General features: G+C 68.9%; 52 protein-coding genes and 6 pseudogenes (1 of these 58 cut by a window edge). 29 read left to right on the top strand and 29 right to left on the bottom strand.

Going from position 1 to position 55,261, the window contains the following annotated elements:
* Nucleotides 1-105 precede the first annotated feature (105 nt).
* On the bottom strand, nt 106-306 hold the full coding sequence (locus EDD27_RS58750) for a hypothetical protein (protein WP_421917301.1): 201 nt from the start codon (nt 304-306) through the stop codon (nt 106-108).
* 153 nt (nt 307-459) lie between these two features.
* Nucleotides 460-1,032, bottom strand: a complete 573-nt coding sequence (locus tag EDD27_RS18950) for a TetR/AcrR family transcriptional regulator (RefSeq protein WP_127933598.1) — start codon at nt 1,030-1,032, stop codon at nt 460-462.
* 97 nt (nt 1,033-1,129) lie between these two features.
* On the opposite strand from EDD27_RS18950, the gene EDD27_RS18945 reads away from it, so the two are divergent.
* Nucleotides 1,130-1,984 (top strand): NAD(P)-dependent oxidoreductase, encoded by an 855-nt coding sequence (locus EDD27_RS18945; RefSeq protein WP_241564122.1) that lies wholly within the window; start codon nt 1,130-1,132, stop codon nt 1,982-1,984.
* Here the strand turns inward: EDD27_RS18945 and EDD27_RS18940 are convergent.
* Nucleotides 1,886-2,452, bottom strand: coding sequence for an AAA domain-containing protein (locus tag EDD27_RS18940; protein WP_277750838.1), 567 nt, complete (start codon nt 2,450-2,452; stop codon nt 1,886-1,888). The two genes, EDD27_RS18945 and EDD27_RS18940, sit on opposite strands and share 99 nt — an antisense overlap.
* Nucleotides 2,453-2,929: 477 nt before the next feature.
* Here EDD27_RS18940 and EDD27_RS18930 point away from each other — a divergent pair, with 477 nt between their 5' ends.
* The 3 genes from EDD27_RS18930 to EDD27_RS55580 all read left to right on the top strand — a co-directional run bounded on the left by EDD27_RS18930 (nt 2,930) and on the right by EDD27_RS55580 (nt 6,181).
* On the top strand, nt 2,930-3,853 hold the full coding sequence (locus tag EDD27_RS18930; RefSeq protein ID WP_127933595.1) for a hypothetical protein: 924 nt from the start codon (nt 2,930-2,932) through the stop codon (nt 3,851-3,853).
* Nucleotides 3,854-4,731: 878 nt separating this feature from the next.
* Nucleotides 4,732-5,688, top strand: a complete 957-nt coding sequence (locus EDD27_RS18920; RefSeq protein WP_127933593.1) for an SDR family oxidoreductase — start codon at nt 4,732-4,734, stop codon at nt 5,686-5,688.
* Between the two features lie 220 nt (nt 5,689-5,908).
* Nucleotides 5,909-6,181: a hypothetical protein gene (locus tag EDD27_RS55580; protein ID WP_206641504.1), complete on the top strand. Its 273-nt coding sequence runs from the start codon at nt 5,909-5,911 to the stop codon at nt 6,179-6,181.
* A 374-nt stretch (nt 6,182-6,555) separates the two neighbouring features.
* Here the strand turns inward: EDD27_RS55580 and EDD27_RS18910 are convergent, their stop codons facing one another.
* The 4 genes from EDD27_RS18910 to EDD27_RS18895 all read right to left on the bottom strand — a co-directional run bounded on the left by EDD27_RS18910 (nt 6,556) and on the right by EDD27_RS18895 (nt 9,035).
* A complete protein-coding gene (locus EDD27_RS18910) occupies nt 6,556-6,783 on the bottom strand; it encodes a three-helix bundle dimerization domain-containing protein (protein WP_127933592.1) in 228 nt (75 codons plus the stop codon).
* Between the two features lie 191 nt (nt 6,784-6,974).
* Nucleotides 6,975-7,649 carry an SDR family NAD(P)-dependent oxidoreductase gene (locus EDD27_RS18905; protein WP_127933591.1) on the bottom strand — a complete coding sequence of 225 codons (675 nt, stop codon included), beginning with the start codon at nt 7,647-7,649 and terminating at the stop codon, nt 6,975-6,977.
* Between the two features lie 58 nt (nt 7,650-7,707).
* The gene (locus tag EDD27_RS18900) at nt 7,708-8,079 is read right to left on the bottom strand and encodes a DoxX family protein (RefSeq protein ID WP_127933590.1); all 372 of its coding nucleotides are present in this window, start codon (nt 8,077-8,079) and stop codon (nt 7,708-7,710) included.
* Between the two features lie 35 nt (nt 8,080-8,114).
* Nucleotides 8,115-9,035, bottom strand: a complete 921-nt coding sequence (locus EDD27_RS18895; protein WP_127933589.1) for an NADP-dependent oxidoreductase — start codon at nt 9,033-9,035, stop codon at nt 8,115-8,117.
* 104 nt (nt 9,036-9,139) lie between these two features.
* Between EDD27_RS18895 and EDD27_RS18890 the strand changes: the two genes are divergently transcribed.
* Entirely contained in the window at nt 9,140-9,814 is a 675-nt protein-coding gene (locus EDD27_RS18890) for a TetR/AcrR family transcriptional regulator (RefSeq protein ID WP_241564120.1), read from the top strand.
* A 39-nt stretch (nt 9,815-9,853) separates the two neighbouring features.
* Here EDD27_RS18890 and EDD27_RS58745 read toward each other — a convergent pair.
* Nucleotides 9,854-10,006 (bottom strand): annotated as a pseudogene (locus tag EDD27_RS58745) (Tn3 family transposase); the annotation flags it as partial.
* A gap of 179 nt (nt 10,007-10,185) precedes the next feature.
* Between EDD27_RS58745 and EDD27_RS18880 the strand changes: the two are divergent.
* Together EDD27_RS18880 and EDD27_RS18875 are read left to right on the top strand one after the other, a co-directional pair.
* Nucleotides 10,186-10,629, top strand: coding sequence for a hypothetical protein (locus EDD27_RS18880; protein ID WP_127933586.1), 444 nt, complete (start codon nt 10,186-10,188; stop codon nt 10,627-10,629).
* Between the two features lie 370 nt (nt 10,630-10,999).
* Nucleotides 11,000-12,247: an esterase/lipase family protein gene (locus EDD27_RS18875; RefSeq protein WP_127933585.1), complete on the top strand. Its 1,248-nt coding sequence runs from the start codon at nt 11,000-11,002 to the stop codon at nt 12,245-12,247.
* 240 nt (nt 12,248-12,487) lie between these two features.
* Here EDD27_RS18875 and EDD27_RS18870 read toward each other — a convergent pair whose 3' ends face one another.
* From EDD27_RS18870 to EDD27_RS18860, 3 genes are read right to left on the bottom strand one after another with little or no spacing between them, the layout of a single operon-like run.
* Nucleotides 12,488-13,576: an ABC transporter permease gene (locus tag EDD27_RS18870; RefSeq protein WP_127933584.1), complete on the bottom strand. Its 1,089-nt coding sequence runs from the start codon at nt 13,574-13,576 to the stop codon at nt 12,488-12,490.
* Nucleotides 13,569-15,227 carry a sugar ABC transporter ATP-binding protein gene (locus tag EDD27_RS18865; protein WP_206641503.1) on the bottom strand — a complete coding sequence of 553 codons (1,659 nt, stop codon included), beginning with the start codon at nt 15,225-15,227 and terminating at the stop codon, nt 13,569-13,571. The genes EDD27_RS18870 and EDD27_RS18865 overlap by 8 nt, the downstream gene beginning before the upstream one ends.
* Nucleotides 15,224-16,261, bottom strand: coding sequence for an ABC transporter substrate-binding protein (locus EDD27_RS18860; protein WP_127933583.1), 1,038 nt, complete (start codon nt 16,259-16,261; stop codon nt 15,224-15,226). The genes EDD27_RS18865 and EDD27_RS18860 overlap by 4 nt, the downstream gene beginning before the upstream one ends.
* Nucleotides 16,262-16,689: 428 nt before the next feature.
* Here EDD27_RS18860 and EDD27_RS18855 point away from each other — a divergent pair, with 428 nt between their 5' ends.
* The 3 genes and pseudogenes from EDD27_RS18855 to EDD27_RS56640 form a co-directional block, all read left to right on the top strand.
* The gene (locus EDD27_RS18855; RefSeq protein WP_127933582.1) at nt 16,690-17,139 is read left to right on the top strand and encodes an ATP-binding protein; all 450 of its coding nucleotides are present in this window, start codon (nt 16,690-16,692) and stop codon (nt 17,137-17,139) included.
* A 738-nt stretch (nt 17,140-17,877) separates the two neighbouring features.
* A complete protein-coding gene (locus tag EDD27_RS18850) occupies nt 17,878-18,804 on the top strand; it encodes a substrate-binding domain-containing protein (protein WP_241564119.1) in 927 nt (308 codons plus the stop codon).
* A gap of 52 nt (nt 18,805-18,856) precedes the next feature.
* Nucleotides 18,857-19,189 (top strand): annotated as a pseudogene (locus tag EDD27_RS56640) (recombinase family protein); the annotation flags it as partial.
* Between the two features lie 53 nt (nt 19,190-19,242).
* Here the strand turns inward: EDD27_RS56640 and EDD27_RS58740 are convergent.
* From EDD27_RS58740 to EDD27_RS18825, 5 genes and pseudogenes are all read right to left on the bottom strand, one after another.
* Nucleotides 19,243-19,341, bottom strand: a pseudogene (locus EDD27_RS58740) (hypothetical protein); the annotation flags it as partial.
* 134 nt (nt 19,342-19,475) lie between these two features.
* A pseudogene (locus EDD27_RS18840) lies at nt 19,476-19,670 on the bottom strand (3,4-dihydroxy-2-butanone-4-phosphate synthase); the annotation flags it as partial.
* A gap of 221 nt (nt 19,671-19,891) precedes the next feature.
* A pseudogene (locus EDD27_RS58735) lies at nt 19,892-20,191 on the bottom strand (SMP-30/gluconolactonase/LRE family protein); the annotation flags it as partial.
* Nucleotides 20,116-20,661 (bottom strand): enolase C-terminal domain-like protein, encoded by a 546-nt coding sequence (locus tag EDD27_RS18830; RefSeq protein WP_127933580.1) that lies wholly within the window; start codon nt 20,659-20,661, stop codon nt 20,116-20,118. The pseudogene EDD27_RS58735 and the gene EDD27_RS18830, both read right to left, overlap by 76 nt.
* A gap of 151 nt (nt 20,662-20,812) precedes the next feature.
* The gene (locus EDD27_RS18825; protein WP_127933579.1) at nt 20,813-21,436 is read right to left on the bottom strand and encodes a LysE family translocator; all 624 of its coding nucleotides are present in this window, start codon (nt 21,434-21,436) and stop codon (nt 20,813-20,815) included.
* A gap of 109 nt (nt 21,437-21,545) precedes the next feature.
* Between EDD27_RS18825 and EDD27_RS18820 the strand changes: the two genes are divergently transcribed.
* Nucleotides 21,546-22,520: a LysR family transcriptional regulator gene (locus tag EDD27_RS18820; RefSeq protein ID WP_127933578.1), complete on the top strand. Its 975-nt coding sequence runs from the start codon at nt 21,546-21,548 to the stop codon at nt 22,518-22,520.
* Nucleotides 22,521-22,597: 77 nt separating this feature from the next.
* Here EDD27_RS18820 and EDD27_RS58730 read toward each other — a convergent pair.
* The 4 genes and pseudogenes from EDD27_RS58730 to EDD27_RS56635 form a co-directional block, all read right to left on the bottom strand.
* Nucleotides 22,598-22,999: pseudogene (locus EDD27_RS58730) on the bottom strand (FAD-dependent oxidoreductase); the annotation flags it as partial.
* A gap of 13 nt (nt 23,000-23,012) precedes the next feature.
* Nucleotides 23,013-23,210, bottom strand: coding sequence for a ferredoxin (locus EDD27_RS18810; RefSeq protein WP_127933576.1), 198 nt, complete (start codon nt 23,208-23,210; stop codon nt 23,013-23,015).
* A gap of 26 nt (nt 23,211-23,236) precedes the next feature.
* Nucleotides 23,237-24,046, bottom strand: a complete 810-nt coding sequence (locus EDD27_RS18805; protein WP_127933575.1) for an oxidoreductase — start codon at nt 24,044-24,046, stop codon at nt 23,237-23,239.
* Between the two features lie 22 nt (nt 24,047-24,068).
* Complete coding sequence (locus tag EDD27_RS56635) at nt 24,069-24,452, bottom strand: cytochrome P450 (RefSeq protein ID WP_338324755.1); 384 nt, start codon at nt 24,450-24,452, stop codon at nt 24,069-24,071.
* On the opposite strand from EDD27_RS56635, the gene EDD27_RS56630 reads away from it, so the two are divergent.
* From EDD27_RS56630 to EDD27_RS18770, 7 genes are all read left to right on the top strand, one after another.
* Nucleotides 24,427-24,570 carry a hypothetical protein gene (locus tag EDD27_RS56630; protein ID WP_241564117.1) on the top strand — a complete coding sequence of 48 codons (144 nt, stop codon included), beginning with the start codon at nt 24,427-24,429 and terminating at the stop codon, nt 24,568-24,570. The genes EDD27_RS56635 and EDD27_RS56630 overlap by 26 nt on opposite strands.
* A gap of 483 nt (nt 24,571-25,053) precedes the next feature.
* The gene (rph, locus tag EDD27_RS18795) at nt 25,054-27,714 is read left to right on the top strand and encodes a rifamycin-inactivating phosphotransferase (RefSeq protein ID WP_127933573.1); all 2,661 of its coding nucleotides are present in this window, start codon (nt 25,054-25,056) and stop codon (nt 27,712-27,714) included.
* Entirely contained in the window at nt 27,711-28,778 is a 1,068-nt protein-coding gene (locus EDD27_RS18790; protein ID WP_127933572.1) for a DUF6461 domain-containing protein, read from the top strand. The genes rph and EDD27_RS18790 overlap by 4 nt, the downstream gene beginning before the upstream one ends.
* 299 nt (nt 28,779-29,077) lie before the next feature.
* Nucleotides 29,078-31,546: a pentapeptide repeat-containing protein gene (locus tag EDD27_RS18785; RefSeq protein ID WP_164903683.1), complete on the top strand. Its 2,469-nt coding sequence runs from the start codon at nt 29,078-29,080 to the stop codon at nt 31,544-31,546.
* Nucleotides 31,547-32,005: 459 nt separating this feature from the next.
* On the top strand, nt 32,006-32,239 hold the full coding sequence (locus tag EDD27_RS18780; protein ID WP_127933571.1) for a BTAD domain-containing putative transcriptional regulator: 234 nt from the start codon (nt 32,006-32,008) through the stop codon (nt 32,237-32,239).
* 375 nt (nt 32,240-32,614) lie between these two features.
* Entirely contained in the window at nt 32,615-32,962 is a 348-nt protein-coding gene (locus tag EDD27_RS18775) for a hypothetical protein (RefSeq protein WP_127933570.1), read from the top strand.
* Nucleotides 32,962-33,717: a tetratricopeptide repeat protein gene (locus EDD27_RS18770; RefSeq protein WP_127933569.1), complete on the top strand. Its 756-nt coding sequence runs from the start codon at nt 32,962-32,964 to the stop codon at nt 33,715-33,717. The genes EDD27_RS18775 and EDD27_RS18770 overlap by 1 nt, the downstream gene beginning before the upstream one ends.
* On the opposite strand, the gene EDD27_RS18765 is transcribed toward EDD27_RS18770, so the two are convergent.
* Complete coding sequence (locus tag EDD27_RS18765) at nt 33,608-34,573, bottom strand: GntR family transcriptional regulator (RefSeq protein ID WP_127933568.1); 966 nt, start codon at nt 34,571-34,573, stop codon at nt 33,608-33,610. The genes EDD27_RS18770 and EDD27_RS18765 overlap by 110 nt on opposite strands.
* A 135-nt stretch (nt 34,574-34,708) precedes the next feature.
* Here EDD27_RS18765 and EDD27_RS18760 point away from each other — a divergent pair, with 135 nt between their 5' ends.
* The 4 genes from EDD27_RS18760 (at nt 34,709) to EDD27_RS18745 (ending at nt 38,226) form a co-directional block, all read left to right on the top strand.
* A complete protein-coding gene (locus tag EDD27_RS18760; protein ID WP_127933567.1) occupies nt 34,709-35,320 on the top strand; it encodes a GNAT family N-acetyltransferase in 612 nt (203 codons plus the stop codon).
* A gap of 61 nt (nt 35,321-35,381) precedes the next feature.
* A complete protein-coding gene (locus EDD27_RS18755) occupies nt 35,382-36,272 on the top strand; it encodes an alpha/beta fold hydrolase (protein WP_127933566.1) in 891 nt (296 codons plus the stop codon).
* Nucleotides 36,273-36,283: 11 nt separating this feature from the next.
* Entirely contained in the window at nt 36,284-37,117 is an 834-nt protein-coding gene (locus EDD27_RS58725) for a group II intron maturase-specific domain-containing protein (RefSeq protein ID WP_421915453.1), read from the top strand.
* Nucleotides 37,118-37,239: 122 nt separating this feature from the next.
* A complete protein-coding gene (locus EDD27_RS18745; RefSeq protein ID WP_206641501.1) occupies nt 37,240-38,226 on the top strand; it encodes a serine hydrolase domain-containing protein in 987 nt (328 codons plus the stop codon).
* A 345-nt stretch (nt 38,227-38,571) separates the two neighbouring features.
* On the opposite strand, the gene EDD27_RS18740 is transcribed toward EDD27_RS18745, so the two are convergent.
* Nucleotides 38,572-39,420 carry an AraC family transcriptional regulator gene (locus tag EDD27_RS18740; protein WP_127933565.1) on the bottom strand — a complete coding sequence of 283 codons (849 nt, stop codon included), beginning with the start codon at nt 39,418-39,420 and terminating at the stop codon, nt 38,572-38,574.
* 149 nt (nt 39,421-39,569) lie between these two features.
* Here EDD27_RS18740 and EDD27_RS18735 point away from each other — a divergent pair, with 149 nt between their 5' ends.
* Complete coding sequence (locus EDD27_RS18735; protein ID WP_127933564.1) at nt 39,570-40,526, top strand: DMT family transporter; 957 nt, start codon at nt 39,570-39,572, stop codon at nt 40,524-40,526.
* 95 nt (nt 40,527-40,621) lie between these two features.
* Here the strand turns inward: EDD27_RS18735 and EDD27_RS18730 are convergent, their stop codons facing one another.
* A complete protein-coding gene (locus EDD27_RS18730) occupies nt 40,622-41,254 on the bottom strand; it encodes a TetR/AcrR family transcriptional regulator (protein ID WP_127933563.1) in 633 nt (210 codons plus the stop codon).
* A 22-nt stretch (nt 41,255-41,276) separates the two neighbouring features.
* Here EDD27_RS18730 and EDD27_RS18725 point away from each other — a divergent pair, with 22 nt between their 5' ends.
* Entirely contained in the window at nt 41,277-41,762 is a 486-nt protein-coding gene (locus tag EDD27_RS18725) for an SRPBCC family protein (protein ID WP_127933562.1), read from the top strand.
* 260 nt (nt 41,763-42,022) lie between these two features.
* Here EDD27_RS18725 and EDD27_RS18720 read toward each other — a convergent pair whose 3' ends face one another.
* Nucleotides 42,023-43,855, bottom strand: a complete 1,833-nt coding sequence (locus EDD27_RS18720) for a rhamnogalacturonan lyase (RefSeq protein ID WP_127933561.1) — start codon at nt 43,853-43,855, stop codon at nt 42,023-42,025.
* 345 nt (nt 43,856-44,200) lie between these two features.
* Here EDD27_RS18720 and EDD27_RS18715 point away from each other — a divergent pair, with 345 nt between their 5' ends.
* The gene (locus EDD27_RS18715; protein WP_164903682.1) at nt 44,201-45,079 is read left to right on the top strand and encodes a TIGR03619 family F420-dependent LLM class oxidoreductase; all 879 of its coding nucleotides are present in this window, start codon (nt 44,201-44,203) and stop codon (nt 45,077-45,079) included.
* Between the two features lie 113 nt (nt 45,080-45,192).
* Nucleotides 45,193-46,758, top strand: a complete 1,566-nt coding sequence (locus EDD27_RS18710; RefSeq protein ID WP_127933560.1) for an AMP-binding protein — start codon at nt 45,193-45,195, stop codon at nt 46,756-46,758.
* A 75-nt stretch (nt 46,759-46,833) separates the two neighbouring features.
* On the opposite strand, the gene EDD27_RS54345 is transcribed toward EDD27_RS18710, so the two are convergent.
* The 4 genes from EDD27_RS54345 to EDD27_RS18695 form a co-directional block, all read right to left on the bottom strand.
* Complete coding sequence (locus EDD27_RS54345; protein WP_164903681.1) at nt 46,834-47,571, bottom strand: TIGR03943 family putative permease subunit; 738 nt, start codon at nt 47,569-47,571, stop codon at nt 46,834-46,836.
* On the bottom strand, nt 47,568-48,230 hold the full coding sequence (locus EDD27_RS54340) for a TIGR03943 family putative permease subunit (protein ID WP_206641500.1): 663 nt from the start codon (nt 48,228-48,230) through the stop codon (nt 47,568-47,570). Before EDD27_RS54340 ends, EDD27_RS54345 begins: the two co-directional genes overlap by 4 nt.
* Entirely contained in the window at nt 48,227-49,216 is a 990-nt protein-coding gene (locus EDD27_RS18700) for a permease (RefSeq protein ID WP_127933558.1), read from the bottom strand. The genes EDD27_RS54340 and EDD27_RS18700 overlap by 4 nt, the downstream gene beginning before the upstream one ends.
* Before the next feature lie 291 nt (nt 49,217-49,507).
* Nucleotides 49,508-49,906, bottom strand: coding sequence for a YybH family protein (locus tag EDD27_RS18695; protein WP_127933557.1), 399 nt, complete (start codon nt 49,904-49,906; stop codon nt 49,508-49,510).
* 141 nt (nt 49,907-50,047) lie between these two features.
* On the opposite strand from EDD27_RS18695, the gene EDD27_RS18690 reads away from it, so the two are divergent.
* A complete protein-coding gene (locus EDD27_RS18690) occupies nt 50,048-52,618 on the top strand; it encodes a DUF6493 family protein (protein ID WP_127933556.1) in 2,571 nt (856 codons plus the stop codon).
* 108 nt (nt 52,619-52,726) lie between these two features.
* On the opposite strand, the gene EDD27_RS18685 is transcribed toward EDD27_RS18690, so the two are convergent.
* The gene (locus EDD27_RS18685; RefSeq protein ID WP_127933555.1) at nt 52,727-53,383 is read right to left on the bottom strand and encodes a maleylpyruvate isomerase N-terminal domain-containing protein; all 657 of its coding nucleotides are present in this window, start codon (nt 53,381-53,383) and stop codon (nt 52,727-52,729) included.
* A 447-nt stretch (nt 53,384-53,830) separates the two neighbouring features.
* On the opposite strand from EDD27_RS18685, the gene EDD27_RS18680 reads away from it, so the two are divergent.
* Together EDD27_RS18680 and EDD27_RS18675 are read left to right on the top strand one after the other, a co-directional pair.
* Complete coding sequence (locus EDD27_RS18680) at nt 53,831-54,712, top strand: aminoglycoside phosphotransferase family protein (protein WP_127933554.1); 882 nt, start codon at nt 53,831-53,833, stop codon at nt 54,710-54,712.
* A gap of 169 nt (nt 54,713-54,881) precedes the next feature.
* Nucleotides 54,882-55,261, top strand: the 5' portion of a protein-coding gene (locus EDD27_RS18675) for an RNA polymerase sigma factor (protein WP_127933553.1). The gene runs 145 nt beyond the window's last position; only the first 380 of its 525 coding nucleotides appear in the window; it begins with the start codon at nt 54,882-54,884; its stop codon lies beyond the right edge, outside the window.

The following is a 55,261-nucleotide window of genomic DNA, read 5'->3' as shown; positions in this document are numbered from 1 at the left end:
GGGTTGCCATTGACAGGTCACTGACGAGTGCTGACGGACGGATGGTCATGACAGGTCTCCGGGAAGTTGGTTGCCCCGGAGTACGGGATCGCCGTTCGCCCGGGTTCAGGCCCTCACCCGGGCGATAACGAGAAGGGTGGCTACGCGGGCCGGTAGCGCAACAGCACGACGCCGGATCGGAACGGCCGAGTCTCCACGAGCCGGAGCGGCGGGACGTCGGCCGCGCCGGTGAACAGTTTCTTGCCGCGCCCCGAGCACGACCGGATACACGAACAGCCGGTACTCGTCCACCAGCCGGGCGGCGATCAGGGCGCGGACGAGCGTGATGCTCCCGGTCGTGACGATGTCCTTGCCGGGCTCGGAACCAGTCGCCGGTGGCGTCGATGACGCCGTCGAGGGCGATGTTTTCGGTGATGATCAAGCCTCTCGCGCTGATTCAGACCAGCCGGGCCGCTGAACTCATCGGTACGAGTCGATGAGGCGTGCGAGGTGCCTGCCGGCGATCTCCAGCGGCGTCTCGCTCTGGGACACCTGGGCGGACAGCTCGGCGCCCTCCAACGTGTTGATCACCGTGTGGGCGAGGTCATGCGCCACGTCGTCGGCGAAGCCGGAGCGGCGGAGCTTGTCACGGACGAGGGTGCGCCAGTTCTCGTACGCCTCCTCGGCGGCCTGCTGGATCTCGGGGACCCGGCCCGCGCTCTCCAGCGCGGTCGTGGTGACGGGGCAGCCGTCCAGCCAGCCGGAGTCACGCAGGCCGGTGGCCAGGTCGCGGGTGCAGGCGATGATCGCCGTGGCCGGATCGTCCTCGTGGTCGAACGCCGTACGCAGGAAGTCGGCGAACTCCCGGTCACCGTGGCGGACCGCCTCGACCGCCAGCTCCCGCTTGCCGCCGGGGAAGAAGTGGTAGACCGAGCCGAGCGTGGCCTTGGCCTCCTGGGAGATCTGCTTGAGCCCCGTGGCCTCGTACCCCTGCCGCTGCATCAGGCGGGAGGTCGTCCGGACGATCCGTTCCCGGGTGCCGATGGTTTCCATGGCTCACAGCTTATTAGGTAGAGCGTTCGTTCTAGCGATGTGTTAGGGTCCTGGTCCTAGATAGAGCGTTCGTTCTAGTGATGGACAGGAGATGTCGATGAACGTGACCGTGATCGGTCTGGGGCCGATGGGGCAGGCGATGGCCGGTGCCTACGTGAGCGGCGGCTACGAGGTGACCGTGTGGAACCGCACGCCCGCCAAGGCCGACGAGCTCGTGACCCGAGGTGCCAAGCGGGCGGGATCCGTCGAGGAGGCGCTGACGGCCAGTGAGCTGGTGGTGCTGAGCCTGATCGACTATGACGCCATGTACGCCATCCTGGAGCAGGCCCCGGCCACCGCCCTGGTCGGCCGCACCGTGGCCAACCTCACCTCGGACATCCCGGACCGCGCTCGCCGGGCGGCGGCATGGCTGGCCGAGCGTGGGGCCGTGCAGATCACCGGTGGCGTGCAGGTGCCGCCTCCGGTCATCGGCACGCCGGAGGCCATGACGTACTACAGCGGCCCCAAGGACGCGATCGAGGCGCACCGGAGTGCCCTGGAAGTGCTGACCGGGATCGACTATCTCGGCGAGGATCCGGGTCTGGCGGTGCTGTACTACCAGATCGGGATCGACATGTTCTGGACCGGGCTGGCAGGCTACCTGCACGGTCAGGCGGTGGCGGAGGCCAACGGGATCTCGGCGGAGCAGTTCCTCCCGAACGCCATCAAGACCATGGATTTCCGCTACTTCCTGGAATTCTATGCTCCGCGCATCGCCGCCGGCCGGCACGAGGGGGACGTCGACCGGGTGTCCATGGGGGTGGCGAGCTTGGAGCACGTCGTCCACACCACGCGGGCGTCCGGGGTGGACAGCTCACTGCCGGCCGCCGTCCTGGAGGTCTTCCGCCGGGGTGTCGCCGCGGGTCATGGCCAGGACAGCCTCACGAGCTTGGTCGACGTGCTGAAGCGGTAGTGATTCGTTGGCGCGGGTGCCCTCATGTCCCAGGGCCGCGCTGATCCGCAGCGTTTCGCTCTCGCGCAGCTCGAAGACCTGGTCTTGCAGGTGGGCGCGTTGCTGAAGGGCTTGGGTCCGCTGTTGGTGCAGCCGGGCGATGTTCTGGCGAATCTGTTCGGCATCGCTGCCCGCCACCCGGTCCGACACCGTGGAGATGCTACGTTCCAGCACGTCGGAGCCCTTGGCGTAGCGGTGGGAGAACTGCACGCACAGGTCCCGCAGAGCGGGTGGCAGCTGGTCGCGTACCACCGTCAGGGCCTGGTCTTTCGCGCTGGTGACCAGGACCCGTTTGCCGCGTGCCAGCAACGCGGCCATGAGGTTGGCGATGGTGTGCGTCTTACCGGTTCCGGGAGGGCCTTGGACGACGACGGCGGTGTCGCGCTGCAGGCGCCCGAGCACCGATCGCTGGGCCGCGTTGGTCGGCAGCGGGAACAGCGGATCATCGCCCAGCAGCAGATCGGCCCGCTGGCCGGAGCTGGTGCGCCAGGCGATGTGCTTTCCAGATCGAAGACCAACTGGGCGAGGCCGAGGGGAGCGGCCACGTCCGGTTTCTCCGGCGTGCCGAGGACTTCACCGCCCTGACCTGCTCGAACAGCCGCCTACCGTCAATGGGTGTCCCGTCGTTCCTCGATCCCGGGAGGACGGCTGCCTGCTGTTCGCCCAGGCGGTCAGCGCGGGCCCTGGCTCGGCGGTGTCCAGGAGGTGCTTGAGATTGAAAGCGGTCTGGCCATGGCTTATGAGCAGCAAACGCATGTACGGGGTTTCTCTCCAAGGGGGCTGGTCGCGGCTAGCTCTTCCACTCTTCCACTCCGTAGCCCGGTCCATCTCAGCGGGTCCGCACGGTGATCCATAGAAGGGCCCTGTCGTCACTGCCAGATTGAGTTGTTCTGGCCTCGTTCTGGCATGGTCAGCGGCAACAATAGGGACATGCAGGATTTACCGGCCAAGGCTGTCCTGGGGCGTGCAGCCCTCATCGGGTTGGTGACGGGCATCCCCACGGCCATCATCTGGGCGGACATGCAGGGGGAAGAGCTCGACGGGACCGTTCTCCCGGCGGCCATGTTCCTTCTGGCGATAATCCTGGGCACGGTAGGCGCGCGGCTGGCCGGGCTGCCGCGCTGGGGCGTGGTCGGTCTTGTCGGGGGCTCTGCGACTTGGTTGCTCATTGGTGCCCTCGCGGTGCTGGTGCCGGTGCCGGAGTCGGAGCTGTTCGGCCCTCTGCCGGCCCTTGTCGCCCCTGTCTACGTGGTCGGTGGTGTGGTCGGCTTCGCCCTGTCGGCGTGGTCGTTCATGTTGCCCCTTCGCTGGTGGGCGGTAGCCCTGGCCGTAGTCGTGCCCCTCGGATCCTGGGGCGCGGCGCAGTACAAGCCGCAGATCCTGGCCTGGTTGGAAGTCCGTAGCTTCGAGAGGTCCGGCGTGCCGCTGATCGCTCCAGCGATCCAGGGTTACCGGCTGGTCCACGTGGATCTCAATGCCGCCGGGCAGCGGGAGCCGGAACCGTCCACCTGGCTGGAGTACTGGCGGGACGCCACGCCGAATCGGGGATTCTCCGAGATCCAGGTCACGGTCTGGCCCGCCGCGGCTGGAAACCCGAGGGATTCCTGCCTGGCGGTCACCGAGAACTTTGGAGTTCCGCTGCGATGCAAATCGCTCCCGGGAGACCGATGGGTCCGGACCGGTGCCGGGTCCTCCTGGGTCACCGTCTTCGCCAGGTCGGGCGATGCGCTGGTCATGCTCAATGGTTCGGGTATCGCTGAGGCTGACCTGGTGGCAGCGCTGTCCACTTTCCGTCCTATCTCGGCCGAGGAGCTTGCCATGGTCATGTGACCAGCAGGAGTACGGCGGCGCCTGGCCTGGCTTTGCGCCTTCACCGCGGCAGCGATGTGCGGGGTCGTGCTAGGCGAACCGCGCGACATGGTGACCTTGTCGGCCGAGTTCATCGGATCGGGCTTGTTGGCATCGATGGGTCACGGTGCGCGGAACCAGCGGCACTTCATGGTGAAGTCGGCCGACATCCTCACCGGGCCGCATCAGCAGGTGATCCTGCTTGATATGGCCGGCTGCTTGATGGCCAACGTGGTCCGTCCGCATCGCCCAGGTGGAGCGGGCCTGGGAGGCGCTGGTCGGGGCCGGCGTGCAGGACCGGGTCCTCCCGATGACTACATGAACGTCAGCACCACCGCGCTGACGCTCCGACCGCTGACTCGCCGCGCCAGGTCCCAGCCCCCGGCGGCCTGATGACGGGCCGGACATGGCCGCCCGGCCCGTCACCGTTCCGGGTCTCTCTTGGCATCCCCGAGTCAGGAGACGAGTGAACCCGCAGGCTCCTCCTCGGCCAGCGAGGTGGTGCGGAGCTTGCGCGGACGCGCCGGTCCGGACTTCGCGTGGGTCGCGTAGATCACCACCGCTGGTTGCACCGCTCCCGGGTAGCTGCCAGGAGGCCCGGTAGCAGGCTGGCGGCTTCGTCTGGAAACGGGCGAGGTCGAAGCCCAGCGCCAAAGGCCCTTTCATGGGGGAGCGACGGTGCGGTCCGTAGCATGAGCGAAGCCAGCGGCGTCGCTACTCAGCCCGCTCGTAGCTGGCCCGGCAGGCGGCCCCCAGTTGATGCGTGGGGGCTGATAATGTTGGCGGCGTCAGATCCGCAACCTCCCCTCGATCACTTGGGGTGGCGCAAGATCTCCACTTTCGCGTTGGAGGGTCTTGCCATGAGTGGAATCAAGCGGGTCACGAGTGCGTCGCAACCTCCACTTCGCCTGCTGACTGCCGTCAGCGCCAGGAAGGACGCGGGCAGCAGCCCCACGGGGATCGTCGGACGGAGCCTGGCGCGCCAGCTGCTGGATGCCGGGGAACGAGTACGCGTTCTTGCCGAACCCGACCAGCTGGACGGCTGGCCCGACGGCGTCGAGGTCGCCGAGGGGTCCATCACCCGGCCGCTGGAGCGCCCGGAGGTCTTCGCCGGCGTTGACGGCGTCTTTCTTGCCGGAGCCGTGCCGGCGACGGTGCAGGATGCGCTGGAAGCCGCCCAGGGTGCCGGAGTGCGGCGGATCGTCACGCTGTCCTCGCACGGGCCGGAATACGAGGAGGCATACCCGCCCGAGACGTGGTTCTGGCTGGCCATCGAGCGGGCCGTCGAAGGCTCGGGCATGGAGTGGACCCACATCCGCCCGTCAGCAGTGATGGGCGCGATGATCGAAGGTACCTACCCGGCCACGGGGTCGGACTGGCCGGACACTATCCGGGCTGAGCGCATGGTGCGCGAGGCCTTCATGGAGGACGGCCACTATCCCTTCATCCACGAGGACGACCTCGCCGCCGTCGCGATGGCGGCGCTGCACGCCGATGACTATGTCGGCACCGTTCTCGAAGCGGTCGGACTACCGATCAGCACCCGGTCACGGGTGGCGAGCATCGCCCAAGCCATCGGATGCGACATCGCCGCCGTCGAGGTGACGCCCGACGACAGCCGCGCGAACTGGCGGCGTCGCGGCTGGCCCGACAGCGGCATCGACGTGACGCTGTACGCCCTCCAGGAGTACGGCGCCCGGCTCGCCGAGCTCACCCAGTGGACGCTCGACCAGCGGCCGTCCGTACGCGAGATCATCAGCCGCCCGCTGCGCGGTTTCGATGACTGGGCGCTCGAGAATGCCCACCTGTTCCGCTGAACGTCCGCCCTACACGGACGGAAAGTCTTGAAGAAGGGCATCAACTCCAGCCGTGTGCCCGACCGGCGGACGGTGCCACCCGATTTACCCGAAATCCTCAGGTAAACACAGCGAGGCGTTCCATCGGTACCTGACCGAGCACGTCGCACGCCCGTGGAGCAGGCATCCGGGCGTCATGCGTTTGCGCGTTGAGCCGCTTCCCCCATACGAGCGATCGGCCATGAGCTCGCCTGGTGTGGCACACCAATGGCCGAACGACGAGACCTATCTTGACGGGATCGAGCTGGCGGTGCGCAACGAGGGCGTGCTCGGCGCCCTCCTGGCGGGCGCGGCCGCCGACGAACTCGCCGAACAGGTCAGGGCCGTCCACACCTTCCCCGATCCGCGAGGTCTACACGATCATCTCTGCGGGACGGCCGACCGAGGTCGGCCTGCGCGGCTATCCGGCGGTGCCGGCGATCATCGCCGCAGGCGCGGACGATCAGCGCAGTGAGGCCGTCCTGAACCTTGTCTTTGGCGATGCCGTGCGCAGGCTGGATCAGCTCAGGCGGCGAACCTGAACTGCCACCGCGCGAGCATCGTGTGCTCTCGTTGAGATCGTGTCACATGCCGGGGACGGGGTAGGGCGGCGGCATGATCCATCGACGGCTTCCCGCCGCTCGGCCGGTGTTGTGGCCGCAGCGACCTCCTCCCGTCGCAGTCCCTTGACGCGACGGTTGCCGCCGTAGGCCGGTAGGCCGCCTGCTCGGGGGTGATGCGCGCCCACCGCGAGCGAGAGGGAGGTAACGCCCGTACCCCGAACCAGGGCCGCTGCGCCGGCCGCCCTGTCGTGGGTACTGTTCCGCCCGCGGTAGCTTGCAGAAAAGATCATCCTTGCTGTGCCGCACTTAGGCGGCGGAGTTCTTCCCGGGCGATTCTGGCGGCGAACAGGGGGACGAAATCCCTGATGGGCGCCCGGTCGAACTGTTGCCAGGCACGATCGATCACCTCGATGACCTGTTCGGGTTTGCAATCGTCGGCGAACGCGTTCGTGAGCTGATCCGTGATCTGGGCACGCGCCTGCTCCTCGAAGACGCGCCACGCTTGATCCGCCATGCCCTATCCCTTCGATCGCACAGCGCCATTCTCTTCTACTTTCGGACATCAGGGTTGCTTTCGGAAGCCGGACGGGGCGGTTTGGGTCATCTTCCGTGGGCCTGATCCTGCTCGGCGGAGCATCGAAGTACAGGCGTTTGACCGTACGTGCGGCATGGCTTGACCGACCTTGGTCGTAAACGGATTTGCCCTCATGCGGGTGTGGTGTAGAGATGTTCGGCGTCGCCGCGTTTGGCGTGCAGCGTCCAGTACAGCTCGGCGATGGTGGCGGGCTCGGTGTCCGGCCCGCCGGTGCCGATCCAGACGTTGAGCGGTACGTGGGCGGCGTAGACGCCGGTGCCGGCAAGGGCTTGGTGGAGGCTGAGGACCCAGTTGCGCAGTGCGGCGGCGGCCGGGCCCACGTTGCCCATCATCGGGTTCGGGTGCACCGAGGATGCGCCGGTGGTGTACAGCAGCGTGCCCGCGCCACGGTCGAGCATGGCGGTGAGCACCTGCTGGGTGGCGGTGACCGCACCGTGCAGGTAGAAGTCGATCTGGGGCTGGAGATTGTCTACGCTGGCCTCCAGCGGTCCCGTCATGGTGATGCCGGGGACCGGGTTGTGCGGTGCCGGAGAGTACTCCAGTACGTCGATGGCACCGTAGCGCTGCTTGATACGGTCGAAGGCGTCCACCAGGGACGGCCGGTCCATGATGTCGGCGGCGAAGCCGGCCGCGTCGATGTCGTGCTCGCGCAGTTGCGCGGCCAGAGCGTCCAGCTTGGCCTGATCCCGGGCGATGAGCGCGACGGTGAAGCCGTTGCGGCCGAAGACTTTGCCGATGGACAGGCCGAGGCCGGGGCCGGCGCCGACAATGACGATGGTGGGCATGTGATCTCCTGGTGGATGCGAGGTGTCGGACCGGGCCAGACGGGTCAGGGTTGACCGGTCAGAAGGCGTACGGGCCGAACCGGCCCCAGGCAACGAACACGGCGAGGGCGAACAGGACGGCGTTGAACGCGACCCCGGACGGCTCCTTGCGGCGGATATGGGTGGCGGCGGCGAGAACCATGGTGATCGCCAGCCCGGTCGCGGCGGTGGGGGTGAGGGCCGGCGCGATACCGGTCGCGGCGGGCAGGATCAGCCCGATCGCGCCGAGCAGTTCCACGACGCCGATGAACCGCACTGTGGGCGCGGAGAAGTCCTCAACCCACGGCAGTCTCGGGGCGAGCTTCTCCTTGGGCTGGGTGGCCTTCATCAGCCCGGCGGTGGCGAACATCGCGGCGAGGATCGCCTGGACGATCCACAGGAACATGTTCATGTAGCGAGACGTCTCTTCCGGGGGTGGGGGCGGGATCAGGCGACGGTGACGGCGAGTTTGCCGATGGTGCCGGCGGCGAAGTCGGCGAAAGCGGCGGGCACCTCGGCCAGGGCATAGGTACGCGTGACCGGCACCGTGATCCGGCCGGCCGCGACGTCGGTAGCGAGCCGGTCGAGGGTGGCGACGGTCGGGCTGGCCATGATCGCGACGGCCGCCGGGTGCTGGTCCGGTCCCAGTCCCCGGGTGCCGGCCAGCCGGCCCTTGTCGGTGAGCAGACCGGTCAGGACGCCGGTGTCACCGGCCAGGTGCAGGACCGCGTCGACCCCGGCGGGGCTGATCGCGCGGACCTGGGCGGCCAGGTCACCGGTGTGATCCACCACGTCGGTGGCGCCGAGCCCGCGGACGAAGTCCGTCTCGGCCCCGGGCCGGGCGGTGGCGATCACCTTGGCGCCGGCCGCGGTGGCGTACTGGATCGCGATCGCACCAACCCCACCGGTCGCGCCACTGATCAGGACCGTCTCGCCGGCCTGCGGGGCGACCGCATCAAGGGCGTCGACAGCGGCGGTGCCGGCCACGCCGAGCGCGCCCGCGGCCGCCACGTCGACGTCGTCGGGCCGGACGGTGACGCCGTGCTGCTCGCCGACCACCACATACTCACCGAACCCGCCGTCGCCGAGGAACTCCTTGGCCATCACGCCGAACACCGGGTCACCGACGGCGAACCGGGTCGCACTCTCACCGACGGCGGCGACCGTACCGGCGAAGTCCATGCCCAGCACCACCGGGAAACGGTGCTCCATCATGCCGGCCAGGCGGCCGGCGACGACCGACACGTCGAACCCGTTCAGCGACGACGCCTGCACCCGAACCAGCACCTCGCCCGCACCGGCCTCAGGTGTGGGCAGTTCGGTCAGCGTCGGGCTCCCGCCCTGTTCAGCAAGGACGACTGCGCGCATTTGCGGACCTCCGGATCAAGAAGTGGAAGCTGGTCTCCACTTGATGGCCGCGAGCGTAGCACACAAGTGGACGGCATTCTCCACTTCAAGCTAGGCTGATGCACATGACACCGCCGGCCTCATCCCCAGCCTCCGACGGCCCAGGACTGCGCGTCGACGCTGAACGCAACCGGCAACGCATCGTCACCGCCGCCCGGCAGGCCTTCGCCGAACTTGGCCTTGACGTGCCGATGGAGGAGATCGCCCGCCGTGCCGGCGTCGGCGTCGGCACCCTCTACCGGCGGTATCCGACCCGCGCCGAGCTCATCGCCGCCGCGTTCGAGGCCAAGATGACCGCGTACGCCGACGCCGCGCGGCAGGCGCTGGCCGACCCCGACCCGTGGCACGGATTCTGTGACTTCGTCGAACGGATCTGCGCGATGCAGGCCGGTGACCGCGGCTTCACCACGGTGCTGACCATGACCTTCCCGACCGCCAAACGGTTCGAAGCCGACCGCGAGCGGGCCTACGCCGACTTCATCGCACTGGTCGATCGCGCCAAAGCCGCCGGGAAACTACGGGCGGACTTCGTCGCGGTGGACATGCCCATGTTCCTCATGGCCAACGCCGGCGTCCTGGCCGCCACCGCCGACGCCGCCCCGGAAACCTGGCGTCGGCTCGTCGGCTATCTCCTGCAAGCCTGCGCCGCCCCGGCCGCACAGTCCCTGCCCGATCCGCCCACATCCCGGCAGATGTATCGGGCCATGATGCGCACGACGCATCAGCAACGCGGCGGGTAAGGGACGAGTGACCGAACGGCCCTTACACAAGGTGCGGGCGCCGACGCTCTTACCGCGTACGGGGAAGCGCTGGCCGTCCGAGCTGGACATGGTGCCGCCGCCGAACACCTTGGCCAGCTCCAGGCCGTAGTGGTGGTTGACGATGGCGGTGTTGGCCTCGCGCAGCGTCTCCTCCCGGATGTACCACTCCATCGTCCGGCGTTTGCCGATGAGCCGGGCTGCGCCTGTCCCGTCTCGTTGGAGGTGAGGCAGTCCCAGCGATGCGAGGTATCTGGATATGCGTCTCACCGATCTGAGGCAGGATCACTCCAGTGCAGATGACACACACGAGGACGCCCCAATCGCTCAGATCCGCTGCCGCAGGCGGTGTGTTGGCGCTGCTACTCCTCGGCCTCGGCCCCGCGCAGGCGGTCGGCCCCGCGCAGGCGGTCGGCCCCGCGCAGGCGGTCGCACCGACGTGGCATGACCTTTTCCCCCGGCTTCCCCGAGACCTTGCCGCGCGCGCCGAAGGTCCCGCCGTCACTGACGGCCGCTACGTACCCGGCCAATTGCGACCCGGGGTGTACACGACCATTTCCACTCCGCCTGATCCCTGCCGCATGACACCGGAGTTGTCACGCCAGGCAAAGGAGGGGCCGAAGCTGACGATGCGCAGTTCCGGCCCGGAGCCGCGCGGTCCCAAGTACTTCATTATCAATGGCGGGAGCGCGGCGGACATCATCGCTGCCCACGTCTTCTCCGGCGGTTGTCGGTGGAGGTGGGTCGGCAGCTTGCAGGACGCGCAGCAGTGGTTCAGCGAGTATGTCGGCCGATGACCGGCTTGTCGGCGAACGAAACGGGGGATTTGCCTCGTGATCAGTGAGACGGTGTCGTCCCGACATGTCTCATCCCACTTGAGGCACCGCAGGTCAAGGTGCGCGGACGCCTCATGGCGAGCCCTCTGTGCGCTGCAGGGGGGTAGACGACGGATCCGGCCCGGCGGCCATCCCAGTCAGCGCCACGGTCAGCACGATGCCGTTCCGTATGTGGACCGCGGCCAAACGCCTCTTAAGGCTGTCTGCCCCGCTCCCTTCTGTCGCTCTGGTTTCGAGGTGTGGACCGACACGGGGCTATGGAGGCGGCTCACATTGACCCGCACCTCCGGATCGGGCGAACTTGACTCATCGCAGCTTCGTGGGAGGACTGATGGGACGACGTTCGTGGAGACGAGTGGCCGCGGCCCTGGCGTTAGCGGCCGGAGCGCTGTTCACGACACCCGCCGCCGCGACCGCGACGGCGTCGGTGACGCTGGAGGCCGCTTACACCTCGGGCCTGGAGAACGGCTGGGTGCTCGTCGAGCGCTACAAGGACAACTCCACCGGGTTCCAGGCCGAGACCTACCCGCCCGACGGGCGTGGCGATCAGACGGGGCAGACCAGGCGCCTGTTCGGTGACATTGCACGGCCACACTCCTCGCGGTTCCTGCTGTACCACGCGCCGGGCTGGCAGACAGGCGCCAAGAGCACCCCCGTGCTGCTGGTGCACGGCGCCAATCAGAACGCCGATCTGGCCTGGGCCAACCCCAATGCCAGAGGCTCGTACGGCTGCGGCCAGGCCAGCTGCCCCACCACGGGACTCATGCAGCACCTCACCGGGCAGGGCTACAAGGTGTTCGCGATCGGCTTCCCGCACGTCACAGGGGACGGCCACTACTGGGCGGAGCAGATCCACGACGCCGTCGCCAGGATCAGGGCGAAGACCGGTGCGGCGCAGGTGGACGTGATCGGCTGGTCGAAGGGCGCGTTCAACGCCCGCATGTACGTCTCGTCGCTGCGCAAACCTTGGGGCACGGCCTACGCGGGCGGTGTCAGGAAGCTGATCCTGGTCGGCGGGCCGAACAAAGGCTTCGACTGGGGTTACCGGCACGGCTGGACCCACGATTTCGCAATATTTCCGGAATGTGGGGGCTCGTTGAACGCGCCCGCGCCCCACACCCAGATGGTCTGTTACGGCCTATGGCGCAACCATCCCGAGCTGAGCTACGAGGGCGATGCCTACCCGGGCTCTGACGACATGCTCTATCGCTGGGACGACGTCTACCCGCTGCCCACCACCGAGCAGGACTGGTACACCACCTATTACGGCGGCACCGGCTTCTACACCGTTGGCCGCGGGATCCAGTGGGCCATCGACAGGGGCTCGCTGGTGCGGCCCCTCATCGACGCGGGCACTCCCTCGAGCGTGCCGGTCTACCAACTGTGCGGCAACATGCCGGACATGGCGCTGCTGCACAACGAGCACACCGGACCGTCCGACGGCGCCGTTTTCGTGGCGAGCTGCACCGCGGGAGACGGCATCGAGAACCGGGCCGCGACCGCTACGCTCCCACTCAACCACCTCAAGCTCGGCTGGTCCGCGACCGCCATGACCCAGATCGCCGCCTGGCTCGGCTGAGCGGTTCGTAGGTGATTCTCCCTTGTTAGCAAGGTCTGCGTACAGGGCCGTCCGGCGGAGGTGCTGCGCCGGCGGCCGGCGGGCCGATCTGCTGGTCGGCGGCTCATGGGCATGACTCGATCGGGGGTCCTGCCCGCGGCCTACGGCCTCGCCAGGCTGGAGGACGATGGGGACGGCATGAAGATCGCCGTAGACGATTCCGAGCAGACGGGCATGGCGGTGGACGGGCGAAATCTGTTGTCAACCGCTGGCGGCCGACCGCCTGGCGTTCAGCTGATCGAACCCGACCGCGACGAGGATGAGCACACCGATGGCGATCTGGAGGTAGAAGGCGTTGATCGCCAGGAGGTTGCCACCGTTGTTGAGTACGCCCATGATCAGCGCTCCGGTGAAGGCGCCGATCGCGCTTCCCTTCGCTCCGAAGAGGCTCGCGCCACCGATGACACAGGCAGCGATCGCGCTGAGCTCGAAGCCCGTGCCGGCGGTGGGGATGCCCGCTCCCAGCCGGGAGGCGAGCAGCACCCCGCCGAGGCCGGCGAGCGTGCCCGAGATCATGTAAACCGAGATCGTCACCAGGCGGACGGGGACGCCCGCGAGGCGGGCCGACTCGGGGTTCGAGCCGACAGCGTAGATGTAGCGGCCGAAGACCGTCCGGGTGAGCGCGAACCACATCACGGCGGTGACCGCGACGGCGATGATGAGAAGGTTGGGGATGCCCAGGATCGTGCCGTTGGCAATGATCTGGAATGCCTCCGGCACGCCCTGGATGGTTTGGGCGTCGGTACTGAGCAGGACCATTCCGCGGGCGATGCCGAGCATGCCCAGGGTCGCGATGAACGGTGGCAGCAGGGCTCGGGTAACCAGCAGGCCGTTGACGATCCCGAGTCCGGTGCCGATCCCCACCCCGAGCAGGATCGACGGCAAGATCGGCATGCCGGCGACCAGGAGCTGTGCGGTGGAAGCACCTGACAAACCGAGGACCGACCCGACCGACAGGTCGATTCCGGCGGTCAGGATGACCAAGAGCTGGCCGACCGCGATGATCCCGAAGATCGCGACCTGCCGGGCGAGGTTGGCCAGGTTGTTGGCGGTGAGGAACTCGTCGCTGGCGAGGGTGAGGGCGCCGACTGCCACGAGCAGTACGACGAGGCCGCCGCTCTCTCGTCCCGCGATGTCCCCCAGCGTGAGGACCCGTCGCCTGGCCTCGGTCTTCAGCTGGGGCGTCTCCCCGGGCGTCGGCACCGTTTTCAGTCCCGCTTCCGCACCGCCGGCTGGCCTGTTGACGATCGTCGTGGTCTCGATTGGCTCACGCCAGATCAGCTTAGGCATCTCGGCTCACCTCTCCTGGGTCGTCTGGGGTCGGTGGCGTCGAGACTCCCGTGTCCGAGGCCGGTGAAGTCCCGCTCCGAGGTGCTGGGATCTCGCCCGGGACGGATGGAGTCTCGCCCGGAGACGGCGGCTCTTCTGGTGCCGCGGAGGTCTCCGCGCCTCCGGTACCGCTTGCCAGGTGGAGCACGTCCTCTTCGGTGGCGGATCCCGGAAGCTCGCCCGCGACCGCCCCGTCGCGCAGCACGAGGATGCGATCTGCGAGCCCCAGTAGCTCCGGCAGATACGAGGAGACCACGATGATCCCCAACCCCTTCGCGGCCAGGTCTCCGATGATCGTGTAGAGCTCGCCCTTGGCCCCGACATCGATGCCCTTTGTGGGCTCGTCGAACATCAGTACTTTCGGCTTGGTGAGCAGCCATCGGGCGAGCAGTACTTTCTGCTGGTTACCGCCGGACAGTGTCGACACCGGCTGGGCGTAGGATCCGGCCCGCAGCCGCAGGCTGTCGAGCAGCCTGTCCGCCTCCTCGACCTGCTCGCGACCGGGCAGGAGACCACGCCGGGAGCCGGTGCGCAGGCTGGCGATGGTGACGTTCTCCCGGATCGAGAGCTCCGGCAGCAGCCCCAGCACCTTGCGGTCCTCGGTGAGCAGTCCTACCCCGGCGTTCATCATCGTGCGCGGTCCGGACGGTTTCACGCGCTTGCCCTCGATCTCCACCTCACCGGCCACGGCAGGGGATGCACCGAAGATCGACAGCAGCAACCCGCTCCGCCCCGACCCCAGCAGCCCTCCGATGCCGAGGATCTCTCCCGATCTTACGTGGAGGTCGATGGCCGGCGAGTTCTCGAAGCGGCGCAGTCCCCGGACCCGCAGCGCGGGCGTTCCGGCCTGCCGGTGGGTCTCCGGGTAGAGTGAGCTGATCTCCCGACCGACCATCGCGGTGATCAGGCGATCTTCGTCATAGTTGCTGATCGGCCCTTCTTCCGACAGGCCCCCGTCCCGCAGGACGGTCACCCAGTCGCCGATCTCGAACATCTCCTCAAGCCGGTGGGTCACGTAGAGCATCGCTATATTGCGCTCGCGCAGCCGCCCGATGTGCTCCAGAAGTCGCTCCGACTCTGCCTCGGTGAGCGCTGTGGTCGGCTCGTCGAACACGATGACCTTGACGGGGTCAGCGGTCAGCACCTTGGCGATCTCAACAAGCTGGCGCGTGGCCGCCGGGAGCCGTTCCACGATCGCGTTCGGGCTGACGTCCGTCAGACCGACCTCGTCGAGGGCCTTTCTGGCATGGGCCCGTAGTCGGCCCTTGGCGATGATCCCATTACGCGCGGGAAGGCGCCCCATGAACAGGTTTTCTGCGACCGAGAGGTGCGGGAGAAGGCTGAGCTCCTGGTAGACGGCCTGAACGCCGGCCGCGCGCATATGCGCGGGGGTCGGCGTGGTGATCGGTTGGCCATCGATCTCGTAGGTGCCGCTGTCTCGGCGCAGCGCGCCCGTCAGCACTCGGATCAGGGTCGACTTCCCTGCACCGTTCTCCCCGGCGAGGCAATTCACCTGGCCGGGTACGAGACGGAGTGAGACATTGCTGAGCGCCTGGACAGGGCCGAAGGCCTTGGAGACATCGCGGAGCTCGACAACAGGCTTGATCATCATTCTGCCTTCATCGTCGGCGGGTTGAGCAGCTGCTTCACGTCGGGCTCATTCATGTTCTTCTTGTCCGCCACGACGGCGCCGGGGTCGATGTCACGCGGTGGGATGCGATCGACCGTGGCCATTCCGGCCGCCAGAACGCCTTGGTAACCGAAGAAGTAAGGGTTCTGCACCACCAGCGCGTCGATGGTGCCTGCGGCCAGCGCGGCGTTCTCCTGCGGGTCGGAATCGAACGCCACAACCGGGACTGTGTCAGCCGCCTTGTTGTCCTGGATCGCCCGCGCCGCGCCGACTCCCGAGGTGTTGTTGTCCGCGAACACCCCCGCCAGGTCTGGGTTGGCGGTCAGCGCATCGTTGACCTGCGACGCCGCGGTGTTGATGTCGTTGTTGTTGTAGCGCTGCAGCACCGCCTTGACCTGCGGGCAATTGAGCGCGAGGCCCTGCTTGAAGCCGGCGTCCCGGTCGACCAGTGACTGGATGCCGGCCACGGAGGATTCGATCATGACGCCGCCGCTCGTCTTGTTCTGCGCCTTGAGCAGCTCGCACATGCGCTTGCCGGCCTGCATTCCGGCCTTGAGGTTGTCGGTGCCGATGAAGCCCTCCGAGGCGGTGGTCACGCGGCTGTCCACGGTGATGACCTTCAGGCCCGCCTTGCGCGCCCGGTCGATCGCCGAGTTCAGGGCGCTGGAGGAGTTGGGCGCGATAACAAGCCCGTCAACACCCCGGGAGATGGCGTTTTCTACGAGTTGCACCTGTTCGTCGATGTTTGTCTCGGACGTGGGGCCGAAGGTGCTCACCTTGATACCGAAGTCTCCACCCGCCTGCTTTGCCCCGGCAATCATGGTCTGCCAAAATGAGGAGTCACTCGCTTTGATGATGACGTCGATCTTCTTGCCGCTCGCCGCCCCGCCCGAGCCTCCGCCCGTTGCCTGGCCGCCCGAACTCGTCGCCCGGCCTCCCACCACTCCGATCACCAGCGCCACCAACGCGATGGCCGCGACGAGTGATAGCGAGAAGACGATACGCGAGCGAGCCATGACGGCCTCCTGAAAACGCTTTCAGGGGCGCCTCGGGTCTCTTTCCCACTCGGTCGTGAGCCTCGGTACGGGACGAGCGCCAACAGCGGCGAGGCGCCCCCGTGAAGAACTTTCATTCAACAAGGACCTCGTTTCCAGCAAAGCCCGGGAAGTGTCTCAGTGGAAACTAGTAAAGAGAAAAGAAGTTATTACTCGCAGCGACCGCCCATGGGTCTGCGCCAGGCGAATGAGGGCGCGCTGGACCTCCTCGGCGCAGGTCGCTGGGCCGCTCGCCGGGAGCCGCTACGCCTGGTACGAGGCAATGTCATGGCTTCGATCTCCGCTGGTCCGACCTCAGGGCGCGTTTAACGATCGGTCAGCCGGAAACTCCTCGAAGGAGCCCGCGTACCCTCTTCCCGATCCCCGGCCCCCGCGCAGGCTCGACGACCATGACTGCGGAGTTCGAGCTGCGTTGCTCCATCAGCCCCGACCTGGGCTACATCCGCGACCTGGTACGCATCCACGCTCGCTATCACGGATTTACCGGCGAGCGGCTGGAGGACCTGGTGGTAGCGGTCAACGAGGCGGTTACCAACGTGCTCGACCATGGCGGCCAAGCGGGCCTGGTCACCGGCCGCGGCCACGAGCACGGCATCACCGTGGAGGTCCTCGACATCGGCGGCCGGCTGACGCCTGAGGACCTGGCCGCGGCCACGGTGGACCCCACCGGCAGTCACGGGTTCGGCCTGTGGGTGATCCAGCACCTGTGCGACGAGGTGACTCTGGAACAGACCGACCTGGGCCCGCTGCTCGGCCTGCATATGCACGGCCGGTCCGCCCCCATCATCCCGCTGGAGGGGCGCCTCAGCCGTGAGAGCGCACCGTGGCAAGCCGGCTGACCACTCCGGGCTGCCTGGCATCTGCTGCTATGGCAGAGGGTAACGGCATCGGCACTGAAGGCCTAGCGTTGGGCGCATGGGCGCCCGCTGGCAACCGCAGCCCTCGCCGGGCCCGGCGAGGCCGACGGCTCCGCAGCTGATGCTGACTCATCAGCATCTTCCGGGCATGACGCTGGTCGCCATCGCCGGCGAGCTGGATCGCACCAACAGCGCCCAGCTGGCCCGCTACCTCGACCGCGTCCATCGCGGCGGCGATCACGTCGCTTCGACCTGGCCGAGCCGGCGTTCTGCGACAGCTCGGGACTGCACGTCCTGCTCTCGCGCGCCCGCGCTTGCGCCGCCACTCGCACTCGTCTGCCGCGCGATCATTGCACTGCCGTGGTCAACGCTCCGATAGCGTGTCCGAAACGTGACGGTTATCACATACACTCTATCCAGCAGTTTCGCGGTGGTGGCCGGAAAGGGTCGGCCAGCCGCCCGGTTTCGGCGGAGCAGTAGACAGCCGGCCACGAGCCGGCGTGACCGCGGCCCTCGTGATCGGATACGCGACCTGCCCGGCGGGAAGGACCCGGCGCCTGGCACATTCATCGGCGCGCCATCCTGACCGCATTGTTTCGACAGGCCTGAACTTGCTGCCGATCTCGGTATTTCGGCAACAGGCCGCGCATGGTGGTGACCGCGCTCGCGGTCCTCATCGGCACCCGACGGCGCAGGCTACGACCAGTAAGAAGAAAGATCATGCGAGTTTTCGCGATTCTCGCGTTCGGTGGCGCGTTCGGCCTGGCTGCTTGCGGCTCGCCCGTCGCAGGCAAGGTCTCGGGAGACCTCACCATTGGCATGTCGGTGTCGACGCTGAGCAATCCCTATTTTGTCCAGTTTCGCGACGGAGCGGAGGCTGCGGCGCTGCATTCGGGGGTGAAGCTGACGGTCACCGACGCCCGCAACGAAAGCTCCCGGCAGGCCCGTCAGATCCAAAACTTCACCAAACAACGCGTAAAGGCGATCATCCTCAATCCGGTCGACTCCGACGCGGTTGCGCCGGCAGTCAGGGCGGCCAATCAAGCCGGCATCCCCGTGATCGCGGCCGACCGCAGTGTCAACGGCGCCGAGCTGGCGCAAACCGTGACCTCCGACAATGTTGCCGGAGGAAAGCTGGGTGCGCAGGAGCTGGCCAAGCAGCTCAGCGGTGCGGGCAACGTGGTCGTGCTCCAAGGCGCGGTCGGCACTTCCGCCTCCCGCGACCGTGACCGGGGTTTCACCAAGGGAATTGCCGCGTACCCGAAAATCAAGGTCATCGCCAGGCGGTCGGCCGACTTCAACAGGGCCAGGGGCCAGGACGTCATGACGAACCTGATCCAGCGTCACCCCGACATCACGGGGGTGTTCGCGAGCAACGACGAAATGGCGCTGGGCGCGATCCAGGCGCTGGGGAGCAGAGCAGGGCGGCAGGTCAAGGTGGTGGGCTTCGACGGCACGCCGGACGGGATCAAGGCCGTGCGGGCAGGCACGATGGCCGCCACGGTCGCCCAGCAGCCGAGGCTGATCGGCTCGCGAGCGGTGAAAGACGCCATCAAGGCAGCCAAGGGGCAGGTCGTCGCGAAGTCGGTGGCGGTTCCCATCAAGCTGGCGATCAAGGACAACGCAGATGAGTTCTGGACTTTCTAGGGGTCGGAGGCTGCTGACATTTGAGTGTGCATGAGTGTGCAATGGTGCCGGTGTGAATCTTACGGAGTGGGCGCGGGCACAGGGGATCAGTCCCCACACTGCCTACCGCTGGTTCCGTAACGGCACGCTTCCGGTTCCCGCCGAGCGGGTCGGGCCTCGCACGATTCTGGTGAACGTCGAGGCCAACGCCGATCCGGGCATAGGGGGCGGTGTAGGACTGTATGCCCGCGTCTCCTCCCATGACCAGAAGACCGATTTGGAGCGGCAGGTGGCTCCGCTGTCGGCGTGGGCGGCACAGGCCGGGCATCCGGTGGTACGGGTCGAATCCGAGATCGCCTCGGGGATGAACGGTGCCCGTCCGAAGGTTCGCCGGCTGCTGGCCGACCTGCTGACGACCAGGTCGGCCGAACGGGCGGGGAGTGTGAGTTCGTCGAGGTCGGCGCGCAAGTAGCGAACCTTCGGATGCGGAGTGGCCAGCGCCAGCATCCGCTGGGAGGAGTCCACCGCCAAGACCTGCGCCGCTCCCGAGTCGGCCAGCCGGCAGGCGAGCGCGCCGGCTCCGCAGCCGAGATCGATCTAGATGGTGTCGTTGATCCCGTCGCCGCGATCCCTGAGCAGGCGGTAGTCGTCGAAGAAGCGGGAGTCGTCGTAGAGGTCGCGACCCGCCGTGGTCACAGGTGCTTCCTGAGGTCGTGCACGTCGAGCAGGGGCAGGCCCCAGCGCAGCGCGGCGATCTCCACGTCCGCGGACGTCGCCATGGTGCCGGCGGGGTTCGTGATCTCGCAGCACACTCCGACGGGCGGTAGCCCGGCCGCCGCACACAGGGCGACGGTGGCCTCGGTGTGACCGCCACGCTCCGCGAGACCTCCGGGACGTGCGGCCGGGTGCCATGCCGATCACCCGGTCCAGGGATGGGCCCGTGCCCGAACATCCATCGGGTGACGGGGCGGTGTCCCTGTCCGGCAAGCCAAGGGAACTCTTCGGGAGTTTGGCTGCCGAGGTAGTGTCCGCCCTCAGCGCGGCGGTCCACCTTGCGTGCGGGGATTTCGACGGTCGTGACGAGCCGGCCCTCCGGCGAGAACCGCTGCACCGCCCATCCCTCCCACAGCGCCGCCCAGAGACATCCCTCCGCATCGACCGTCAGCCCGTCGGGACCTCCGCGCACGATGTCGATCAGGCGGCACCGGTTGCCGAGGGCGCCCGTCTCCGGGTCGTGGTCGAAGGCGTCCACGCCGCCCGTGGGGGAGTCCGCGTAGTAGAACGTGCGCCCGTCGGGGCTCCAGCCGAGGCCATTGGAGACCGAGACACCGGTCACCATGGTGCGGAGCGTGCCGTCGGGGTCAAGGCGGTAGAGCGCGCCCGCGCCTTGGATGCCGGAGAGCAGGGTCCCGGCCCAAAAGCGTCCCCAGGGGTCGGCCTTGCCGTCGTTGAACCCGCCAGCGGCACGGCCGTGCGTTCGCGAAGCCTGCGGTAGGCGTCGAGGTTCTCGCACCGCAGCGGGTCCTCGACGAACAGCGGGCGCAGCGGCTCCAGCTCGCGGCAGAGCAGGGCGGCCTCGGGCGGATCGAGGCGGGTGTGGACGTCGAGGATCAGGTCGACGTCATCGCCCACCGCCTCCCTGGCCGCCGCGAATGTCTCGACGCCCGCACGTACCGCCGCGCGGGGCTCGAACGTCTCTCCGGACGCGGGGAGTGTCAGCCGCAACGCCCGCCATCCCGCCTCGCGCAGCTCCGTGCAGGCCCGCGCGACTTCGGCGGGACCGCTTCCCGCCGGCCGTACGTGCGTGTAGCACGCAACGCGGTCGCGGACCCGCCCGCCGAGCAGGACGTGCACGGGCACGCCGAGTGCCTGTGGCATTCCATGGTCGGCCGGGAGTGATTATCCGCGAATGAAGGTTGGAACTCTGCCCAAGAAATGTGCCTCAGGGTTGTCTTCGCGGGATCCGTCCACCGGAGTGGTGAACCCGTTCCCGTACTCGGCGATCAGAGTGGATTCACGAACCGCACTCTCAGACACCTGCTACCACCGCGGCGCCCAGCCCTAGCAGGACGACGCCGGTGGTCACGCTGAGTCCCCGCAGGACGGTCGGCTGCGATACCAGGGCGCGCCCTCGGCTGACGGCCCAGGTGAGCAGCATGTACCAGGAGGCGCTGACGAGCGCCCACAGGGCTCCCAGGGCGACGGTTGACAGGAACACCGGGCCTTCCGCGGTCACGAACTGGGGCAGCACCGAGACGGCGAACACGCCCGCCTTGGGGTTGCCGAGGTTGGTGATCAGGCCGGTGAGATATCCGCCCGCGAAGCCGGTGCGGCGCCCGCCCTCGCGGGGCGGGCGGGTGGAGACGGTGGTGAGCGCGGTCCGTAGCGTGTTCACCCCGAGGATCATCAGCACGATGCCGCCTGCGATCCGGAGCACCGCGTACGCGGTGGGGCTGGCCAGCAGGACGGCGGACAGCCCGGCCGCGGCGGCCGTGGACCACAGCAGGAAGCCGGTGGCGTTGCCCGCGAGCGTGCCTCGGACTGTGCGTTGCCCGCCTTCCAGAACCTGCCGGATCATCAGGGCTTGACTCGCGCCTGGCAGCATCGCCAGCAGCAAGGTGGTGGCGATGAAAACGGGCACATGCGTGGGCATGGGGAAAGAACCCCTTCCGGGGATTGCGGCCGATGGTGTGCCACCAGTCTTCCTGTCCCATACTCGTAAGAGAAGTTAAAAGAGAAGGGTGCAGCGTTAGGATTAGTGAATGGTGGTGGATCCGGGACAGCTGCGGCTTCTCGCGTTGATCGAGCGGCACGGCTCCCTGACGGCGGCGGCTCACGCACTCCAACTCACGCCCGCGGCGGTCACCCAGCAGGTGGCCAAGGCCGAGCGCGACTGGCAGGTGCCCCTGGTCATCCGGGGTCCTCGCGGAGCAACGCTCACCGCGGCCGGTGCGCTACTCGCCTCCCATGGTCGAACCGTGGAAGAGGCATCAGACAAGGCCAAGACGCAACTGGCCGCACTGCTCGGCCACCTCTCGCTCCGTCTGCGGATCGGAACGTTCCAGGCGGCCGCCCTGCACCTGCTGCCACCCGCCCTGACGGCCCTGCGGCACCGCCATCCGGACGCCGACGTCTCCGTCATAGACGTGGTGTCCGGACGCGGAGCGGACGAGATCAGCGCGGGGCGCCTGGACCTCGCCATCGTCGCGTCCTGGGGCACACCGCTCGCGCCGCCCTCACACCTACGGGCCCACTCGCTCCTGTTGGACCCGATGGTCGTGGTTCTCCCCTATGACCACCCACTGGCCACCGGGCAGCCCGCGGACACCGAACTTCACCTGGAACAACTGCGCGACGAATCGTGGGTTTCCATCCTGGCCGGCCATGCCGCCCGCGAACAGTTCCACGACGCTGCCCGCAAGGCCGGCTTCACTCCCACCGTACGGTTCGAGACCGAGTCCTACGACGTCGCCCAGGCCCTCGTCGGCACAGGCATCGCAGTGGCCCTGGTCTCGCGCCTGGCCCTGACCCATGCACCTGGCACCACCCATCGCGAACTGGCCCACCCCAGGTCCTACCGCCAGCTCTACGCCGTGACCAAAACCGACGCCAGCCTCACACCACTCGCAGACATGCTCATCGACCTCCTACGTGATGTCGCCCGCGACATCACCGCCACCTGGGAGGCTCCCCTGCAAGAAAAACACCGCTCATCGGACTCACCCCACGGAGCCTGAAAAGCCCCCGGTTCTGCATCGACACCGACTACTCCGGACCGGCCGATCCCGCTCCGACCGACCATCGACGCCAGCCGCCGGCGCAGGTCGTCGGCATCGTGCAGGGTGTGCAGGGTGTGTACGCCGGCCAGGTGGCGTTGGCCGGGGAACCGGCGCGGGATCAGCCCGGTGGCCACGACGAGTACGTCGTAGGAGAGTGTTCGCCCATCGTCGAGGTCCACCGTGCGGGCCTCGACGTCGAGACCCTCCGCGCGGCGCCCGAGGATGAACTCGGCGCGGAGAGCATCCAGCTCGGCGGGGGCGCGCAGAAACGCACGTTCGGCTGGCCAGGATCCGGCCAGGATCTCTTTCGACAGCGGCGGACGGTCGTAGGGCGAGTGCCGTTCCTGGCCGACGAGCCGGATCCGGCCGTCGTACCCCTTGCTGCGCAGCGCTTCGGTGACGGCGAGATCTCCGGTGGAGGCGCCGACGACGAGCACGTCGGTGGGGTGCTCACGCCTGCTCCGTCATGTGGATGGCCGCGGCCGGGCAGAGCAGGGCGGCTTCACCGACCGCCTCCCGCAGGTCCGGGCCGGGTGACGGCTCGAGCAGGAGCACGATGCCGTCCTCGCGCTGATCGAACACCTCGGGCGCGGCGATGACGCACTGGCCGGCTCCGACACACCTTTCCTGGTCGACGGCCATGTTCATGGGAGTTCCTTTCTTCGGGGAGAGCGTTAGTCGATCTTCGTGACCATGGCGTCGAACGTCCGGTCGGGCAGGAGCTTGTTCAGCGCCAGGATCGTTCTGGCCAGGTGGCCGACGGGATAGCGCGGTTTCGGCGTCGGGGATTGGAGCAGCCTTTTGATCGTCTTGGCGACCACGGCGGGTGCGGAGGCCTTGGTCGCCTTCTCGGCCCGCCTCGCCAGGGCCTCGGCGAGCCTTCCGTACGGTCCTCCACCGGAGGCGGCGCGAAGTTCTCGCGGCATGTCCTCCTCGAATTCGGTCCTGATGATCCCGGGCTGGATGAGCACCACGTCGATGCCGAACGGCTTGCACTCCTGCCGGAGCGAGTCGGAGTACGCCTCCAGGGCGTGTTTCGACGCGTGGTACCAGCCGACGAGGGGAAGGGCGATCTCACCGGCGATCGAGGAGACGTTGACGATCGTCCCCGAACGCTGTTCACGCAGGTGCGGCAGGATGAGCTGGGTGAGCCTGGCCGGCCCGAAGACGTTGACGTCGAAGAGGTGACGAGCCCGCTCGACGGGCACGTCCTCGAGCGCGCCGGGCAGCCCGATCCCGGCATTGTTGATCAGCACGTCGATCCTGTGCTGTTCGTCCAGAACGGTACGCACGACGCGGCCGAGGCCCTCCTCGCTGGTGATGTCCATCGCGACCGTGTGGCCGCCGGCCTGGCGCAGCTCTTCCATCGGCTGCAGGCGACGAGCGGCGCCGTACACGATGTGGCCCGCTTGGCGCAGCTCCAGTGCGGTGGCGCGGCCGATGCCCGATGAGGCGCCGGTCACGAGGCAAACCTTGGCTGCCATGAATGGCCTCCTTCGCTTTCGATCAGTCCCGGTGGAGCAGGTGAGGGAGTTTCCGTACGCCTGTGAGGGTGGGGCCGGGCATGAACCGCGGCCCGTCGTCCGGGTCGAGGCGGAGGTGCGGGAAGCGGTCCAGCAGGATGCCGAGCACGACACGGCCCTCGAGCCTGGCCAGCGGCGCCCCGATGCAGAAGTGGATGCCGCGGCCGAAGGCGAGGTGGGGGTTGGGATCACGCGTGGGGTCGAACACGTGGGGGTCGGGGAACTGCCGTGGGTCGCGATTGGAGGCGGCGACCCAGAGCGTGAGCAACTGGTCGGCGGGCACACGCTGACCGCCGATCTCGACCTCGGCATTGGTGACCCGATTCACCACCGCGAAGGGGGTGAGGAAGCGTAGTGACTCCTCGATCAGCGCGGCGATCGTCGAGCTGTCGGCGCGGGCCCGTGCCTGCGGATACGTGTCCAGGCACAACACCGTGTTGTCGGCGCTGGGCAGCGGGGTGTGCGTGAGCTCGCCCGGGAGCTGAAACGCGGGTCGGACAACACAGCCCGGACCAGTTCGTAGCCGGTCACCAGCCGGCCGACGTGCCCGCCGGGTAGGCCAGCCGGCTGACGGCCCCCCTCCAGCCGGTGCCGTGCCAGTTCGGCGGGCGGGTCGAAGGGAGTGGGGCGGGTGAGCGGGAACGACGCGGCCACGCTCGGACGATCCGTCATGAAAGCTCCTTGGGTTGATGCCGTCAGGGTGTGGGCCGAAGTGCCGCACGGAGGCGGGCGCCCATACGGCGGGCCTTGTCCGCAGGCACCTCCGCCGCAGGGGGCGTCGTGCCGGTCGAGAGTTACAATACAGAGCTGTACTGTATTGTAACTATGATTTATCTCACCGATTTCGATACAGATGTGTCCTGTATCGTAATCAGCCGAAAGGACGCCGTCGCCGCGTACGGCCAGTGCGGTCCATCCCTGCCGTGTTCCAGGCAGATCAATTCACCCATGAGAGACAGGAATCAGCCATGAGTGCCTACGTACTCGGATTCCATGAGATCGACAAGACGCAAGTGGCCCTGGTCGGAGGCAAGGGGGCCAACCTCGGCGAGTTGTCCGCGATCAGCAGGGTGCGCGTGCCGCACGGGTTCTGCGTCACCACCGACGCCTACCGGCACGTCGTGGAACAGGACACGGAGATCGGCACGCTGATCGACGGGCTGACCGGGCTGCGGGCCGGCGACCGAGCACAGATCGCCGCCGCCTGCGCGCGCCTGCGCGCCGCCATCGAGGGCCTGACCGTGCCCGAGCCGCTGCGGCGCGACATCATCCGGCATCTCCAGCAGGCCGGCGGCAAGGGCGTACCCTTCGCGGTACGCTCCAGCGCCACCGCCGAGGACCTGCCGTCCAGCTCCTTCGCCGGCCAGCAGGACACCTACCTCAACGTCCAGGGCGCCGCGGCGCTGATCGACAGCGTACGGCGCTGCTGGGCCTCACTGTTCACCGACCGCGCGGTGACCTACCGCATCCAGAACGGCTTCGACCACCGGGCCGTCCGGCTGTCGGTCGTCGTCCAGCGGATGGTCTTCCCGGACGCGGCCGGCATCATGTTCACCGCCGACCCGGTCTCCGCCAACCGTACGGTGGTCTCGATCGACGCCGGCTTCGGCCTGGGCGAGGCGTTCGTCTCCGGGCTCGTCAACGCCGACAACTACCGGGTCAAGGCCGGCCGGATCATCGAGAAGAAGATCGCCACGCAGACGAAGGAACTGCGGGCCTCCCCGTCCGGCGGCACCCAGGAACTGCCGGTCGAGCCTTCCCGGCAACACGCCCAGACGCTCACCGACGGCCAGATCCTGCACCTGGAGCAGCTGGGACGGCGCATCGAGGCGCATTTCGGCACCCCGCAGGACATCGAATGGGCGCTGGACGACGGCGGCTTCCACGTGCTGCAGAGCCGCCCCATCACCACGCTCTACCCCGTGCCGCCCTCGCACGACGGTAAGAACCACGTGTACATCTCCTACGGGCACCGGCAGATGATGACCGACGCCTTCGCCCCGCTCGGCCTGTCGTTCTTCGCCCTGCTGCACGACACGCTGGGCCGCACGGCCGGCGTCGTGGCGGGCGACCGCTTCTACAAGGACGTCTCGGCCGAGCTCACCTCGCCCTGGGCCGGACCGGCCACGCTCAAGAGCCTCGACCAGGTCGATGTCCTCATGGCCAACGCCCTGCGTACCGTGCTCAAACGCAAGGACTTCGTCGCGTCGCTGGCGCGCGGCAAGACCTCGATGCTGGACTTCGGCCCTGGCGGGCCGCTGCCCATCGCCCGCCAGTACCTCAAGCTCTCCCGCGAGGACGACCCCGGCGCCGTGCCCGCCCTGATCGCGCACACCGAGGAGACCGTGGAGCGGTGCCGGCGGGGCCTGGCGGGCAAGTCCGGCGACGAGCTGTTCCAGTACATCATCGACGACCACGCCGTGCTGGCCGAGCTCACCTTCGATCCCCGTAGCGTGGCGGCGGCCTTCGTCGGCATCCAGGCGGTGAACTGGGTCAACAAGCACATGGAAGCCTGGCTGGGCGTCACGAACGCCGCCGACGCCCTCGCCCAGTCCGCCGACCACAACGTGGTGGCCGCCATGGGGCTCGACCTGCTGGACGTCGCCGACGTCATCCGCGAGCACCCGGACGTCATGCGCCACCTGGAGACCGCCGACCGCGCCACCGTTCTCACCGGCCTGGCCGCGTGCGACGGCGGCGAGGCCGTCCGGCACGCCCTGCAGGACTACCTGCGCAAGTACGGCATGCACTGCGCGGGCGACATCGACATCACCCGGACCCGGTGGAGCGAGGATCCCACGCCGCTAGTTCCGCTCATCCTCGGCAACATCAAGAACTTCCCGCCCGGCGAGCGCCGCCGCAAGGCCGAGCAGGGCCGCGCCGAGGCCGAACGCACCATGGCCGACCTCCTCGCCCGCCTCAGAAAGCTGCCCGGCGGCGCCCGCAAGGCCAGGAAGGCGGCCAGGAAGATGAGCCTGATCCGCCACTTCATCGGCTACCGCGAATACTCCAAACACGCCCTGCTCCTGCGTTACGAGCTGTACAAGCAGGCACTCATGGCGGAGGCTGCCAAGCTCGCCGGCCGGGGCGTCATCAAGGAGCCCGAGGACGTGTACTTCCTGTCCATCGAGGAGTTCAGGCAGGCGGTCAGCACCGGCGAACTCGACTACTCGATCATCGTCCAGCGCAGGGAGGCGCACGCGACGTACCAGAAACTCACCCCGCCACGCGTGATCACCTCCGACGGCGAGATCATCTCCGGCCAGTACGACGCCGGAACCCTGCCAGAGGGGGCCATGGCGGGCATCGCCGTGTCGGCGGGCATCGTCGAGGGCCGCGCCCGGGTCATCCGCACCATGGCCGAGGCCGACGTGGAAGAAGGAGACATCCTGGTGACGGTCTTCACCGACCCGAGCTGGTCCCCGCTGTTCGTCTCCGTCAAGGCTGTCGTGATGGAGGTGGGCGGCGTGATGACGCACGGAGCCGTGGTGGCCCGCGAATACGGACTGCCCGCCGTCGTCGGAGTGGAGAGAGCCACCGAGCGCATCAAGGACGGGCAACTCATCCGGGTGAACGGCAGCGAAGGATACGTGGAGATCCTTTCGGCCAGAGCGGATGGGCTTGGTTGACCCGCCACGAACGACACCAGACCGGTCGAATGATCTCCAAGGCAGTGGAGTACTACCAGCTCATCCTGACCAGCCGGTCCTGGTACGCCGAGGGCCTGAGCTGGACGGTGATCCAGCCGGCGAGCCGGCAGCCCACAGTCGCCGAGGTGATGCGGCGACTGCACGCCGAACGCGTCAACCTGGACGAGCTCGACGAATGGGCGGACGATCCCGATCCGCTGCTCGTTGCCCACCTCGCCCAGATCGGCCCGCATGTGGTGATGTTCCAGGACAACGGATTCGAGGGATCCCGGCCCGAGGTCCTTCGCCGGCTCAGCGATGGTGCACGGGTGCACAACGTCGATTGGACGATCACCGGCAACGGCTCGCTCAGTTACGCCGTCTACGGCAAAGTGCTCACCCGGATCGACATGAACGATCCCGGCCGCAAGTACGGTGAGGATCCGACGGCACTGGACGAGGATCTGGCCGGCATGCACACGGCGCGCCAAGCGCTGGATCGGGAAGAGCAGGCCGATCCGGACGAGACCAGCCAGGCGGTGGACCCGTCCGTCCCTTCTGGGCCGGACAAGCGCCTGATCGCCGAGGCGGCGGCGATGGCCCACCGTGGAACACCGTACCGGCATGCGGCTTACCGAGCAGTGGCTGGACAACCTCGGCACCGAACCGTGGCAGGCCGTCATACTCGGGAAGATCCCTTCCGATCCGCCAGGCCGCGATCGACGCCGTCGGCCAGGGCCGAACGCTTGACCGCGAAGTCCGCGAACGCCTCTTCCGCCTGGGCGCGCACAGTAGCGACCCACAGGCGGACGGGCTGTCCGCCGGTCCTGCGTTCTATACGACCACCGCACCCCCGCATGCCTGTGACGATCGGCTCGACGCCCTCGAACACGCTCGTCACGCCCTGCCCGAGGACTGGCCTCGCCTGCGGCGCACCATCTCGGAACTGGTTCGTGCATCCGAGCACCAAGCACACGGATGACAACGAAAGATCCGCAAGCTCCCCACAGTCACGCGGTACGCCGCAACGCCGGAGTCGACTACCTCGCGGGTCACCACGATGAAGAAGGAGGCGTTCACACTCGGCACGATCAAGACGGCCGGACTACCGCGGAAGGGCCGAGCAGAGTTCGCGCAGCCGCTCCAGCGCATGGACGGCGGGCCCTCAGCGAGTGAGCGTGAACCGGACTCGAGATCGCTCCGAGGGCTGCGAAGCAGGAAACCCGAGGAGAAGACCGCCTGGAGCATCCCGGACGCCGGGATCATCGCCGGCGGCCTCCGCCCCCAACCGGTTCAGTTCAGAGATCGTCGAGTACCAAGTAGGCCCCTCCGAATTCGGAGGGCTCAACCGACCAAATTCGTCATGCACAGGGAGACGAACGTGCACGAGGAAACGCATTTAAGCCCGGAAGTACGGCGGCTCGGATCGCACCGCCTGGCGCGGGAGTCGGACGTACGGGCCGCCCTGGCCATGCTGGACGCCGGTCCGGCCGGGCTCGTGATCACCGGAGCAGCGGGAATGGGCAAGAGCGCCCTGGCCCGCCAGATGCTGGGGCGACTTCGCTCCGATGGCTGGCAAGTAGCCGCCATGGTGGGCAGATGGTCTCCGCTAACGCTGTTCCGCGGCGTCTCCGAGGCCTTCCTCGGCTGGGGCGAAGAGCTTTCCCAGGAACAGGTACGCATGATGGGGGCCTTCGGCCTGGCACTGTCGGACGACGCCATGCTGGACACGACCTGCCGGCTGCTGAAAAGTTTCCCGCTCGTCCTGCTCTTCGACGACCTGGGCCAGAACTACGACGGCACCGGCTTCCTGGATCCCGGCTTCGGCGAGGTGTTCGACCGGCTGTGCCAGGCCGCCGATCGCGGCCGGGTGCTGGTCACCACCCGGACACCGCTACCGGCACTGGCCACGGACAACCGGCTCGGTGCCCTGCGGCTCGACCCTTTGGACCTCACCGCGGGGGCCGAACTGGCAACCGGGCTCCCCTTCCTGTCCACCGTGGACCCGGCCACCCGGGAGCGGGTGGTCCGCACGACCCAGGCGCATCCACGTTCGCTGCACCTGCTCGACGCCTGGCTGTCCGCGAACCCCAAGGGCGCCGGAACGCGGCTGGCGGCCGTGACGCCGGGAGCCGCACCGCTCGACCTGGTCATGGCCGAGCTGACCGGGCCACAGCGGGAGACCCTGCTCCAAGCCACGATCTGCACTGTCCCGGTCACCGTACGCGACCTGGCCGTCGCCTGCGACACGAGCAAGCCGGACCTGAGGCAGCGCCCGGAGCCCACGCGGTCGGCGCTCAAGAGCATGCGGGCCGACGCGGCCCGGCTCGCCGAGCTCGGACTGCTCAACGCGTGGGAGGGGTGGGACGGGGACACCGTTTACTTCGCCGACCGCTGGATCGCGGAGCTGCTGGCGCCGTACCAAGGCCCGGCGCTCGCCGACCGTCACGAGCGCGCCATGAACATGCACTACAGCCGGACACACGACAGCGGTACGTTCGACGACTATGTCGCGGTCTGCCGGCACCTGGTAGCGGTCCAGGGGCTGGGTGACCTGACGCACTTCGTCCTAGCTGTCATCGACAGTCTGGAGACAGACTTCGAGTACGCGGGGATGGCGCTCCTGGGAGAGATCGCGCCATTCGTACCGGCGGGCAACGGCCACCACCGTCCCGTCCGCGACCATCAGGTCGCCATGTTGATCCGGCACGGCTTCCCTCGGGCCGCGCGCGAGGTGGCCGAACGATCGTTGTCCGCGGTTGAGGAGTGGGCCGCCACCCACCCGCAGCGCGACGAGGCCAGGTTCTGCCTCGGCGCCGCGCGCGACACCTGTGGCCAGGCCCGGCTCGCCGACGGCCACCTGGTCGACGCGGAGGCCGTGCTCACGCAGGCCGTGGACATCTACCACGAGCTCGCGGCCGAGCATCCGACCTTCATCGAAGCAGACCAGCGGCTCGCCAACTCGTTGCAGCACCTCGGCGAGGTGTACCGCGCGCTCGACCTGCCGGAGCACAAGGACAAACACTACGAGACGTGGGCCGAGTGCTCCACGATCCGTACCCGGCTCTTCCAAGCGAATCCGAGCCCGGAAACGGCCCTGGAAGCCGGACTTGCCTTCCACCGCCTCGCCGGCCTGGCCAAGAGCGACGGCGATCGAGACAACGCGCTGAGACTGCTGGGCACGCGCCTCGCGATGATGGAGGCGATGGCGGAGATGTATCCGTACGACGAGGAACTCGCCGCGGAACTCGCCACGGCGAAGGAGGATGTCGCCGCTTTCGATGCACACGCCACCTACACCGCCGACGGTCCTGAGGGGGTGGAACCTCCCGGCGCGGCAGGGGGAACGGCGGAGGTCATCGGGATCCTGAGGCAGGGGCCGTTCGCCTTCAATCAGTGGCGTGCCGAGAACGCCGAGGAGGAGCTCGATCTTTCCGGCGCCGATCTGCGCGGATTGGACCTCGACAAGATGGTCTTCGCCGGTGCCGACCTCACCGGCGCGGATCTGTCGCGGGTCTCCGCCCGCGGCGCCATCTTCTCCGGGGCTGATCTGACCGGTGCCAACCTGGCCGGCGCCGACCTGACCGGGGCGGGGTTCGGCTACAGCGAGTTCGTCAACGGCACCATCGCCTTCACGCGGCTGGGCAGTGCGATGATCCAGCCGGCGACCTTGACCGGTGCGGTCTTCACCGGTGCGATCCTCGACCACACCTCGTTCCGTGAGTGTGATCTGACTGATGTCGACCTGCGCGGATGCGACCTGAGCACGCTGGACCTCAAGCGCTCCGGCCTGGACGGCGCGATCACCGACACCGCCCCTGGCACCGCCTGATGACGGCGGGACCGCCGCCGCTGAGAATTCGAGCCCGGCGCCCAGGCGGCAGGCGTCCATGGCGGCCCAGATCACCGCTTCAGGAGGCGCGTGACGTGGAGAACGCGATGAGATCCGGCCCGGGCGGCCCCTGAGCTGCTCACACCCATCGGTCCAGACCGTCGCCGACCGGCCCCGTATGCTGCTCACGGACCATGACTCGTCGATCAGCGTGCGACACGATCGCCACTCGGTGGCATCACTGCGAACAGACCCCGACGCGAAGGAAACGCATGGAGTCGGAGGCGCGATTCGCGCTTCTGGGGCCGGTGGCCGCGAACGGGCCCGGCGGGCCGATCGCGCTGGGGTTCGCCCAAGCAGCGGACCGTGCTGGCCGCCTTGCTGCTCCACGCGAACCGTGCGGTGCCGGACGACCGGCTCATCGACCTGGTGTAGGGCGAGCGGGCGCCGCGCACGGCCGTGGCGCGCCTGCACGTGTACGTCCACGAACTGCGCACCCTGGTCGGCAAGGAGCGCATCAGTCGCGTCGGCGCCGGATACCGCGCCCACGTGGCCGCGGACGAGCTCGACCTGTTCCTGTTCGAGCGGTACAGGCTCCCCGCGCGCGCCGAAGCCACCGAAGGACGCCACGCCGATGCCGCGGCCCGGTTGCGTACCGCGACGGGGCTGTGGCGGGCACCAGCGCCGAGCTGATCCGCCAGGAACGCCCTGGTCTCGAGGACAGGCGGACCTGCGCCCTGGACGAGCTGTACGACGCGGAGCTGGCGTGGCTACAGGAGTGCCTGGGCGGGCGACGGCGTGTGCGTCCTGAGCGGTACGGCGGGCATGGGAAAGACCGCGCTCGCGGTGCACTGGGCGCATCAGGTCAAGGACCGCTTCCCCGACGGTCAGCTCTACATCGACCTGCGGCTATGATCAGGACCACGAGCCGCTGATCACGGCGGCGGCTTTGAGCCGCCTGCTGATCTCGCTCGGCTTCGGTCCCGCGCCTTCTCCGCCTCCTACCGCGCGCTCGCCCCGGCGGAACAGCGGGTCTTCCGCCTGCTCGGGCTCGTTCCCGGCCCCGATGTGACCGTGGCGGCCGCGGCGGCGGCCACCGACCTGCCGCCGGCCGCGGCCCGCGCCTCGCTCAGGGCCCTGGCCGCGGCCCACCTGCTCGAACACCACGTCACCGACCGGTACCGCTTCCACGACCTGGTTCGGCTCTACGCCGTGGCCGAAGCCGGGCGCGACCCCGAGCGTGCGGCGGCCTGGGACCGCCTGTTCGGCCACTACCTGGACTTGGGCGCCGCCATCGCCGCCCGGTGCGCACCCGGCGAGTACCTGCTTCCCGGCCCGCGACCGCCCGCGGGAGCAGGCGGGCGGCCGTTCACGGGAACGTCCGCGGCATCATCGACTTGGACATCCTCAATCTGATGGCCGCGCCGCTGATACGCGCGATCGAACGTGAGCCCGGCCCGCAGGTCTGGCGCCTGGCCGACATGGTTCGCGCCAACTGCGCCCGTACCGGCCACATCGGTGAGTGGGTGGAGGTGGCGTCGGCTCTGCTGGCGGTCACCTCCCCCTACGAGGTGCCCGCCGTGGCCGCCATGTTGCACATCGGTATGGGGGACGGCCTCTCCCGCACCGGCCGCCGTACCGAGGCCGTCGGACATCTCGAAGAGGCCGTGCGCATCGCCCATGGCAGCGGCGAGCGGGAGGGCGAGGCGGCGGCCAGGATGGGGCTGAGTTTCGCGCGTGCGTGGACGGGCGACCTCACCGGCGCGATTGCCGACAACGTTCGGGCGGCGCGGCTCTTCGAAGAACTCGGCTCGGTGCCCGGGCGCGTCAGGGCGCTCAACGCGCTCGGCCACCAACACCACCACCTGGGCCGGCTCGATCTGGCCGAGCGCTACTGCAGGCAGGCCCTCACGCTGAGCCGCCGCCATGAGCTGCCCTACGCCGAGGGCGCGTTGACCCGATGCACGGCGAGGTGCTCTCCATCAACTCTGCGTCGGACTTGGTCTCAAGCCCTCTTCTCAGGTCCGGGGCGCTTCATTGTCGCCGGATGGTGCGGCGCCGTCATGGCCGTGGTCGGGCTTGATCCTCCACCAGGACGGCGAAACCGTCGAGATGCCGTGCGAGGCTGTACTCGAACAAGCCGTCCACGTCCGACACCGTTTCCCCGGTAACCGTGGCCAGCAGCGGAAACCGTCCGCTGCTGAGCAGTTCATCGGCCCGCTTCCGCTGTATCAGCCACCACCGGTCGAGCGTCACACCGGTCTCCTGCTCGGCTTCGACCTCAGCTGCCATGGACAGCGCGACGGTGTGGACCAGTGCGTGCAGCGTGAGCGCCTCCCGGATCCGGGTCGCCATGGGCAGCCCGATCCCGTCGAGTGCGCGCAGGGTCCATTCGGTGTGCGCCATCATGTTGGGCACCAGCAACGGGCGCGTGAACGAAACCGCCCTGGGCAGCCACAGGTGCCGCCGGCACAGCTCCCATTGCCGGCGGGAGATCAGTTCGAGCTTGGCTCGCCACCCCTCCGGCCCCGGGACGGGGAGCTCCGGTTCGCCGAAGACCTCGTCGGCCATCTGCGTCACCAGTTCGTCCTTGTTCGCCACGTGCCGGTACAGCGACATCGGACCGACGCCCAGCTCGGCCGCGAGTCGCCGCATGGACACGGCGTCGAGTCCCTCGGCGTCCGCGATCGAGATGGCGGCGCGGAGAGCCTGCTTCCGGTTCAGTGCCTGCTTGGAGGCGTGGCCCCGCCGCGGTCTCGGCGGCGAGGCCAGGACGGTCGGCTGCTTGTGGCCTGTGCGGACGCTGACCACCGTGCCGGCGCCGACCTTCGTTTCGACCAGCCCTTCGTCGCGGAGCGTGGCCATCACTCTGGTCGCGGTCGCGACCGCGACGCCCCATCGCTGAGCGATCTGCCGGATGGAAGGTATCCGATCGCCGGGCCGCAGGTCGCCGGTCAGGATCCGGGCGCGGATCCCCGCGACGATCTGCCGGTACGGCGGTTCCGGTCGCTTGGTTGACGACGGCATGAGAGCCCCCGATCTATCGGTGAGGTTGGCGGCTGCCATAAGTGTACTAGGTCAATCTCTTCAGTACTAGTTCACTTTTGCTTCCTCGTATCTGCTAAGGGGTGCATATATTCAGCCGACTAATACAATGTACGCATGAAACTTGCTACACCGTACGCATCCGTGCGGCGGGCGGATGACGCAGACCGGCAGGCGGTGTTGGACGTCCTGACCGAGGCGTTCATGAACGATCCGCTCGTCTGCTGGCTCTTCCCCGAGGCGGGCGAACGAGGACGCCTTCAGTCGCACTTCTACCGCCCTCTGCTCACCCATCCCGCCGCCGAGACGTATCTGGCCGGCCGTCGCGAGGGCGCTTCGGTATGGCTGACGCTGGCCGCAGGCCAGACGCCCCACGAGGAATTACCGGACGCGCCCAAAGCGAGCTCGGACTCGGTCTTCGGTGAGAACGGTGCGCGGTTGTTGGCCCTGGGGCGGGCACTGGCCCCACGGCACCCCGACCGCGAACCGCACCTTTACCTCCCCTGCATGGGAGTGATCAGCGGGCGGCAGGGCGCCGGACTCGGCTCGGCGATGCTGCGGCACCGGCTGGAGCGAGCGGACGCCGACGGGCTCGCCGCGTATCTGGAGGCGAGTTCGCCCCGGAGCCGCGCCCTTTACCTGCGGCACGGGTTCGAGGATCTCGGCGAGCCGGTTCGCGTGGCGGACAGCCCGCTCCTGTGGCCGATGTGGCGCCCCCCGCACCGTTGACCGCCGGGACACGACGACACGTCAGCTCACACCACCCCTCCAACAGACACAAGGAACGTCAATGACAACGAACCATGAAGCCGAGGCCCGCCAGGCCCATCGGCGACCGCCGACCCTGGTGTTCATCCACGGCACCAACTCCTCCTCCGCCTGGGCTTCGGGGCTGACCAGCGAACTCACCCTGCGCGGGCATCGGTGCGTGGCCGTCGATCTTCCTGGACACGGCCGCGAGGCGTTCTACCCCCGTTCGTACCAGGCCCCGCAGGACCTCCAAGCGTTGGCGACCGAACCGTCGCCGCTCGCGAAGATCACCATCGACGACTATGTCGAGCATGTTGTGGAGGTGGTGCGCCGCGCCCGCCGCCACGGGCCCGTGATCCTGGTAGGCATGAGCCAGGGTGGCGTCACCGTGAGCAGAGTCGGCAACGCCATCCCCGAACTGCTCGATCGGGTCGTCTATGTCGCGGCGTACTGCTGCGTGGACCTGCCGAACGTGGCCGCTTATCTCGAAACGCCGGAGAACAGCGACAGCCTGCTCCCAAAGGTGACCGCGGCGATGGTCGCCGATCCAGCGGTCCTCGGGGTGAACCGGCTCAATTGGCGCTCGGCCGACCCGGCGGTGTTCCAAGGCGTCAAGGAGGCCCTGGCCGGAGACTTCACCGACGAAGGGGTGAGCCGGCTGCTCAACATGCTCGAGCCGGACGAGACCGCCGGCATTCCCCTGGCTGAAGCCCGGGGCGAAGCGCACACCTGGGGCCGGATTCCCCGGACGTACGTGCGCCTCACCCTCGACCGGCTGATCCCGCCGGCGCTGCAGGACCGGTTCATCGCAGAGGCCGACCGTCTCACTCCGGGCAATCCGACCGACGTCCGAAGCGTCGCGGCACCTCATGTCGGCCCGTTCGACCGGCCTGAACTGGTGGAGATCTTCGCCGAACTCGCCAGCCGCTGACCCGGCACGGCATGGCCCAGGCAGGTCGTGTTCTAGTGGTGGAGGACTACGGGGTTGGCCGGATGCTCGGTGAGCTCCAAGATGGCCTTCGCCTGGGCCGGTATCGTCCTGCGCCGGTTTGGCGTGTGGAGATCCCGAAATCAGAGGGTGGCAGGCGGCCGTTGGGTATTCCTTCCGCCCGCGACAGGGTGGCCCAGCAGGCCGTGAAGCTGGTGCTGGAACCGGTTTCGAGGCGGATTTTCTGCCGGTCTCGTACGGGTTTCGGTCGAAACGGTCGGCCACGCAGGCGATGGAGCGGTTGCGTGCCTGGTTCATCGAGGGCCGCGAAGGGCTGGATTTCCTCGGCTGTCGTTCACAGCGCGCATGTCGGGCCGGTTGTGGGAACAGAAGCGGGTCATCCGCTACTACCTGCACCGCTGGCCGTCGCAGCGGGCGATGAAACGGCTGCGGGACAAGATCCGGCCCGGACCGGGCGTAACCGTGTGGGCCGGGACATCCGCGAGGTGATCGCGGAGGTCAACCCGGTTCTGCGCGGGTGGGGCAACTACTTCCGCACCGGGAACGCCGCCATCAAGTTCCGGCAGGTGGACAACTACGTCGTTATGCGGCTGAGGAGTCTTACGGTCGAGGAGCGTGGTCTGCAGCCTGCGCGCGGGACAGGCCCGGCAGTGGACGGAGGACTGGTTCAGCGGGCATGGCCTGTATCGATTGCGCGGCACCATCCGTTATCGGAAGGCGGCGTAACCATGTCAAGAAGATCATCGGTAAGCGGTATGCGGGAAACCCACACGTACGGATTGAAAGGGGGATGGGGAAGCGGGCTCGCAAGAGCACCGCGCCCCTGACTGCCAATGGACGTTGAAGGGCTGGCCGGCCTTGTGGTCGCTACGGCGGACAAGGACCCGTTGGTGTGTTTGGGGGCCATGGCCCGGATTCGCGCGGGTCGTCGGGTGTTTGGCGGTCGATCGTGACGGCGGTGCGCGGTGACGGTGGGCTCGCCACGAGAATCGAGGAGCTGCTGGGCTCCCGGCATTCTGTGGCGGCCGCCGCCCTGATCTCCCCTGGTGGCGTGACGGTGGCCAGTCGTGGCGCTGACCTAGATGCGGACTTCGAGATCGGGTCGATCTCGAAGGCGGTCACTGGGTTGCTGTATGCCGATGCGCTGGAACGCGGGGAGATCCGGCGTGACTCGACCCTGGGCGAACTGCTGCCGCTCGGCGATGTTCCGGCCGCACAAGTGACGTTGGCCTCGCTCAGTCAGCATCGGTCGGGGCTGCCCGGACTGCCCAGGTCGGCGCGTCCACTGCGGCGCAAGTTCGCCCTCTGGCGGCACGGCACCAACCCTTACGGTGAGAACCTCCAGCAACTTCTCACCCAAGCGCGGAAGGTGCGGGTGGGCAGGCCTCGAGCACGCTATTCCAACTTCGGGTTCGAGCTGCTCGGCCATGCACTCGCCAGCGCGGCCGGAAGGTCTTACGCGCAACTTGTTCATCAGCGCATCGTCGGCCCACTGAGACTCGACCACGTCTACCTGCCCGCGACGGCCGACCAGCTCGGGCCGAACGCGCTCATCGGCAGGAGTCGGCGAGGCAGGCCCCGGCAACCGTGGACCGGGGAAGCGATAGGGCCTGCAGGTGGCATCCGAGCCTCCATCCAGGACATGGCCCGCCTGGTAGCGGCGCTGCTCGACGGCTCCGCACCCGGGATCACCGCCCTCGATCCGCTCGCCCCCTTCGGCAAGGGAGCACGCATCGGCGCGGGCTGGATCACCATCGCAGTCAAAGGGCGTCAGACCGCCTGGCACAACGGCGGTACCGGCGGCTTCCGGTCCTGGGCCGGCCTCAACCGCGACACCGGGACCGGCGCCGTCATCTTGTCCGCCACCTCGGCATCAGTCGATCGTTGCGGACTCTCGCTGCTGACCGAACACACCCACACGGTACTCAACAGCTGATCTTCATCACCCAAACCTGTGGCGCTGAGTCGATGGGGACAACGCGCCACTGTAGAACGGGGCAGTTTGGGTCGGCACCGGACGGGGCCATCGAGACGGTCGACGTCGTGCTGAGGCGATCGAACCCGCCGGACGTGCCCCCAGCCCTACGCATTGGCCATGGAAAGCTGCACGATGCGGCTGGACGATCGGTTGCAATGCGCTCGCGCTGCGCATCGGCTGGAGTGCACGGTGGGCAGGCGCTCCGAGCCCGGCGTGAAGGCGGCGGTCAACGATGCTCTGGAGCGGGTCGCCAGTGAGGCCTGTCGCCTGATCAGGGTCCGGGTCGCCAGCACCGTCGAGCTGTCAGTCGGCTTTCGCCAGCCGGTATTGGGTGGGCGTGACGCCGTACGAGCGGGTGAACCAGCGGGTGAGGTGGGCCTGGTCGGTGAAACCGGCCTCGCCGGCGACTCGGGCCGCGGGGTGTCCCAGGGCGAGCAGTCGGCGTGCGGCGCGCAGGCGCAGCTGGCGCTGATATTCGCTGGGGGCCAGCCCGTAGGTCGTGCGAAAGGCCCGGTAGACAGCGTACCGGCTGGAACCGGTCCAGACCGCGAGGTCGTCGGCGCTGATCGGGTCGGCGTAGCGGTCGTGGATCAGTTCGCGCGCTTTCGCGGCGAGATGCGCGACCGCCGGCGTACGGGGAACGGCGCGGAGTCGCGGGGGCGTACGCGCGGCCAGGCGCGCGAGGGCGGCGACGGCAGCGCAGAGGAGCTCGTCGCGCTCGAGCGGGCCGGCACCGTGTGACAGCGCGGTGTGCAGCCTGCGCAGCCGCGCCGCGAGGGCGGGAGAGTCGAGGACCGGGGCGGCGAACAGTGGCAATCCGGCAGGGCCCTGCGTCACGTCGGCGATGACGTCGGTGATCAGCTTTTCGCCGATGTGCACGATCCGGTACGTGAATCCCTGCTCGTGAGCCGCGTGCCCGTCGTGCACCTCGTCCGGGTTGAACGCCATGACCATCCCGGCCGCGCTCGTGTGCCCGGCGCCGCGGCACGTGAAGGTCTGCGCGCCGTGCTCTGTGACGCCGAAGGAGTACGTCTCGTGGCTGTGGCGGTGGTAGCGGTGGCGCAGGAAGCTCGCGTACATGGCCTCCAGCGGCATCTCGGCCGAGCGCCAGTACGTCGCCCACTCCCGGCCTGCCCGGCTCCTGCCGGTCATCTCGTCATCACCTCGTTCGCCCGCGGACATGAGTGAGGCGCACGAGCGTACAAGACCGGCCGGTCGGTGTGAGCGCAGCATGTTCGCTGGTTGTCGCGCCCGCCTCCATGGTCCACGGGCGCGGAAGGACGCGTTGCGGAGGGGTTCCCATGGCGGGCACGATAACGGGCAGTCGGGTCGGTACCCGGCCGTACCTGCTGCTGGTCACGACGATGCTGCTGTGGGGAAGTGGCTTCAGCAGTTCCAAGGTGATCGTCGATCACCTGCCTCACTCCGTGGTCGCGGTGTTGCGTTTCGGCGGCGGTGCTCTGACGCTGCTGGTCGCCCTGCGGTTGTCCCGGCGGGACGGTGAGGGCGGTGGCCGCCGGCGGTCGTCGCCGCAGGACTGGGCGAGGGCAGCCGGCGCCGGTGTGCTGGGCGTCTTCGTGTACAACCTGCTGTTCTTCTGGGGACTGTCGCTCGCGCCGGCGATCGACGGGAGCACCATCGTCCCGGTCATGAGTCCCGTGCTGACCACGGCCTTTCTGCTGGTCACGCGGCAGGACAAGGCGTCGGCGGCGCGGGTGGCGGGGTTGGCGTGCGGGGCGGCCGGGGCGGCGATCTTCTTCGTGGGCTCGGGCGGAGCGGCTGGCGGAGGCCAGGTCCGACTCGCGGGCGATCTGCTGTTCCTGCTCAGTGCCGGCTGCTGGGCCGGGTTCACGCTGCTGGGCCGCCGTGTTCTTGCCGGTATCGAGCCGCTTCGGGCGACGACGTACGCCACGGTGAGCGGGGCCGTGCTGCTGGCAATCTACAGCGCGCCGGCGGCCGTCGAGGTCGCCTGGCACGACGTGCCCGCCTACGTCTGGCTGAACGTCGTCTTCGTGGCGCTCGGCCCGACCGCGGTGGCGAACCTGCTCTACTACCGGGGCGTTCAGGCCGTAGGCCCCGCGTCGGCGTCCATCATGATGTTCCTCGTACCCGTCGTCGGGACCGCATGCTCCGCCCTGCTCCTGGACGAGTCCTTTGGCGCCGTGCAGGCGGTGGGAGCGGCCGTACTCTCCGTCGGAGCCGTCCTCGCTGTCACCCAAGGCAGGATCCCGAAGCGGCGTCGCGCTGTCACGTCCTGAGATTGCCGGACACCGACCAGCAGATGACATTTCTCGTCTACAGAGAGCTCGCCGCTCGGACGCAACGAACGCCGCGCTTCTCACAGCCGCCGCGCTCACCTCGCTCGCGGCAACCCCGGGCGAGGTGAAAGGGCGAGCGTGCGGGCCGCGTGTTCGGTCCACGCAGCCAGGAACGCCTCCCGCCCCAGATCACCCGGCGTGTGACCGATGAGGAGGTCCAGCAGCGGGAAGTAGGTCAGGGACGAGATGAGCACAGCGGCCGTGGCCTCCGGATCGGCCACCTTCACCACGCCCAGCGCCCGCTGGGCCTCGATCCACGTGGCGCACTCGCGGTAGAGGGTGGCCAGCACACCCTGCCACATCGGCTCGAAGATCTCCGGGAACGTGGTGAACTCGCGCAGCATGATGCGCACCAGGTCCCTGTCGCCGTCGATCACGTCCCACACGGCTCGCGCCATCATGCGCAGCGCCTCGCGCGGATCGTCCGGAACCCGCTCCACCACCTCCTGCCTCCTGAGCGCCATCGTGCCCAGGTTGCGTCGCACCGCCGTCTCGAGCAGTGCCTGCTTGGAAGGGAAGTGCTTGTAGAGCGCTCCTGAGCCGCCTGCGAGCCCGCATGCCTGCTGGATGTCGGTCACGGAGGTCGCGTCGTAGCCCCGGAGTGCGAACAGCCGGATGGCCTCGTCGAGAATGCGCCTCCGAGTCACGCCAGGATTGGTTCTCGCCATAGTGAGAGAGTAATCTCTTTCTATGGTGGAAGTGATCGTGGAAGAGACCATTCGCTGCACGCCGGAGGAGTATCTGGAGTTCGTCATGGACGCCGGCCGCTACGCGGAGGTCGACGACAAGATCGGCCCAATCGACTGGGTACGCCGCATCGACAACCTCGTGGAGTTCAAGTTTCGCCCCGTTCTGCCGGGTGTCCCGGGTCCGGCGCCCAAGCTGGTCTCCCAAATGCGCCTGACTCCTGGCCGACGCGTCGACGTCCGGTACGCGCCCCTGCCCCGCAACCGCTTGAACCACCGACTGTCCCGCTTCAGCGCCTCCTTCGAAGCGAAGGCCACCGCGGACGGGGTCTCGAAGGTGACGCGCATGATCTCGATCGAGTTCGCGCCGTTGCTGCGCTGGCTGCTGGAGCCGATCCTGCGTCGCAGACTGCCTGCTGACGTGCGCAAAGAGGTTCACGGGGCCAAGCAGCGACTGGAGAGCAGAGGGACCAACCCGCCCGGGAACTGATCACCCAGGACATGGCGAAGCTTGATCTTTGACCTGTGCGTCGAGGACGGGGTCTGTACGGTTACTAACTGGACACACCCCGGCACCGGACTGGGCGGGCACTCGTCACACACCTGCCGGGCCTGCTGGCCACGCTGCTCAACGGGGGTGGGCAGCGCCATGGCATTGCCCCCGGCGGTGGCCGCGTCTTGCCCTGCGGATGAGCGTGCGCGTGTTACGTCCCACAGACGGCCCAGGAGATCATTTCGGGTTTGGTGAGTTCACCTCACGTAAATGTTTGGCCTGGTGGGGCTGGGCATGCGGTCGCCGATGAAGAAGCTGGTGTGCGGCGGCTGGTTGTAGGCGGTGTTCTGCCAGGCGATGGAGACCCGGTAGAGGGGGTCGTGCATCAGGGTGTAGATGCGGCGGTCGGTCGGCGTGGGCGTGGAGTAGATGCGCAACGCGCGGTTGTCGGTGGTGGGCCAGACGACCTCCTCACGCCAGTCGCCGAACAGGTCTCCCGACAATGACGGGGTCGCCTTGGTGCCGTTGTTGGAGTGCACGCCGGAGGCGGTCAGCAGGCGGGTGTCGGCGCTGGTGCCGTACTTGTCGATCCTGGTCTGGTCGAGCAGCTCCCTGACGGGGTCGGCGTCCCACCAGGCGAGGAAGTTGATCGAGGATGGTTTGCGGCCGGCCGTGTTGCCGGTGACGCTGCGCAGGTTCGCGTCCGCGGCCGACCAGAACTCGGCGGCGATCCTGACGGTCGAGATGTCGCCGGCCACGCCGCGGCCGTTGTCGCTCCCGGCAGGGGTGGACCACAGGATCTGGCCGTTGCGCGGGTCGATGTAGAGGGAGGACGGCTGGGAGGAGGACTCACTCACCTTGAAGTACTCCAGGCCGGCCCGGGCCGGGTCGAAGTCACCCAGGTGTTGCGCGTCGCCGTGGCCGGTGCGCGTGGTCCACATGCCGGTGCCGTTGTCGTTCACGGTCATCGCGCCGTACACGATCTCGTCGCGGCCGTCGGCGTCGACGTCGCCGACGGACAGGCTGTGGCTGCCCTGACCGGCGTACTGTGAGCCGGCCGAGTTGCTGTCGAACGTCCATCGCTTGGTGAGCGTGCCGTTGCGGAAGTCCCAGGCGGCGATCACCGAACGCGTGTAGTAGCCGCGGGCCATGATCAGGCTGGGGCGCTCACCGTCCAGGTACGCCGTCCCGGCCAGGAAGCGGTCCACCCGGTTGCCGTAGTTGTCGCCCCAGGACGAGACCGTGCCGCGCGGCGGGTCATAGTTGACCGTGGACATCGCGGCGCCCGTCAGGCCGTTGAACATCGTCAGGTACTCGGGGCCGGACAGGATGTAGCCACCGGAGTTGCGGTGGTCGGCGCTCGCGTTCCCGATCACCGTGCCGGCGCCGTCCCTGGTGCCGTCGGCGGTCTTCATCGCGACCTCGGCCCGGCCGTCGCCGTCGTAGTCGTACACCTGGAACTGGGTGTAGTGCGCGCCGGCGCGGATGTTGCGGCCCAGGTCGATGCGCCACAGGCGGGTGCCGTTCAGCCGGTACGCGTCCACGTACACGTTGCCGGTGTAGCCGGACTGGGAGTTGTCCTTGGCGTTGGACGGATCCCACTTGAGCACGAACTCGTACTGGCCGTCGCCATCGAGATCGCCCACGCTGGCGTCGTTGGCGCTGTAGGTGTAGGCGACCCCGTCCGGGGTCGTGCCGCCCGGCGGCGGCTGGATCGGCACGTCGAGGTACGAGCCGCCGGTGAAGCGGAGCGAGGCCGGCGAGGCGGCCTGCTCGACGCCGCCGACCACCGCCCTGACTGTGTAGGAGGCCTCGGCCGCGGCGCCGTTGTCGAGGTAGTTGGTGGAGGCGGTGAGGCCGGTGGCGACCCTGGTGGAGCCGCGGTACACGTTGAACGAGACACCGTCGGGGTCGGTGCCGAGCAGGCGCCAGGACACGAGGTTGCCCGTACCGGACCGTACGCTGATCAGCCCGCGATCCAGGTCCTCCATCTGCTTGGTCGGCGGGGCCGCCTGGGCGGGGGCGGCGGTCGTCGTCGTGGCCGCTGCTAGGGCGAGGACGGCGGCGGCGCCGGCCATTCGTAACCGCATCGCGGGGTCCTTTCTGTCGGGGTGGTAGTGGTAAGCGCTTTCCCAATGGTCAAGAAGAAAGTTTCATGGGGTCGGGGAGATGGGTGTTAGCGTTAACGTCGCTGTGCGGAGGTGGTGATGGGTGGCTTCACCTGGGCGGATGGGCATCTGGTCTCCTGGCGGGCGGCGAGGGCGCGGGGAGTCCGGGCTCGGCGTATTAAAGCCGTCTCACCCTCGGCCCGCAAGCCGTCTCGCCACCGGCCCACAAGCCGTTGTGAGGGCGCGTGGGCGGTCGGGTTGCCTTGACGCCGGTGTCAGGGTTCTAGCGTGGGCGGGACCTGATCGCCCGACCGACTGGAGGCATGAATGACGAGGGTGACGTTCGGGCTGAGTTACAACACGGCCCACTTCGGCGTCGATCCCGACGGGATCGCGGAGTTCGCCCGGCATGCCGAGGAGTGCGGTTTCGAGTCGCTGTACCTGCCCGAGCATGTCGTCCTGTACCGGGGCGCGAAGGTCGGGGCCTTCGAGCTGCCGCCGTCGTTGCCGTACGTGGATCCGCTCGACTGCCTGAGCTTCGTCGCCGCGGCCACCCGGCGGATCCTGCTCGGGACGGCGGTGCTGTTGCTGCCGTACCACCATCCGGTCATCCTCGCCAAGCGCCTGGCCACCGTCGACGTGCTGTCCCGGGGGCGGATGCGGCTGCTGACCGTGGGGCTCGGCGCCCTGCCGGGCGAGGCCGGCGCGGTGGGGGTGGATTTCGCCACGCGCGGGCGGCGCGCCGACGAGGCGATCGATGTGCTCCGGCTGCTGTGGGGTGGCGGGGAGGACGGCGTCGCCTTCGCGGGGGAGTTCTTCGCTTTCGACGGCCTGTGCAGCTTTCCGAAGCCGTACGGGGGCACGCGCTTGCCGATCCACGTCGGCGGGTCGAGCCGGGCGGCTGCGCGGCGGGCCGGGCGCCGCGGTGACGGCTACTTTCCCGGTGGGGCGCTGGATGCCAGAGAACGGGCCGCGCAGTGGGAGCTCGCCCGGTCGGCCGCCGTCGAGGCGGGGCGGGATACGGACACGCTGGAGTACACCCGGTGGGGCGCGATCGACATGACCGAGGAGGATGTCGAGCGGATGGCGGAGCAGGGTGTGACCCGGATCGTGGTGAGCCCGGCCGCCGCCGAGCCGGAGGCGCGACGCGATGAGCTGTCGGCGTTCGCCGAACGGTTCGGCCTCCGCGCCGCCGTTTCGGGGTGACATCCTCCTCGGCTCGGGTCGGTGGTGGTCTCGTGCCTGCGCCGTAGGGCGGGGTTCCGGGGGAGCGCGGGCGGGTACACGTACGGCCTGCGTGAGAAAGGCCGGGTGCGCCGATGATCGGAAGGCTGGTCGAGCTGGGTGGCTTCGGGATCGAGGCCGTGGTCACGCTCACCCGCAGCGGGCTGCTGGCCCCGGTGCCGCCCGCGGCGCTGGCTCGCATGGTGGAGGCGTACCGGCACTACCACGTGACGCCCGCCGCGGGCGTGGCGATGGCCGCGGCGCGCTGGCCGGACCGGCGGGCCGTGGTGGACGAGGCGGGGTCGCTCACGTTCGCCGAGCTGAACGCGCGGGCGGCGGCGCTGGCCGTGGGCCTGCGCCGGAGGCGCGACGTGGGCCCCGGGCGGACGGTGGCGGTCATGTGGCCCAACGACCGAGGCTTCGTGACGGCGGTCGCCGCGGTGTCGCGGCTGGGCGCGGACCTGCTGCTGCTCAACACCGGGCTGGCGGGGCCGCGGCTGCGGGAGGTGTTGCGGCGCGAGGGTGTGCACACGCTCATCGCGGCTCCTGACCTGCCGCCCGTCCACTTCCCTGGCCCGCGCGTCACTGACCTGGACGAGCTCGCCGCCGAGGGCGGTCTCACCGGCCGGGACGGGTCGGAACACGAGGACGGGCCAGCGCGGCGGGCCGGGCGGCTGGTGCTGCTCACCTCCGGCACCACCGGCACGCCCAAGGGCGCGCCGCGGCGGTTGTCGCTGACCGGGCTGGCCGCGCCGTTCCTGTCCATGCTCGCCACCGTGCCGCTGCGCAGCGGCGAGCCCATACTCATCGCGCCGCCGCTGTTCCACGGGCTCGGACTGCTCTGGTACGCGGCCGCGCTGGTGCTCGGCTGCCCGGTCGTCCTGCTGCGCCGCTTCGATGCCGGGGCCGTGCTCGACGCGCTCGCCGCCGAGCGGGCCGGGGCGCTGGTGGCCGTGCCGATCATGCTGAAGCGGATCCTTTCCTGTCCGCCCCGGCCGCTGCCGCACCTGCGTGTGGTGGTCTCCGGAGGTTCGGCGCTCCCGCCCGCCGTGGCCACCGCCTTCATGGACTCCTACGGCGACGTGCTCTACAACCTCTACGGCTCGACCGAGGCCGGCTGGGCCTCCCTGGCCACGCCTGCTGACCTGCGTGCCGCGCCCGGCACCGTCGGCAGGCCACCCCGCGGCGCCACCGTACGCATCGAGGGACCGGACGGTGCCGAACAGCCGCCTGGGGGAGTGGGCCGGGTGCTCGTGGCCGGCGGCCTGACGTTCACCGGCGCCGCGAACGGCCTGCTGACTACCGGCGACCTCGGGCACCGCGACGACTCCGGGCTGCTGTTCATCGACGGCCGCGACGACGACATGATCGTCTCCGGTGGCGAGAACGTGTTCCCGCAGGAGGTCGAGGATCTTCTGGCGCGTCAGCCCGGAGTGGCGGACGTGGCCGTGCTCGGCGTGCCGGACGACGAGTACGGCCAGCGCCTGGCGGCGTTCGTGGTCCCCGAGGAAGGGGCGGCGCCGTCGGCCGACGAGCTCAGGCAGGCGGTCAAGGCGGAGCTGGCCGGGTTCAAAACGCCGCGCGACATCACGTTCGTGGACTCCGTTCCGCGTAACCAGACCGGCAAGGTGGACCGGTTCAAGCTCATCCCGCACTCCTGACGTAAGAAATCTACAATGCAAAGGCGGTCGCTGGTGGCCTCTACTCGTATGGCACGTCAGGAGCGTTGACCTCCTCTATTTCAACGACAGCCAGCGCCGGTACGACCGTCCGCGGGGCGGGGATCCAGGTGCCGGTGACGCGTACCCAGGTGTCGGCCGCGGGGGCGGGCGGCCCTTGACGGTCACCTTCATCGTCTGGGCATCGGCCGCGCAGCAGCCGATGCGCAGGCGCGCGAGATGCCATCCTCCGGGGGATGGGACGGCGAAGCCGGTCAGCCGTACCCTCTTGCCCTTCAGCGAGGCGGGCGCGGACCAGGCGCGGCCGGCAAACTCGCTCATGGTCAGGTCGTTGACCCGGCCGTGCTTGAGCGGTCGCAGGGCGGCGTCCACGACGGACGGCGGGGGAGGGGCGGGGGCGTGCTCTGCTTGTTGGACGGTGTACGAGCCGAGTGCCGGCGGCGCGACCAGGAAGATGGCGGCGGCCGGGGCGGCCAGCAGCCATGCGATCCGGACCGGGTCGTGGTGTTCCTCGTGGGCGGCCGTCGGGGTGGGGACGACGGGCTCGCGGCCCAGTAACCGGGCCAGGTGCAGCTCTTCCTCGAGGGCGGCGGGGGTGATGGCCGCCTGGCGTCGGCGCCGCCGTTCGAGGGCCGGGACCGCCGCCCCGAGGACGGTCAGCACGGCGCCGGCGGTGATCAGCAGGGGCTGGAAGCCTGGTTTGACGTAGTTGGTGAAGTCGGCTGAGAAGGCGGAGATCCACAGTAGTGCCGCGCCGAGCTGGAGCAGGAGCAGAGCTTGGGACGTCCGGCTCACGTGGGCTCCTCGTACGGCTCGGCGGGCGGCTCGATCCTGACGATCTCTGTTGCGGCGATGGCGGGTGGCGTGTAGTCGCGGGGGATGCCGTTCTTCCAGGGCACCCAGGTGCCGGTGACCCGTACCCAGGAGTCCTCGGGCGGGGCCGGTGCGCCTTCGACGGTGACCTCCAGGGCGAGCGCGTCGGCGGCGCAGCAGTTGATCCGCATCCTGGTGAGGTGCCAGCCGCGCCCGGACGTCACGGCGAAGCCGGTCAGCCGCACCGGCCGGCCCGCGAGGGATGTGGAGGTGCCGTAGGCACGGCCGATGAACTCGCCGAGTGTCAGGTCGGCGGCCGGGGGCCCGGTGTAGGCGGTGGCGGGTGGGGGAGCGGTGGTTTGGCGGCGGGCGGCGTACGAGCCGAGCGCGGGTGGCGCGATGAGCACGATCGCGAAGACGGGTGCCGCCAGCAGCCACGCCACCCGGGGTGCGTGCTGGCCGGGCCGTCGCCGCCGGAAGGCCGCTGCCAGGCCGAGCGCCACCAGGATCGCGCCGGTGGTCACCAGTGCGGGGCGGAACCCGGTCCTGACGTAGTTGGCGTACATCGCCGAGAACGCCGACACGCTCAGCAGCGTCGCGCCGAGCACTACCAGGAGCCATCCCTGGGCCTGTCGGTTCACAGCAGTGCCCAGCCTGTGACGAAGCTGACGGCGATCGCCAGTGTCAGCGTGAGCGGCACGAAACGCCAGGCGAAGGCCCGGCCGAAGGTGCCGGTGTGCAGGGCGATCAGTTTCAGGTCCACGATGGGCCCGACCACGAGGAACGCGAGCTTGGCGGTGGGTGAGAACGTCGTGAGCGAGGCCGCCACGAAGGCGTCGGCTTCGGAGCAGATCGACAGCAGGACCGCCAGAAAGGCCAGTACCAGTACCGACACGACCGGTATGCCGCCGAGGGCGGTCAGCCATTCGCGGGGGATCACGACGTTCAGCGTCGCGGCGGCCAGGGCGCCGACGACGAGGTATCCGCCGGCGTGCAGGAGGTCGTGGCACATGGCGTCGAGGAAGGCGCCCCATCGGCTTTGGCCCGGTTCGGCCTGGCGGCGCGGGGCGGGCAGCCAGGCGGCGCGCCCGAATCGCGCCCAGATCCAGCCCGCGAGCACCGCCACCGCCAGCGAGGCGGTGAACCGGGCCACCACCATGGATGGGTTGCCGGGGAAGGCGACGGCTGTGGCGATGAGCACGACCGGGTTGATGGCCGGTGAGGCCAGCAGGAACGCCAGGGCCGCCGGGGCGGCGACGCCTCGTGCCATGAGTCCGGAGGCGACCGGGACCGACGCGCATTCGCAGCCGGGCAGCACCGCTCCGGCCACCCCCGCCACCGGCACAGCCGCGTAGGGTTGCCGGGGCAATGCCCTCGTCCAGAACGAGGCGGGTACGAATGCGGTGATCGCCGCTGACAGTGCCACGCCGAACACCAGGAAGGGGATGGCCTGCACGCACACGGCCACGAACACGGTGGCCCAGGTCCGCAGTGCCGGGTCGGTCAGGTGGGGCGCGAGCAGGAACCTGCCTGCGACCAGCAGTGCCACCAGGCCGAGGAATGCCCACGGCGGTCCGAGTGCCGGGCCTGAGCGTTCCGGGGCCGGCCGGTCCGTTGTCGCGGTCATCTGGTGGTTGCCCTCCGTGGCCGGTTTTTGGAGGGTTCAGTATGGCATGTCGGGTGACAATCGTTTTCATGTTGTGAAGTGGTGGGCGTGCTCCCGTACCCACTGCTCGAAGGTGCGCGGCTCCCGGCCGGTGATCTGCCGTACGGCGGGCGACGGCTCGGGGCCGGTCAGCAGGTACGCCTTGCCGCCGTGCCCGCCTTGGGTCAGAAAAGCCGGTCGGAGCCGCTCGTCGATGGCGACGCATGGCTCCGACCGGCCGGCCTTTCTAAACAGGCTTCAGGATTGCCGCGGTCAGGCGGTGCCGTGCGGGTTGTCGATGACGTAGCGCCATTGGCCGTCGGCGCCGCGGCGGGCGACGTCGGTGGCGGTGCCGCTGAGGTCGACGGTGCTGCCGTCGCGTGCGGTGCCGCGCATGGACCAGTCCACGATGAGCAGCGCGATGTCGCCGGCGACGTAGGCGTGGCGGGCCTCGATGGGGATTCCGAGGCTTTGCAGGTGCTGGTTGGCGGCCAGGCGCGCGGGGCCGGTGACGGGCTGGCCGGGGACCGGGACGAGGACGGCGTCGGGCTCGTAGACGTGGTCGAGTGCCTGAGGGTCGCCGGAGTTCATGGCCGCGACGAAACGGGCGGCGGGGGTGTCGGGGTCGCCGGCGAGGATCACGTGCGGCTGCGAAGTGTCATGACTGTTCATGACAAAATGATCATATCACGAGTGGGTCGGGCGGCCGTGGGTCGCGGCGGGCCGGGATTGTCGTGGGTGGCCGCTAGGGTCCCGATCATGGTGAGCCGATACTCGCAAGGGGGCGCGCCGCCTCCGCCAGGAGGTGTCCGCGTGAGCGCGTGGGACGACCTGCTCAAACACATCCGGGCCGGCGACGTGGTCGGCACGATCCGCCTGGTCGGCGAGCTGGGCCCGGCCGAACGCAAGGTGGTGGCGGCTGAGCTGCCGACATGCCTGACGGCGCGGTCCCGTGGCGTCCTGGACTGGCGGGAGTGGGACCGGCAGCTGAGGCCCCTGCTGATGGCGGGCGCGGGCAGCCTGAGCGGCGCTTCGGCCGTGACCGGCTGGCTGCTGCGCCGTGACTTCCGGTGGCAGGTCCAGGACCGGGTCGTCGGCCGGGTGCTGGAGCTGCTGCGCCGGCGGCCCGTGGACTGGCAGGCGGACGTGGCGTTGCGTCTGGCCGGGCGGCTGCGCCACGCGGACGTGTGGCCGTGGGCGGTGGCCGCGGCGCTCGTGCGGGAGACCGGAGTCCGGCCGCCGGACAGTGACCCCTTCATGACGGGTTGGCTGCGCGAGCTCGGCGACCGGACGAGCGGGCTCGATCCGGCCATGGCGGCCGGGGATCCGTTGCTGGCGGCGTACGGGCCGCGCCTGTTCGAGATCGACGGCCTGGGCCTGGTGGATGTCTGGCGCGTGGTGGAGGGCGTCGTGCGGTTGCTCGAGCATGGGCTGCTGGATCGGGCGGCGGTGATCGACGGCCTCCTGGGGCGGCTGCTGCGCGACGGGCCCGCGGCGCTGACCCCGCTGGTGGGCCTGCACGACCGGCTTGACCTGGATTTGGATGAGGCGGCCGAGCGGGCCAGGGATTATGCCAGGCTGCTGCCGGCCGGGCCGGTCGCGGTGGCGGACCTGGCGCTGGCTCAGCTGCGGCGGCTGGAGGAGGCCGGGCGGCTGGAGGAGGAGTTGTTCGGCGAGGCGCTGGAGGCGCTGGCGTTCCGGCCGGAGAAGAAGCTGTTGCGCGCCGCGATCTCGTGGGCCGGTGACGCGGTGCTGCGCCTGCCGCCCGCGGGCGGGGCGCCGCGGGTGGACACGGTCTTGCGCGCCATGGCCATGATCTTCGCGCAGGACACGCTGGCGCTGCAGGAGCGGGCCGTGCGGCTGGCCGTGAAGCTGGCGCCGCGGTCCGGCGCGGACGGGCGGGAGGCGGTGCGCGACGCGGCCGCCGGGCTGCCCGCCGAACTGCGGGAGAAGGTGTCGGCCGCGTACGGAGGCGGCATCGCCGCGGGGGAGGTCCCGGTCACGCCGTTGTCCGCGGTCCAGGACGGTCGCCGGATCGAGCCGCCCTTCGGCTCTGTGGAGGAGCTCGCGCACGCGGTGACCGTCTTCAGCTGGCCGCCGGACCCGTACGACTTCGAGCGCCTCCTGGCCGGGCTGGCAGAATGGTCGCACCGAGCCCCCGAGGCGCTGCGCACGGCGTTACGGCCGTGGTGGCATCCGTTCGATCCGCACGTGTTCGGCCACTACGGCTACGAGGTCCACGAGAGTGTGGTCGAAGGCTTTCGCCTGGCTTTCCTGGCCTTCGCCTCCCCGCAGGACAGCGTGGCGCTGTCGCGGGACAAGGCGCCCCGCCGCAGCCGGCCGAGCGATCTCGGCGCGCTCGACGAGCTCTACCTGCGCCGCGCCCGCGAGCTCGCCGCTTGCTTGCTGAGCGGCGGCGGCTACCCCGTCATCCTGGCCACGCCCACGGCCGGGACCGGCCACGTCGATCCCGGTGTGCTGCTCGACCGGATCGAGCGTCTCGAAGCCGCCGGAGTGGACGCACTGCCCGGCGACCTCGCCCAGGCCCTGCTGCGGCTCCCGCGTACGATCTCCGCGGCGGATCTGGCGCGGGCCGGGCGGCTGAGCTCGCCGGCGGGCCAGGCCAGTGCTGCGTGGATGCGGGGTGACCGGCCGGCCGACCCTACGGTGACGGTCTCTGTGGGCTGGCACGAGAGTTACGGCGGCTATGGCTGGCACGAGGTGCGCGCGCACATGGCGGTGCCGGTTGTGGGTGAGCTGTTCCGTGAGGTGCTGGAGACTCGGCCGGGCTACTCCGACACGCCGGAGTGGTGGCCGCCGGCCCTGCCGTCGCATCGTGAGATCGTGGCGGCGCACCTGCTCGGCACGCTGGTGTCCGAGAAGGACGGGAGCGGCGGGCACGCGCAGGTGCTGGCGAGTCTGGCGCAGGGGGATGGCCCGCTCGGTGACGGGATGGCGTACGCGCTCGCCTGTGGCATGGGCCACGCGGCGGCGGCCGATCGGGCGGGCGCGACCGACGCGCTGCTGACGCTGGCCGCGCGCGGCGAAGTCCCGGCGGAGGAGCTGGCGCAGGCGGTCACGACGCTGGTCACGGGTGATGTCGTCAAGCTCAATCGGGTGGTGTCGGCGCTGGACGATGCCACTCAGGCCGGTGCGCACGAGGCGGTGTGGGAGGTGGTCGTGCGGCTGCTGCCGGGGTTGCTGCCGCAGGATGGCGAACGGCCCCGCGCCGGGTTGGCCGACCTGCTGGCGGCGGGGGCGAGGGCGGCGAGGATCGCGGGGGTGCGTGCAAAGCTTCCGGAGGTGGCGATGATCGCGGCGCGTAAAGGGTCGAGCAGGCTCATCCAGGAGGCGCGGCGACTGATCCAGCTCGTCCGCTTATGAATCTACATTGTAAAGGCGGCGGGTTTAAGGATTGTGTTTTAACCCTTTTAACAGAACCTCTCCGAAGAGGAGACGAGGTGGTCTCGAAGGCCCCGTTCAGCCTGACAATCATCCAAGGACGAGCGGGAGTTTCGCGGCCAGCTCGCCCAGTGCGGTCTTCTCCGCGTCGGTCGGGGCGCGCCGTCCGGTGCCGATGAGCAGTGCGTCCTTGTCGGAGAGGGATGCGGGGAATGCGGTCCCGGCGATCTTCTCCAGCAGCTCGCGGGACCGGGCGAGTCCTTCCGCGGGTGGTTCCGCGGCGTCTGGGAGGTGCGCGACGAGGTCGAGGTGGTGCAGGGTCCATTCCAGGACGTACGCGGAGAGGTAGTCGCCCGCGGTGAGGACCTGGTCGCGGGTGCTGACCCGTTGGGCTGGGTCGGCGAGTGCGGCGGCGCGGCCGGCGGCGGAGCCGACGTCGTCGAGGTGGAATTTGAGGAGCCGGGGCTCTTCGTAGGCGGCGGCGAGCCGGACGGTCAGTGCGTCGAGGGGGTCGTCGCCGGTGGGCGGTGTTTGGGTGACGTCCCAGTAGGTGACCGCGTCGCGGGTGGGTTCTGTTTCGGCGGGGGTTACGAGGGTGATCAGGACGTCTTGGGCGTCGATGACGAGATGGCACACCAGGTCTCGTACGAGCCAGCCGGTGCAGCCGGACGGTTGTGCGAAGTCTTCGTCCGGGAGTTCGGCGACCGTTGTGCGCAACGCCGTCCAGGAGTGTGAGAAGAGATCCACATCGGCACGGTAGTGCGGTGCCGCATGGGTGGACAAGCGCATTGCGCGGGGTGGTTGTCGGCGGGGGAGTGATGGTCAGCGGTTGCCGATCTCGCCGTGGGAGTCGGCTGGGATGTGTTGGGCAGAGGGTTGCCTCGGTGCGGCTGTCGGCGTCGTGGGTCGATTCAAAGGTGTGGGTGTGTCGCCGATGCCGAAATGGGCCGCTTAGTTGCTCGTCGACGAAGTAGGACGGCCGGGTGTTGGCGCTGGTCGTCGAGGTCAGGTGCCAGGTGAGGCCGAAGTGCCGTGCCCGCCAGGTGATCGGGACATGGGCGGATCTTAGTTGTCGCGTGAAGGTGTCGGCGTGCGGGTGCGGTGCTCTGCTTGTCGGGAGCCTTGAGGTGCGGTCGGCCGCGGGTCGGTTCTTGATTGACTCTCGGTTAGGGTCGCAGGGTGGGTCCTCATCGCATGCCGGCGGCCGAGGTGGATGTCTCCGCCGGTCTGGTTCGGCGTCTCTTGGCCGTGCAGCATCCCGATCTTGCGCACCTGCCGATCGAGGTGATGGCCAATGGGTGGGACAACGTCATCTTTCGGGTCGGTCATGCGCTGGTCGTTCGGCTGCCGAGGCGTGAGGTGGCGGCCGGGTTGCTGGTGAATGAGGTGCGGTGGCTTCCGGTTCTTGGGCCCCGGTTGCCGCTGCCGGTTCCCGCGCCGGTGCGGGTGGGGCGGCCGGGTCTTGGTTATCCGTGGTCTTGGAGTGTCGTCCCGTTCTTGCCGGGAGAGGTCGCCTCGCGGAATCCGCCTGCTGATCTGGGGGATGCCGCGGTCACTCTGGGTGCGTTTCTGGGTGCGTTGCACGGTCCTGCGGATCCGGACGCGCCCGCGAATCCCTACCGTGGTGTCCCGCTCGCGGAGCGCCGTGTGGCGGTCGCTCAGAATCTGCGGATCGTGGGCGATCTCGTCGATCATGGGGCCGTGATGCGGGTTTGGGAGGCTGCGGTCGCGGCGCCGCGGTGGGAGAAGCCTCCCGTGTGGGTGCATGGCGATCTTCATCCGGCCAACCTTTTGGTTCATGGCGGCCGGATCAGTGGCGTGATCGACTTTGGTGACATCACCTCTGGGGATCCTGCCACGGATTTGTCGGTGGCGTGGATGCTCTTGCCGGCTGAGTGGCACGATGCCTTCCGGGGGGCGTATCAGGGGGCGTGCGGGTACGCGGTGGGTGAGGAGCTGTGGGTTCGGGCCAGAGGCTGGGCGCTCGCGCTGTCGCTCGCGTTTTTGGCCCACTCGGCTGACAACCCGCTGATAGCGGAGATCGGTCATCACACCATCGCTGCCGTGCTCGCGTAGGGCGACCTCGTGGAGGCGGTCGTCTGGCCGCTTGCGTTCGTGTCTGCGTCCTTCCGGCGTCTCGGTCCTGGCCCGGCGGTGAGTGTGGCCGGTTCCGCTCGATGATGTCGTGGATCCCGTGAACCTGATCGGCTTCTCGCCCGACTGTGCAGGGTGACGGGAGGACGAGATGACCGATGAGCTGCTGGTGGTTCGCGCGCAGCTGGGTGAGCGTGCGGCCCTGGCGGAGCTGGTGGCCCGCTGGCGGATGCCTGTGTGGACGTACGTGCGGCGCATGCTGGATGTCGAGCGGGCTGACGACGTGTCTCAGGAGGTGTGGCTGGCGGTGGTTCGGGGCCTGCCGCGGCTGCGGGAACCGGGGCGGTTCGTGCCCTGGCTGTTCACGATCGCCCGGCGATCGGTGGCCGACCGCCTGCGCGGTGAGTACGTGCGGGAGCGGGAGGGCTTGGTGGCGAGCGATGTGGTCGTCGGCGATCCGGTGGAGGCGATGGTGGATCGCGCCGGGTTGGTGGATGCGTTGTCGGGGCTGCCGGTGCTGGAGCGGGAGAT

The organism is Nonomuraea polychroma, from assembly GCF_004011505.1.
Taxonomy (GTDB): Bacteria; Actinomycetota; Actinomycetes; order Streptosporangiales; family Streptosporangiaceae; genus Nonomuraea; species Nonomuraea polychroma.
This window is presented reverse-complemented; position numbering and strand designations above follow the sequence as displayed.

What these genes read in the sequence shown, in the direction of transcription:
- EDD27_RS18810 (WP_127933576.1), bottom strand. Translation starts at nt 23,210, where the DNA reads ATGAACATGGCCGTCGACCAGGAAAGGTGTGTCGGAGCCGGCCAGTGC.
- EDD27_RS58725 (WP_421915453.1), top strand. Translation starts at nt 36,284, where the DNA reads ATGGCCCAGGCAGGTCGTGTTCTAGTGGTGGAGGACTACGGGGTTGGC.
- EDD27_RS18900 (WP_127933590.1), bottom strand. Translation starts at nt 8,079, where the DNA reads ATGAACATGTTCCTGTGGATCGTCCAGGCGATCCTCGCCGCGATGTTC.
- EDD27_RS18700 (WP_127933558.1), bottom strand. Translation starts at nt 49,216, where the DNA reads ATGACCGCGACAACGGACCGGCCGGCCCCGGAACGCTCAGGCCCGGCA.
- EDD27_RS18910 (WP_127933592.1), bottom strand. Translation starts at nt 6,783, where the DNA reads ATGGCGGATCAAGCGTGGCGCGTCTTCGAGGAGCAGGCGCGTGCCCAG.
- EDD27_RS18755 (WP_127933566.1), top strand. Translation starts at nt 35,382, where the DNA reads ATGACAACGAACCATGAAGCCGAGGCCCGCCAGGCCCATCGGCGACCG.
- EDD27_RS18930 (WP_127933595.1), top strand. Translation starts at nt 2,930, where the DNA reads ATGGTCAGCGGCAACAATAGGGACATGCAGGATTTACCGGCCAAGGCT.
- EDD27_RS18850 (WP_241564119.1), top strand. Translation starts at nt 17,878, where the DNA reads ATGCGAGTTTTCGCGATTCTCGCGTTCGGTGGCGCGTTCGGCCTGGCT.
- EDD27_RS18820 (WP_127933578.1), top strand. Translation starts at nt 21,546, where the DNA reads ATGGTGGTGGATCCGGGACAGCTGCGGCTTCTCGCGTTGATCGAGCGG.
- EDD27_RS18680 (WP_127933554.1), top strand. Translation starts at nt 53,831, where the DNA reads ATGCCGGCGGCCGAGGTGGATGTCTCCGCCGGTCTGGTTCGGCGTCTC.
- EDD27_RS18770 (WP_127933569.1), top strand. Translation starts at nt 32,962, where the DNA reads ATGGCCGCGCCGCTGATACGCGCGATCGAACGTGAGCCCGGCCCGCAG.
- EDD27_RS18865 (WP_206641503.1), bottom strand. Translation starts at nt 15,227, where the DNA reads ATGATGATCAAGCCTGTTGTCGAGCTCCGCGATGTCTCCAAGGCCTTC.
- EDD27_RS55580 (WP_206641504.1), top strand. Translation starts at nt 5,909, where the DNA reads ATGAGCTCGCCTGGTGTGGCACACCAATGGCCGAACGACGAGACCTAT.
- EDD27_RS18765 (WP_127933568.1), bottom strand. Translation starts at nt 34,573, where the DNA reads ATGCCGTCGTCAACCAAGCGACCGGAACCGCCGTACCGGCAGATCGTC.
- EDD27_RS18860 (WP_127933583.1), bottom strand. Translation starts at nt 16,261, where the DNA reads ATGGCTCGCTCGCGTATCGTCTTCTCGCTATCACTCGTCGCGGCCATC.
- EDD27_RS18825 (WP_127933579.1), bottom strand. Translation starts at nt 21,436, where the DNA reads ATGCCCACGCATGTGCCCGTTTTCATCGCCACCACCTTGCTGCTGGCG.
- EDD27_RS18740 (WP_127933565.1), bottom strand. Translation starts at nt 39,420, where the DNA reads ATGACCGGCAGGAGCCGGGCAGGCCGGGAGTGGGCGACGTACTGGCGC.
- EDD27_RS18895 (WP_127933589.1), bottom strand. Translation starts at nt 9,035, where the DNA reads ATGCGCGCAGTCGTCCTTGCTGAACAGGGCGGGAGCCCGACGCTGACC.
- rph (WP_127933573.1), top strand. Translation starts at nt 25,054, where the DNA reads ATGAGTGCCTACGTACTCGGATTCCATGAGATCGACAAGACGCAAGTG.
- EDD27_RS18785 (WP_164903683.1), top strand. Translation starts at nt 29,078, where the DNA reads ATGCACAGGGAGACGAACGTGCACGAGGAAACGCATTTAAGCCCGGAA.
- EDD27_RS18875 (WP_127933585.1), top strand. Translation starts at nt 11,000, where the DNA reads ATGGGACGACGTTCGTGGAGACGAGTGGCCGCGGCCCTGGCGTTAGCG.
- EDD27_RS18950 (WP_127933598.1), bottom strand. Translation starts at nt 1,032, where the DNA reads ATGGAAACCATCGGCACCCGGGAACGGATCGTCCGGACGACCTCCCGC.
- EDD27_RS18805 (WP_127933575.1), bottom strand. Translation starts at nt 24,046, where the DNA reads ATGGCAGCCAAGGTTTGCCTCGTGACCGGCGCCTCATCGGGCATCGGC.
- EDD27_RS18735 (WP_127933564.1), top strand. Translation starts at nt 39,570, where the DNA reads ATGGCGGGCACGATAACGGGCAGTCGGGTCGGTACCCGGCCGTACCTG.
- EDD27_RS18870 (WP_127933584.1), bottom strand. Translation starts at nt 13,576, where the DNA reads ATGCCTAAGCTGATCTGGCGTGAGCCAATCGAGACCACGACGATCGTC.
- EDD27_RS18710 (WP_127933560.1), top strand. Translation starts at nt 45,193, where the DNA reads ATGATCGGAAGGCTGGTCGAGCTGGGTGGCTTCGGGATCGAGGCCGTG.
- EDD27_RS18945 (WP_241564122.1), top strand. Translation starts at nt 1,130, where the DNA reads ATGAACGTGACCGTGATCGGTCTGGGGCCGATGGGGCAGGCGATGGCC.
- EDD27_RS18855 (WP_127933582.1), top strand. Translation starts at nt 16,690, where the DNA reads ATGACTGCGGAGTTCGAGCTGCGTTGCTCCATCAGCCCCGACCTGGGC.
- EDD27_RS18730 (WP_127933563.1), bottom strand. Translation starts at nt 41,254, where the DNA reads ATGGCGAGAACCAATCCTGGCGTGACTCGGAGGCGCATTCTCGACGAG.
- EDD27_RS18695 (WP_127933557.1), bottom strand. Translation starts at nt 49,906, where the DNA reads ATGAACAGTCATGACACTTCGCAGCCGCACGTGATCCTCGCCGGCGAC.
- EDD27_RS18920 (WP_127933593.1), top strand. Translation starts at nt 4,732, where the DNA reads ATGAGTGGAATCAAGCGGGTCACGAGTGCGTCGCAACCTCCACTTCGC.
- EDD27_RS18760 (WP_127933567.1), top strand. Translation starts at nt 34,709, where the DNA reads ATGAAACTTGCTACACCGTACGCATCCGTGCGGCGGGCGGATGACGCA.
- EDD27_RS18890 (WP_241564120.1), top strand. Translation starts at nt 9,140, where the DNA reads ATGACACCGCCGGCCTCATCCCCAGCCTCCGACGGCCCAGGACTGCGC.
- EDD27_RS18720 (WP_127933561.1), bottom strand. Translation starts at nt 43,855, where the DNA reads ATGCGGTTACGAATGGCCGGCGCCGCCGCCGTCCTCGCCCTAGCAGCG.
- EDD27_RS18725 (WP_127933562.1), top strand. Translation starts at nt 41,277, where the DNA reads ATGGTGGAAGTGATCGTGGAAGAGACCATTCGCTGCACGCCGGAGGAG.
- EDD27_RS18905 (WP_127933591.1), bottom strand. Translation starts at nt 7,649, where the DNA reads ATGCCCACCATCGTCATTGTCGGCGCCGGCCCCGGCCTCGGCCTGTCC.
- EDD27_RS18830 (WP_127933580.1), bottom strand. Translation starts at nt 20,661, where the DNA reads ATGCCACAGGCACTCGGCGTGCCCGTGCACGTCCTGCTCGGCGGGCGG.
- EDD27_RS18715 (WP_164903682.1), top strand. Translation starts at nt 44,201, where the DNA reads ATGACGAGGGTGACGTTCGGGCTGAGTTACAACACGGCCCACTTCGGC.